This is a genomic window from Variovorax sp. J31P179 (assembly GCF_030316985.1).
Taxonomy (GTDB): Bacteria; Pseudomonadota; Gammaproteobacteria; order Burkholderiales; family Burkholderiaceae_C; genus Variovorax; species Variovorax ginsengisoli_B.
This window is the reverse complement of the sequence record NZ_JASZYL010000014.1, coordinates 1-57,671: the sequence shown is the minus strand read 5'-3', so window position 1 is coordinate 57,671 and position 57,671 is coordinate 1. Positions and strand designations below refer to the sequence as shown.

The 57,671-nt window shown below is 69.3% G+C and carries 42 protein-coding genes (1 of these 42 running past the window's edge); 22 read left to right on the top strand and 20 right to left on the bottom strand.

All coding sequences use genetic code 11. The features are described 5' to 3' along the window. The 3 genes in view from QTI17_RS28035 to QTI17_RS28025 are tightly spaced (each overlapping or abutting the next) and all read left to right on the top strand, a layout consistent with a single transcriptional unit that may run on beyond the window. Positions 1-427, top strand: the final stretch of a protein-coding gene (locus tag QTI17_RS28035; protein ID WP_286536942.1) for an O-antigen ligase family protein. 917 nt of this gene lie to the left of the window's left edge; only the last 427 of its 1,344 coding nucleotides appear in the window; its start codon lies beyond the left edge, outside the window; its stop codon occupies positions 425-427. Further along, the gene (locus QTI17_RS28030) at positions 424-1,647 is read left to right on the top strand and encodes a glycosyltransferase (protein ID WP_286536941.1); all 1,224 of its coding nucleotides are present in this window, start codon (positions 424-426) and stop codon (positions 1,645-1,647) included. The genes QTI17_RS28035 and QTI17_RS28030 overlap by 4 nt, the downstream gene beginning before the upstream one ends. Beyond that, positions 1,644-2,900, top strand: a complete 1,257-nt coding sequence (locus QTI17_RS28025) for a glycosyltransferase WbuB (RefSeq protein WP_286536940.1) — start codon at positions 1,644-1,646, stop codon at positions 2,898-2,900. Before QTI17_RS28030 ends, QTI17_RS28025 begins: the two co-directional genes overlap by 4 nt. Positions 2,901-3,076: 176 nt before the next feature. Here the strand turns inward: QTI17_RS28025 and QTI17_RS28020 are convergent, their stop codons facing one another. The 7 genes from QTI17_RS28020 to hemC all read right to left on the bottom strand — a co-directional run bounded on the left by QTI17_RS28020 (position 3,077) and on the right by hemC (position 11,284). Then, positions 3,077-5,329, bottom strand: a complete 2,253-nt coding sequence (locus QTI17_RS28020; protein WP_286536939.1) for a polysaccharide biosynthesis tyrosine autokinase — start codon at positions 5,327-5,329, stop codon at positions 3,077-3,079. After that, complete coding sequence (locus QTI17_RS28015; RefSeq protein WP_286537038.1) at positions 5,326-5,766, bottom strand: low molecular weight protein-tyrosine-phosphatase; 441 nt, start codon at positions 5,764-5,766, stop codon at positions 5,326-5,328. The genes QTI17_RS28020 and QTI17_RS28015 overlap by 4 nt, the downstream gene beginning before the upstream one ends. Before the next feature lie 16 nt (positions 5,767-5,782). Next, positions 5,783-6,949 (bottom strand): polysaccharide biosynthesis/export family protein, encoded by a 1,167-nt coding sequence (locus QTI17_RS28010; protein WP_286536938.1) that lies wholly within the window; start codon positions 6,947-6,949, stop codon positions 5,783-5,785. Positions 6,950-7,195: 246 nt separating this feature from the next. Next, positions 7,196-8,479 carry a heme biosynthesis protein HemY gene (locus QTI17_RS28005; RefSeq protein ID WP_286536937.1) on the bottom strand — a complete coding sequence of 428 codons (1,284 nt, stop codon included), beginning with the start codon at positions 8,477-8,479 and terminating at the stop codon, positions 7,196-7,198. A 15-nt stretch (positions 8,480-8,494) separates the two neighbouring features. Continuing rightward, on the bottom strand, positions 8,495-9,574 hold the full coding sequence (locus tag QTI17_RS28000; protein WP_286536936.1) for a uroporphyrinogen-III C-methyltransferase: 1,080 nt from the start codon (positions 9,572-9,574) through the stop codon (positions 8,495-8,497). Beyond that, on the bottom strand, positions 9,571-10,329 hold the full coding sequence (locus tag QTI17_RS27995; protein ID WP_286536935.1) for a uroporphyrinogen-III synthase: 759 nt from the start codon (positions 10,327-10,329) through the stop codon (positions 9,571-9,573). Before QTI17_RS27995 ends, QTI17_RS28000 begins: the two co-directional genes overlap by 4 nt. 19 nt (positions 10,330-10,348) lie before the next feature. After that, positions 10,349-11,284: a hydroxymethylbilane synthase gene (gene hemC, locus QTI17_RS27990; protein ID WP_286536934.1), complete on the bottom strand. Its 936-nt coding sequence runs from the start codon at positions 11,282-11,284 to the stop codon at positions 10,349-10,351. A 52-nt stretch (positions 11,285-11,336) separates the two neighbouring features. Here hemC and ppc point away from each other — a divergent pair, with 52 nt between their 5' ends. The 3 genes from ppc (at position 11,337) to QTI17_RS27975 (ending at position 22,719) form a co-directional block, all read left to right on the top strand. After that, positions 11,337-14,183, top strand: coding sequence for a phosphoenolpyruvate carboxylase (gene ppc / locus QTI17_RS27985; RefSeq protein WP_286536933.1), 2,847 nt, complete (start codon positions 11,337-11,339; stop codon positions 14,181-14,183). 152 nt (positions 14,184-14,335) lie between these two features. Continuing rightward, entirely contained in the window at positions 14,336-14,554 is a 219-nt protein-coding gene (locus QTI17_RS27980) for a hypothetical protein (protein WP_286536932.1), read from the top strand. Further along, on the top strand, positions 14,551-22,719 hold the full coding sequence (locus tag QTI17_RS27975; protein WP_286536931.1) for a GH36-type glycosyl hydrolase domain-containing protein: 8,169 nt from the start codon (positions 14,551-14,553) through the stop codon (positions 22,717-22,719). The genes QTI17_RS27980 and QTI17_RS27975 overlap by 4 nt, the downstream gene beginning before the upstream one ends. Positions 22,720-22,731: 12 nt before the next feature. Here the strand turns inward: QTI17_RS27975 and QTI17_RS27970 are convergent, their stop codons facing one another. From QTI17_RS27970 to QTI17_RS27960, 3 genes are read right to left on the bottom strand one after another with little or no spacing between them, the layout of a single operon-like run. Beyond that, a complete protein-coding gene (locus QTI17_RS27970) occupies positions 22,732-23,910 on the bottom strand; it encodes an AI-2E family transporter (protein ID WP_478140294.1) in 1,179 nt (392 codons plus the stop codon). Beyond that, positions 23,907-24,662: a LytR/AlgR family response regulator transcription factor gene (locus tag QTI17_RS27965; protein WP_286536930.1), complete on the bottom strand. Its 756-nt coding sequence runs from the start codon at positions 24,660-24,662 to the stop codon at positions 23,907-23,909. The genes QTI17_RS27970 and QTI17_RS27965 overlap by 4 nt, the downstream gene beginning before the upstream one ends. Further along, positions 24,659-25,756, bottom strand: coding sequence for a sensor histidine kinase (locus QTI17_RS27960; RefSeq protein ID WP_503011120.1), 1,098 nt, complete (start codon positions 25,754-25,756; stop codon positions 24,659-24,661). The genes QTI17_RS27965 and QTI17_RS27960 overlap by 4 nt, the downstream gene beginning before the upstream one ends. Positions 25,757-25,805: 49 nt before the next feature. Here QTI17_RS27960 and argH point away from each other — a divergent pair, with 49 nt between their 5' ends. The 5 genes from argH (at position 25,806) to QTI17_RS27935 (ending at position 31,453) form a co-directional block, all read left to right on the top strand. After that, complete coding sequence (argH, locus tag QTI17_RS27955) at positions 25,806-27,203, top strand: argininosuccinate lyase (RefSeq protein WP_286536928.1); 1,398 nt, start codon at positions 25,806-25,808, stop codon at positions 27,201-27,203. Between the two features lie 174 nt (positions 27,204-27,377). Beyond that, the gene (locus QTI17_RS27950) at positions 27,378-28,220 is read left to right on the top strand and encodes a glycosyltransferase family 2 protein (RefSeq protein ID WP_286536927.1); all 843 of its coding nucleotides are present in this window, start codon (positions 27,378-27,380) and stop codon (positions 28,218-28,220) included. Between the two features lie 22 nt (positions 28,221-28,242). Then, a complete protein-coding gene (locus tag QTI17_RS27945; RefSeq protein ID WP_286536926.1) occupies positions 28,243-29,214 on the top strand; it encodes a UDP-glucuronic acid decarboxylase family protein in 972 nt (323 codons plus the stop codon). Between the two features lie 4 nt (positions 29,215-29,218). Next, positions 29,219-30,592 (top strand): UDP-glucose dehydrogenase family protein, encoded by a 1,374-nt coding sequence (locus QTI17_RS27940; protein WP_286536925.1) that lies wholly within the window; start codon positions 29,219-29,221, stop codon positions 30,590-30,592. Positions 30,593-30,679: 87 nt separating this feature from the next. Further along, on the top strand, positions 30,680-31,453 hold the full coding sequence (locus QTI17_RS27935) for an SGNH/GDSL hydrolase family protein (protein ID WP_503011119.1): 774 nt from the start codon (positions 30,680-30,682) through the stop codon (positions 31,451-31,453). On the opposite strand, the gene opgC is transcribed toward QTI17_RS27935, so the two are convergent. Next, positions 31,430-32,575 (bottom strand): OpgC domain-containing protein, encoded by a 1,146-nt coding sequence (gene opgC / locus QTI17_RS27930; protein WP_286536923.1) that lies wholly within the window; start codon positions 32,573-32,575, stop codon positions 31,430-31,432. The two genes, QTI17_RS27935 and opgC, sit on opposite strands and share 24 nt — an antisense overlap. A 126-nt stretch (positions 32,576-32,701) precedes the next feature. On the opposite strand from opgC, the gene QTI17_RS27925 reads away from it, so the two are divergent. The 7 genes from QTI17_RS27925 (at position 32,702) to pbpC (ending at position 43,821) form a co-directional block, all read left to right on the top strand. Further along, positions 32,702-38,674: an alpha-2-macroglobulin family protein gene (locus QTI17_RS27925; protein ID WP_503011118.1), complete on the top strand. Its 5,973-nt coding sequence runs from the start codon at positions 32,702-32,704 to the stop codon at positions 38,672-38,674. Between the two features lie 75 nt (positions 38,675-38,749). Continuing rightward, positions 38,750-39,025, top strand: a complete 276-nt coding sequence (locus tag QTI17_RS27920; RefSeq protein WP_286536921.1) for a DUF2277 domain-containing protein — start codon at positions 38,750-38,752, stop codon at positions 39,023-39,025. 15 nt (positions 39,026-39,040) lie between these two features. Beyond that, on the top strand, positions 39,041-39,445 hold the full coding sequence (locus QTI17_RS27915) for a PaaI family thioesterase (RefSeq protein WP_286536920.1): 405 nt from the start codon (positions 39,041-39,043) through the stop codon (positions 39,443-39,445). A 13-nt stretch (positions 39,446-39,458) separates the two neighbouring features. Continuing rightward, the gene (locus tag QTI17_RS27910) at positions 39,459-40,055 is read left to right on the top strand and encodes a class I SAM-dependent methyltransferase (RefSeq protein WP_286536919.1); all 597 of its coding nucleotides are present in this window, start codon (positions 39,459-39,461) and stop codon (positions 40,053-40,055) included. A 66-nt stretch (positions 40,056-40,121) separates the two neighbouring features. Then, positions 40,122-40,748, top strand: a complete 627-nt coding sequence (locus tag QTI17_RS27905; protein ID WP_286536918.1) for a LysE family translocator — start codon at positions 40,122-40,124, stop codon at positions 40,746-40,748. 23 nt (positions 40,749-40,771) lie between these two features. Continuing rightward, entirely contained in the window at positions 40,772-41,677 is a 906-nt protein-coding gene (locus QTI17_RS27900; protein ID WP_286536917.1) for a polysaccharide deacetylase family protein, read from the top strand. Beyond that, positions 41,674-43,821: a penicillin-binding protein 1C gene (gene pbpC, locus QTI17_RS27895; RefSeq protein ID WP_353506734.1), complete on the top strand. Its 2,148-nt coding sequence runs from the start codon at positions 41,674-41,676 to the stop codon at positions 43,819-43,821. Before QTI17_RS27900 ends, pbpC begins: the two co-directional genes overlap by 4 nt. Positions 43,822-44,123: 302 nt before the next feature. Here pbpC and panE read toward each other — a convergent pair whose 3' ends face one another. The 7 genes from panE to QTI17_RS27860 all read right to left on the bottom strand — a co-directional run bounded on the left by panE (position 44,124) and on the right by QTI17_RS27860 (position 50,682). Then, positions 44,124-45,059 (bottom strand): 2-dehydropantoate 2-reductase, encoded by a 936-nt coding sequence (panE, locus tag QTI17_RS27890; protein ID WP_286536915.1) that lies wholly within the window; start codon positions 45,057-45,059, stop codon positions 44,124-44,126. A 71-nt stretch (positions 45,060-45,130) separates the two neighbouring features. After that, the gene (gene cynS, locus QTI17_RS27885) at positions 45,131-45,574 is read right to left on the bottom strand and encodes a cyanase (protein ID WP_286536914.1); all 444 of its coding nucleotides are present in this window, start codon (positions 45,572-45,574) and stop codon (positions 45,131-45,133) included. 39 nt (positions 45,575-45,613) lie between these two features. Beyond that, positions 45,614-46,441: an ABC transporter ATP-binding protein gene (locus QTI17_RS27880; protein ID WP_286536913.1), complete on the bottom strand. Its 828-nt coding sequence runs from the start codon at positions 46,439-46,441 to the stop codon at positions 45,614-45,616. A 13-nt stretch (positions 46,442-46,454) separates the two neighbouring features. Further along, positions 46,455-47,315 carry a nitrate ABC transporter permease gene (ntrB, locus tag QTI17_RS27875; protein ID WP_286536912.1) on the bottom strand — a complete coding sequence of 287 codons (861 nt, stop codon included), beginning with the start codon at positions 47,313-47,315 and terminating at the stop codon, positions 46,455-46,457. 5 nt (positions 47,316-47,320) lie between these two features. Further along, positions 47,321-48,685: a CmpA/NrtA family ABC transporter substrate-binding protein gene (locus tag QTI17_RS27870; RefSeq protein ID WP_286536911.1), complete on the bottom strand. Its 1,365-nt coding sequence runs from the start codon at positions 48,683-48,685 to the stop codon at positions 47,321-47,323. A gap of 144 nt (positions 48,686-48,829) precedes the next feature. After that, entirely contained in the window at positions 48,830-49,507 is a 678-nt protein-coding gene (locus tag QTI17_RS27865; protein WP_286536910.1) for a response regulator, read from the bottom strand. Then, a complete protein-coding gene (locus tag QTI17_RS27860) occupies positions 49,504-50,682 on the bottom strand; it encodes a sensor histidine kinase (protein WP_286536909.1) in 1,179 nt (392 codons plus the stop codon). Before QTI17_RS27860 ends, QTI17_RS27865 begins: the two co-directional genes overlap by 4 nt. A 111-nt stretch (positions 50,683-50,793) precedes the next feature. Here QTI17_RS27860 and QTI17_RS27855 point away from each other — a divergent pair, with 111 nt between their 5' ends. Both QTI17_RS27855 and QTI17_RS27850 read left to right on the top strand, forming a co-directional pair. Continuing rightward, positions 50,794-51,951, top strand: coding sequence for an alpha-hydroxy acid oxidase (locus QTI17_RS27855; RefSeq protein ID WP_286526923.1), 1,158 nt, complete (start codon positions 50,794-50,796; stop codon positions 51,949-51,951). A 107-nt stretch (positions 51,952-52,058) separates the two neighbouring features. Continuing rightward, on the top strand, positions 52,059-53,399 hold the full coding sequence (locus tag QTI17_RS27850) for an MFS family transporter (RefSeq protein WP_286536908.1): 1,341 nt from the start codon (positions 52,059-52,061) through the stop codon (positions 53,397-53,399). Position 53,400: 1 nt separating this feature from the next. Here the strand turns inward: QTI17_RS27850 and QTI17_RS27845 are convergent, their stop codons facing one another. Next, complete coding sequence (locus QTI17_RS27845; protein ID WP_286526925.1) at positions 53,401-53,961, bottom strand: putative glycolipid-binding domain-containing protein; 561 nt, start codon at positions 53,959-53,961, stop codon at positions 53,401-53,403. A gap of 112 nt (positions 53,962-54,073) precedes the next feature. On the opposite strand from QTI17_RS27845, the gene dinB reads away from it, so the two are divergent. Next, on the top strand, positions 54,074-55,279 hold the full coding sequence (dinB, locus tag QTI17_RS27840) for a DNA polymerase IV (RefSeq protein WP_286537034.1): 1,206 nt from the start codon (positions 54,074-54,076) through the stop codon (positions 55,277-55,279). Here the strand turns inward: dinB and QTI17_RS27835 are convergent. Further along, positions 55,276-56,313 carry a purine-nucleoside phosphorylase gene (locus QTI17_RS27835; RefSeq protein ID WP_286536907.1) on the bottom strand — a complete coding sequence of 346 codons (1,038 nt, stop codon included), beginning with the start codon at positions 56,311-56,313 and terminating at the stop codon, positions 55,276-55,278. The genes dinB and QTI17_RS27835 overlap by 4 nt on opposite strands. 159 nt (positions 56,314-56,472) lie before the next feature. Between QTI17_RS27835 and QTI17_RS27830 the strand changes: the two genes are divergently transcribed. Next, complete coding sequence (locus QTI17_RS27830; RefSeq protein ID WP_286536906.1) at positions 56,473-57,588, top strand: DNA topoisomerase IB; 1,116 nt, start codon at positions 56,473-56,475, stop codon at positions 57,586-57,588. Positions 57,589-57,671 lie beyond the last annotated feature (83 nt).

Here is a 57,671-nt window from a genome sequence, read left to right as displayed (position 1 = left end):
CCGCATCTTCACCATCTTCATCGGCCAATCCGTGGCGTTCGACAACTTCTCCTGGATCGGCTACGGCATCGGACTGGGCTCCAACCTGGCCAACTATGTGCGCACCGGCAGCACCGGCGCCTTCGCGCTGGCCGAGGTCGAGGCCAGCCGGATCCTGCTCGAGGGCGGCCTGATCGGCTACGTGTTCACCGTCTTCAAGGTGGGCGTCATCGTCATGGGTGTCCGCAAGGCCTGGCGACTGTCGAGGCGCCTGCACTCGGCCTACCCGATCCTGCTGTGGGCGGTCGTCACGCTCGCGCTGTTGACCTGGTCGGCCATCGGCCAGCTGACGGCCCACGGCCTGCTGGGACTCATGCTGGCTTTCGGCCTGCTCGTGTTCCGGCATCCGACGGTCGAGTTCTTTGCTCCTCGCCGTCCATCCGCGTGAAGTTCCTCCATCTGATTCCCAAGGTCGATCCTCGCGCCGGCGGTGCGATCGAGGGCGTGCTGCGCATCCATGAGGCGCTGGTCGCGCTCGGCCACGAGAGCGAGCTGGTGTCGCTCGACGATCCATCGGCACCCTGGGTTCGCGAGTGCCCGGCGCCGCTCCACCCGCTGGGCCCCTCGCGCGGCGCTTACCAGTACAACCCCGATGCGGTCGCGTGGCTGCGCGCCCACGCCGGCCGCTACGACGCGGTGATCGTCAACGGCCTTTGGCAATACGCCAGCTTCGCGGCCTGGCGGGCCTTGCGTTCGGCGCCCACGCCCTATTTCGTCTACACCCACGGCATGCTCGATCCGTGGTTCAAGCGACGCTATCCGCTCAAGCACCTGAAAAAGTGGTTGTACTGGCCCTGGGCGGAGTACCGCGTGCTGCGGGATGCGGCGGCAGTGATCTTCACCTGCGAGGAAGAACGCCTGCTCGCCCGCCAGTCCTTCTGGCTCTACCGCGCCCGGGAGGTGGTCGGCTCGTACGGCACCTCCGAGCCGCCTTCGGATGCCGCCGGCCTGAGCGAGGCCTTCCTGGCCCGCTTTCCCGAGCTTCGGGGCCAGCGCTCGCTGCTGTATCTCGGGCGCATCCACGAAAAGAAGGGCGGCGACCTGCTGGTCGACGCATTCGCCCGTGTCGCTGCCGATTCGCCGGGACTCCGACTTGTGATGGCCGGGCCAGGCGACGAGCGCCTGGTGGCGCAACTTCAGAATCGCGCCGCCGAACTCGGCGTGGCAGGGCGGATCACCTGGACCGGCATGCTGCAGGGCGACCTCAAATGGGGCGCTTTCCATTCGGCGGACGCATTCTGCCTGCCCTCGCACCAGGAGAACTTCGGCATCGCCGTGGTCGAGGCGCTGGCCTGTGGCAAGCCCGTCCTGATCAGCGACAAGGTGAACATCTGGCGCGAGATCGTGCAGGACGGCGCCGGCCTGGTGGCCCCGGACACATTGGCCGGCACGGTCGACACGCTGCAGCGCTGGCTGGCGCTGACGCCGGCCGAGGCCGCGGCCATGCGGCTCGCGGCCCGGCAGTCGTTCCGCGATCGCTTCCAGGTCGAGCAGGTGGCGCAAGGGCTGGTCCGGATCGTGAGTGAACGAGCGCCGGGGTCGGGCAGCGCTGCGCCGCCGCCCGATCCGCGCCCTGCCAAGGCTGCCATGCTGCCCGAGGGTCAATGAAACTTCTCGTCTACGGAATCAACTTCGCACCCGAACTGACCGGGATCGGCAAATACACAGGCGAGATGGTGGCCTGGCTCGCGGCCAGGGGGCATGAGGTCCGCGTCGTGACAGCCCCGCCCTACTACCCGCATTGGTCGGTCCGGCCGGGCTACAGCGGATCGCGCTACGCCCGCGAGGACTGGCACGGCGCCACCGTCTTTCGCACCCCGCTGTGGGTGCCGCGCAAGGTGACCGGGTTGAAGCGGCTGGTCCACCTGGCGAGCTTTGCGCTGTCGAGCCTGCCCGCGCTGCTTGCCCAATGGCGCTGGAAGCCCGACGTCGTGTGGGTGACCGAGCCGCCGCTGTTCTGCTCGCCGGCGGCGCTGGCGTTCGCCCGGCTGCGCTCGGCGAAAGCATGGCTGCACATCCAGGACTACGAGGTCGACGCGGCGTTCGAGCTCGGCCTGCTCAAGGGCGACCGCGTGCGTTCGATCGTGGCCGCGACGGAGCGCGGCCTGATGCGGCGCTTCGACCGCATCTCGACCATCTCGTCGCACATGATGGAGCGCGCCAGCAGCAAGGGCACCGAAGCCGAGCGGCTGGTCTCGCTGCCGAACTGGGCCGACGTGTCGGCGGTGCAGCCACTGCGGGCGGCCAGCCCCTATCGCGCCGAGCTGGGCATCGCGCACGATGCCGTGGTGGCGCTCTATTCGGGCAACATGGGCGCCAAGCAGGGCCTCGAGCTGCTGGCCGAGATGGCGCAGCTGCTGCAGGGGCGGCCTGGTCTCGAGTTCGTGTTCTGCGGCAACGGCGCCGGCCGCGCCGACCTGATGCAGCGCTGCGAGAAGCTCGCGAACGTGCGCTTCCTCGACCTCCAGCCGGTCGAGCGCCTGGGCGACCTGCTGGGCCTTGCCGACATCCATCTGCTGCCGCAGCGCGCGGATGCTGCCGACCTCGTGATGCCGTCCAAGCTCACCGGCATGCTCAGCAGCGGCCGCCCGGTGGTCGCCGGCGCGAGGCCCGAAACCGAACTCGGCAAAGTCGCTTCGCAATGCGGCATCGCCGTGGCCCCGGACGACGCCCGCGCCTTCGCGGATGCGGTGCTGACGCTGGCCTCCCAGCCCGATCTGCGCCGCGAACTGAGCCTGCGCGCCCGCGCCTTCGCCGAAGCCAACTTCGACCGCGACGCCGTGCTCGCCCGTTTCGAGAGGGACCTCGAAGCCTGCATCGGCATCCCCACAACAAAAAGAGCCGGCGAAGCCCGGCTCTAGCTGGTGAAACACCGCGGAACCGGCTTTGCCGGGCCGCTGGTGTTGCCCCCGGTAGGGGGCTGAGGAGCCGCGGCTCCAAGCCTGCCTGCGCAGGCTTGGACTGCTCCGAAGGGCCGCTGCCTCTGGCAGCGACTCGAGGCGCCCGGACACGAAGTGCCGGGCAACCTGGGGGCGAGCTATTGCTCTTCGGGCAGGATGCTCTCGTAGTTGTAGCTGGTGTAGCGGTAGCGGCCGTACTTGTAGGCGGCGTAGGTCCTGCGATTGACGTTCATGCCGTTCAGCAGCACGCCGGTCGCCGCCTTGCCGCCCATGGCCAGGCGTCGGGTGCTCTCCTTCAGCTCGCCCATCGTCGACAGGTTGGCGCGCGCCACCAGCAGCACGGTGCCCACGTGCGTCGCCACCGTGCTGGTGTCGGCGGCGACCAGCACCGGCGGCGCGTCGATGACCACCAGGTCGTACTGCTCGGAGAGGCGTTCGAGGTTCGACTTGAACGAGTCCGACACCAGCAGCTCGGCGGGGTTGGGCGGCAACTGGCCGGTCGCCAGGAAGTCCAGGCTGGGCACCACCTGGCGGTGCACGGTCTGCTGAATCGTCAAGCTGCCGGCGATCAGCTCGGACAGGCCTCCATGGCGCTGCAGGCCGAAGTACTGATGCGTGTGGCCGCGCCGCAGGTCGGCGTCGATCAACAGCGTGCGGCGGCCGGCAGCGGCCATCAGCGCGGCGAAATTGGCGGCGACGAAGCTCTTGCCCACGCCCGGCGTCGGTCCGGTGATGAGCACCCGGTTGTTGGGCGATTCGAGCATCGCGAACTGCATGGCGGTTCGCAGGCTGCGCAGGCTTTCGACGGCCGGATCGTCGGCCTTCTCGATCGTCAGCAGGCGCACCCCGGTCGCGCCGCTCAGGCGCCGCGCCGCGATCGCCTCCTGCGCCGGGCTCATGGGAATGGTCGAGAACACGGGCAGGCCGATGTCGGCCTCGACCTCGTGCGGATCCCGCAGGCGCTGCTCGATGAAGGCGTTTCGCAGGAAGGCGGCGCAGATGCCGAGGAACAGGCCCAGTGCCAGCGCCGAGGCGACGATGACCTTGCGGTTCGGCTTGATCGGGTACGACGGCGGGATCGCCTCGTCGAGCACCCGGACGTTGCCCACCTTGCCCTCCTTGACCAGCCGCAGCTGCATGGCGTTGTTGAGCAGGGATTGGTAGAGCTCGGTGTTCACCTTGACGTCGCGCTCCATGCGCACCGCTTCCTGTTGGAGGGCCGGCAGCCCCTTGATGCGGATCTGGACGTTGGCGATATCCGAGCGCAGCGCCGCGATCTGGCCATCCAGCGTCTGCACCAGCGGGTGATTGGCGGTGAAGCGCGCTTCGAGTTCCCGCCGACGCTGCTCGGCGTCCAGCAATTTGCTCTGGCGGTCGACCGCCTGGGCAAGGACCGACGACGCCTCCTCGGTGAAGGAGACCATCCCCTTCTGGTTGCGGAAGCGGTTGTAGGTTTCTTCGGCCGCTTCCATCTGGCGCTTGTACTGGGGCAGCTGGACATCCAGGAAGGCGAGCGTCTTGCGCGCTTCGGCCGCCTTGCGCTCGACGTTCTGCAGCACGTACTGCTCACCCACGGCATTCAAGACCTGTGCCGCCCGGTCGGGATTGCTGTCCTGCAGCGTCACGTTGATGATGCCCGAGGACTTGCCGCGTTCGCTCAGCCCGAGCCCGGCCTGCAACCCCAGCGCGGTCGGCAGCGTGCCGAGGCGCTGCAGGTTGAACTCGGCGCCCGGCTTGCCGGCCAGCCGGCTGATCGTGAGCTCGATCGGCCCGGCCGCCGTCTGCGCTTTCAGCGGCGCGCCGACGGTGCCGCTCAAGGGCTTGGACAGCATCGGGGAGGCCAGCGTGTACTGGCCGCCTTCCTGGGCGGTCACCGTGAAGAGCGAACCTTCCAGCGATTTCGGAACATCGAACTGCGACACCTCGATCAGTTCCCGCCCCGACACATAGCCGCCGAAGCCGAGGAATCCAGGGTCGGAGAGCCCCGTCGATCGCCGCGCCAGCCAGCCGCCGACATAGGGGACGTAGCGGGGACTGGCCACGATGTAGAGCTTGATCGCCTCGACCGCCTTGCCGGCGATCATGCGCGACCGGATGATCTCCATTTCTGCAGAGCCCGGCGTCTTGACGTCGAACAGCGCGCCGCCGGCTTCGCTCAAGATCCCCTTGCTGCCTTCGGGATCTTCCACCTGAATCACCAGGGTGGACTCGTAGATCGGCCGCTCGAGGAGCGCATACACCACGCCGCCCAGGAAGACGACCAGCGTGATGAAGGCGATGAGCCACTTGTTCGCCACCAGCACTTCGATGTAGTGCCCGATGTTGAAATCCTGCTCCTCCGCCGTATCGAACGAACTGGGATTGGATTTGGGGGTGAGTGTGGAATTCATCGACTGGATACTCTTGAAATGCGTTGGACCCATTGCTGGGTGCCGTCTTCGATAAGCGTCAGCGCACGCTCGAAAGAGGCGCGACCGGCACCATACGGGTCCGGCACGTCCTGATCGCTGAACTCACACAGGCGAAATACCTTGCCGGCGGCAAACAGATAGCGCTCCTCGACCGACCGGCGCTGCTTGCCGTCCATGACCAGAATCAGGTCGGCGCGCTGGCAGGCATCGAGGCCGATCTGCTTCGCGCGATGCGATTCGATGGAGATGCCGTGCTGGCGCATCAGGTCGCGCGCGATCTCGTCCGCCGGCTCCCCCACCATGGCGGCCAGCCCTGCGGACGCGACCTGCGCATCGGGCAGCGCCGCGGCGAGCAGGCCTTCGGCCATCGGACTGCGGCAGATGTTCCCGATGCACACGACGAGGATGTTCCGGATGGTCACGATCGGTCCGCTATCGGCTGCCGGAGGTGCTGCCGCCGCGATAGAGATACGAATACCCGTACGAGGTCGATGGCAGGATCAGGTTCAGCACCCGGTTCCACTGCACCAGCGGCACCGGATCGACATAGACCACGTCCTTCGGCCGGAGGGCGAAGCCATCGGCCATGGCGATGGCCGTCGGCGTGCGTGCGTTGAGATGGAAGATCGACTGGCCGCCCTTCGCTTCGTTGCGGATCACATAGATCTGCAGCGGATTGGCCGTGTTCAGGTTGACGCCGCCCACCTCGATCAAGGCATCGCTCAGGCTGAGCCGGCCGTTGCGCATGAGGACGCCCATTTGAGTCGTCACCTCACCCATCACCACGACCTTGCTTTCTTCGCGGCTGCGCACGTACAGCATGTCGCCCGGCTTCAGGGGAATGCGGCTGGGGTCGATGCCGGCATCCGCCATCGCCACCAGATTGAGCTGCGTCATCTTGCCGTCGCGCGTGAGCATGATGGCGGAACGGTCGCCGTTGGGAGACACGCCGCCGGCGCGATTGAGCGCCTCCGCGAGCGTCATCGGGATGTCGCTGAAGAGCATCAGGCCCGGTGTCCGGATCTCACCGTCCATGTAGGCGCGCTTGCTGCGGAAGGCGTTGACGCGCACGCTCAGCTGCGGGTCCCGGTAGACGCGCGACAGGCGCTTGACGAGGGCGGCCTCCGCCTCCTCGATGGTCATGCCCGAGACCACCAGCGAACCGATGTACGGAAAGCTCAACTGGCCCGTGGCCGAAACGATGTAGCCGGGCGCAGCCGCCACGCTGGCACCGTCGCCCCCGCCAGAGGGCGGGGCGCCCGAACTGTAGGAAATCTCGGGGTGGTCCAGGACCGCGATACCCAGGACGTCGCCGGGCCCGATTCGATATGGCCCGGTCTCGCCGACCAGCTTCATGACTTCGGGACCGAGCGTCGTCGCCTGGGTGGCCGCGCGTTGAGCCCGGATCAGTTCGGGGGTAATTTCGGTCAAGGCACCCGCTGGCGGCGGATCGATGTCGGCCGTGGAAAAGCCCGAAGGCGAAACGGCCGACGCGGCATCATTGCTCGCTGAACTGAAGCCCGGCGCCAGCGGCGCACAGCCTTGAACCAGCAAGCCCACCGAAGCCAGCAGCGCGACATGTAGTAAAAAATGCTTCAAGTGCAGCTCCGCATCGTGACCCTGGAATGAATACTTTTGCAAACAGTTACGACTGTACATCAGTATGGGCGCGGGTTTCAAACCCTTTGTCGGCTTAGAGCATAAGGCAGAGAAATTGTCCTACACGATGCTGAAATAGCACGATTCCGGGCATTTTCCAAGCCGGTGCAATCTTGCAATGCAGCAAGACCCGGCTTCGGGTGCTATTGATTCAATAGCAGCAGAACCAACAGCAGTAAGCCGCGCTCAGGAGCTCTCTGTTTGGGCCGCACGTTTCCAGGCGGCCGATGCCTGGTCGGCGTCGTCGCGCGCTTCGGCCAGTTGCGCCAGCGCCTGCCATGCCCTGCGATGTAGGTTGGTGTCCTGCAGGGCCAATCCGGCCTGTGTGAGCAACTGTTGCGCCTTGCCCCACAGCTGGCGCTTCATGCACGCCATGCCGGCCAGGTACTGCAGGTTGGCATCGCGCGGGTTGTTCCGCTGCGCGGATTCGATGCGTGCCAGCCAGTCGGCATCGACCGAGTCGAGGCCGGCTTCGAGCGCACGGACCAGTTTCACGCGCAAGGATTCGCCCAGGCCCTGCGGATGCTGGACCATGCGCTCCCAGACCGGCAGCAGCCAGGCCCGCGCCAAGGTCAGGTCGCCGCGCAACGCCACCATCCGCTGGGCCGCATGGATGGCGACCTCGGGCATCTCGCGCTCCGAGGGTTCGAACTCGCTCCAGGCGCGCAGCAACTGGGCCGGATCGTGGGCGCCCGACAGCAGTTCGGTGGCGAGGCCGCGCACGATGCTCTGCGCAGCCGCCTCCGAGAAGGCCCGGTGCTTGGCCAGCAGCCGGGCGGTCTCGAGGGCTTCCAGCGTGCGCCGGTCCTGGCGCGCGGCCTTCAAGCGCAGCCGCAGTGCCAGCGTGCGCCTCTGCGCGCCCAGCGGCAGCTCGCCGAGCCGCGCCAGGGCGGCCGGGGCGTCACGATCGTCGAGCGCCCAGCGGGCCGCGCGCAGCTGCACGCCCTCCCGCGTTTCGGGCGAGAGCTGCGGGCCGCGCTCGGCGCTTTCGTTGAGCGCCTGCTGCAGATGCGCATCGCGTGCCGGACGGTCCTGCAGCGATTGCGCGCTCTCGGCCGCCAGCAGGTGCGCGATCACGCGGACCTGCAGCGCCTGCGGCAGCCGGGCGTCGAGCGCGGCCAGCCGACGCTCCTGCGACAGGGCCGCCTGGGCCGCCTTGCGGGCCCGGGAGAAGCGCCCGGCAAGCAACTGCGCCGCGGCATCGAGCAGCGCCGCATGCAGCGCACGCTCCTTTTGCTGCAGCCGCCACTGGCGCGCCTGCTTGGGCAGCGAGAACAGGGCGGCCAATCCGCGCAGCGCCAGGTGCAGCAGCACGAAGGCCGCAAACAGCAGCAGCAGCACCAGGTTCAGCGACAGGTCGACCCGCCAGGGCGGCCAGAAGACAGTGATCGTGCCCTGGTTGTTGCCGGCGAACAGCGCCACCGCGGCGGCGATGCCGAACAGGGCCAGGAACCAGAGGGCGGCGCGCATGGCTTCAGGCCCGCCCTAGCGCCCTGCGGCCGCCGTGGCGAGCGCGGCCAGGGTCTCGTCGACCCGTGGCGGCTCGCTGGTGCGGATCTGCGCCTGCACCTGCTGCACCAGCGTGGCCGCGGCCTGGACCCGGCGCGAGGCCGGATCGAAGTAGCGGTTGATCGCCGCCGAGACGGTCGCCATTTCGCCGCGCGCCGTGTCGACCTGCCGTGACAGCAGCGCCAGCCGGGCGTTGAGCAGCTTGAGCTTGAGGTTCTCGCGCAGGAAGAAAGTCTGTTCGGGCGTCAGCAGCACCGCCTCGGGCCGCTCGATGCGCCCCACCCGCAGCAGCGAGCGGGCCTCGGTGCGCACCATCATCAGGAAGCGCTGCCACCAGGGTGCATTGGCCGGCAGCGGCTCGACCTGCAAGGTGTCGAGCCCGCCGCCGCGCGCCGCCACGGCGTTGAGCGCCGGCAGGTCGTCGACCATGCGCATCAGTTCGTCGAGCTTCTGGAGCGCTTCGCCGTTGTCGGCGCTGGCGCTGCTGCGCAGCCGGTCGGCGTCATGCTGCATGGCGCGCTGCAGCGGCGCCAGCCGCGGTTGCCCGGCCCGGGCGATGCGCGTGTCGCCGGCCTTGAGCGCGGCCAGCAGCGGCTGCACGTTGCCGGTGACCTGGGCCTGCTGCAGCGCCAGCCGCACGGCCGCCTCGATGTCGACCACGAGGTTCTCGTCGCGCGAGCGCGACAGGCTCTGCATCAGCTCCTCGAGCTGGGAGCGCTGCAGCGCCACTTCACCGACCCGGGTCTCGGCCAGCGCCAGCCGGGCGGCCGTGTCGCGCACGACCTCCTGCGCCTGGCGCGCCAGGGTGCGGGCCTCCAACGACTGCGCCAAGGCATCCGCGCTCTGGCGGGCCAGTTGCTCCTGCATGCCGCTGACCTTCTGCCACAGCGCGAGCGCCATCAGCAGGGCCACCACGGCGACCAGTGCGAGCAGGCCGAACGCGAGCCGCGACAGCAGCGCCGCCGCGGCCGAATGGCCGAGCGGCAACGCAGCCGGCACCGGCGCGCGCGATGCGGGTTCCGGCAAGGGCTCGTTGAAGACGGGAGCGTCGCTCATGCCAGGGATTCTATCGACGCGACCAAGGCCGACAGCGATGGACGCGAGACCTCCACGCGGCCGAAACCGGCAGCGCGCGCGGCTTCGGCGATGCGCTCGTGGGTGACCAGCGCACGGGCCTGCTGCCAGTCGGCGGCCGGCATCAGGCGGCACAGATTGGCGATCGCCTCCGAGCTGCTGAAGAGCCAGGCGGCGGCCCCGCTGGCGCCCTCGGCCGCCAACCGGCGCTCGGCCTCGCCGAAGGGCGGCGGCAAGCGCCGGTAGGCGGCCACCGCATCGCAGGCGCCGCCCTGGGCCAGGATCTCGCGGGCCAGCCAGTCACGTCCCGTGGCCTGCCCCGTGGCATCGCCGCCGCGGACGATCAGGATCCGGACGCCCGGACGAACCTGGTCCGCCACGCGGGCCCAGAGCTGCTCGGAATCGAACTGCGCCGCATCGGCGGGCGGCGCGTCGATCGCCGCCGGCGGCACACCGGCCGCATGCAGCCCGCGCACGGTGCCGGGACCGGTGGCCCAGAAGCGCAGGCGCGCAGGCAGCGGCAGGTCGATGCCGCGAAAGAAGTGCTCGGCCGCCGCGGCGCTGACGAACATCAGCGCGTCGTAGCCCGACAGCCGCCGCCAGGCGGCCTGCAGCGGCGCGGGGTCTTCGAGCGGCGCGATCGCGATCAGGGGCAGCGCCACGGCGTCCACGCCGGCGGCGCGCAGGTCGTCCACCCAGCGCGCGGCTTCCGAGGCCGGTCGTGTGATCAGCAGCATGGACAAACCGAAAGAGGCCTCATCCCTGCAGCAGACGTGCCGCGGCCTCGCCCAGCGCCGTGGCCTGGGCCGCATCGGCGGCCTCGGCCACCAGTTGGGCCCGCACCAGCGGCGTCAGGCCTTCGGGGTCGCCCAGCGCGGCGTCGATGCGCAGGCGGCCGTCGGGCTGCCAGCGCGCGTGGGCCGCCAGCGGCATCGAGCAGCTGCCGCCCATCGTGCGGCTGACGGCGCGCTCGGCGGCGGTCGCGAGGCCGTCGCGGCGGCTGTCGAGGGGCGCCAGCAGCGCCAGCAGATCGGCCCGCTCGGTCCGGACCTCGATGCCGAGCGCACCCTGCCCCGCCGCCGGCAGCATCGTGTCGGGTTCGAAGCATTCGCGGATGCGGCTTTCCAGCGCCAACCGCTTGAGCCCGGCGGCGGCCAGCACGATGGCGTCGTACTGGCCCTCGTCGAGCTTGCGCAGCCGGGTGTCGAGGTTGCCGCGCAGGGGCTCGATGCGCAGGTCGGGCCTGAGCGCGCGCAGCAGCACCACGCGACGCAGGCTGGAGGTGCCGACCACCGCACCCTGCGGCAGCTCGGCGAGCGAGGCGTAGCGCGGCGACACCAGCGCATCGCGCGGGTCTTCGCGTTCGAGCACGCAGGCCAGCGCGAAGCCCTCGGGCAGGTCCATCGGCACGTCCTTGAGCGAATGCACCGCGATGTCGGCACGCCCGTCTTCGAGCGCGGTTTCGAGTTCCTTGACGAACAGGCCCTTGCCGCCGACCTTGCTGAGCGAGCGGTCCAGGATCTGGTCGCCGCGGGTGGTCATGCCCAGCAGTTCGACCGTGTGGCCCTGTTCTTGCAGGAGCGCCTTGACGTGTTCGGCCTGCCACATGGCCAGGCGGCTTTCGCGCGTGGCGATCACGATGTTGCTCAAGACCGTTTTCCAAATGAGAAAGAGACCGGAGGATGCTAGCATGTTGCGCCGCAGCAACGTCGGCGCATCCCCAGTCCCCGAGGAGAAGTTTCGAATGAAGACGAGCCCCGCACCGGTTGCCGCGAAGCGCCGGACCCGTGACGAAGACCTGCCGCTGATTGCTGACATCCGGCTGCTCGGGCGCATCCTGGGCGATGTGATCCGCGAACAGGAAGGCGACGAGAGCTACGCGCTGGTCGAGAAGATCCGCACCCTGTCGGTGGCCTTCCGGCGCGATGCCGACCACGCCGCGGACCGGGCCCTGAAAAACCTGCTGAAAGGGCTCAGCGCGGCAGAGACCGTGAGCGTGATCCGCGCCTTCACCTACTTCAGCCATCTGGCCAACCTGGCGGAGGACCGGCACCAGATCCGCCGCCGCACCGAGGCCGAGCGTGCCGGCGAGAGCGCCGAGGGCAGTCTGGAGACGGCGCTGGCGCGAATCCGCAAGGCCGGCATCAAGCCCGAGGCGGTGGTCGAGTCGCTGGCCCACAGCTATGTCTCGCCGGTGCTCACGGCGCACCCGACCGAAGTGCAGCGCAAGAGCATCCTGGACGCCGAGCGCGCCATCGCGCAGCTGCTCACGGCGCGCGACGAGATCGCGCTGCGCCAGCGCGCCTTCGCCGGGAGCAAGGACGCGCTGACGCCCATCGAGTACGCCGACAACGAACGCCAGATGCGCACCCGCGTGACCCAGCTGTGGCAGACGCGCCTGCTGCGCTTTTCGAAGCTCACCGTGGCCGACGAGATCGAGAACGCGCTGAGCTACTACGAGGCCACCTTCCTGCGCGAGATTCCGCGCGTTTATGCCGAGCTCGAGAAGGCCCTGGCCCATGGCAGCAGCGTGCCTGCGGTGGCGCCGTTCCTGCGCATGGGCCAGTGGATCGGCGGCGATCGCGACGGCAATCCCAACGTGACCGCCGAGACCCTCGAATACGCCCTCAAGCGCCAGAGCGAACTGGCGCTGCGCCACTACCTCACCGAACTGCACTACCTCGGCGGCGAACTGTCGCTGTCGGCCGGGCTGGTCGACGTCTCGATCGAGATGCAGGCGCTGGCCGAGCGCTCGCCCGACAAGAACGAGCACCGGGTCGACGAGCCCTACCGCCGGGCGCTGACCGGCATGTACGCGCGGCTCGCCGCCACATTGCGCGAGCTCACGGGCGGCGAGGCCGCGCGCCACGCGGTGCGGCCGCAGAACCCCTACGTCACGGCCGAGGAACTGCTGGCCGACCTGCACACCATCGAGGAGTCGCTGGCCGACAAGCACGGCAGCGTGCTCGCCGCGCCGCGCCTGCATCCGCTGATCCGGGCGGTCGAGGTATTCGGCTTCCACCTGGCGACCGTCGACCTGCGCCAGAGCTCCGACAAGCACGAAGCGGTGGTGGCCGAGCTGCTGGCCACCGCACGCATCGAGCCGGCCTACGCCGCGCTGTCCGAAGAGGACAAGCAGGCGCTGCTGCTGCGCCTGCTCGACGACGCCCGGCCGCTGCGCGTGCCCGACGCCGATTACTCCGCGCTCGCCAGGAGCGAGCTCGCGATCTTCGCCGCCGCCCGCACCGCGCGGGCGCGCTTCGGCACCGCGGCGATCCGCCACTACATCATCAGCCACACCGAGACCGTGAGCGACCTGCTGGAGGCGCTGCTGCTCCAGAAGGAAGTGGGCCTGCTGCGCGGCACGCTCGCCGACAACGCCACCTGCGACCTGATCGTCGTGCCGCTGTTCGAAACCATCGAGGACTTGCGCAACGCGGCGCCGATCGTGCGCGCCTTCTACGCGCTGCCGGGCATCCACGCGCTGATCCAGCGCTCGGGCGCCGAGCAGGACGTGATGCTGGGCTACAGCGACAGCAACAAGGACGGCGGCATCTTCACCAGCAACTGGGAGCTGTACCGCGCCGGGCTGGCGCTGGTGGCGCTGTTCGACGACCTCAATGCGCACAGCGGCGTGGCGATCCGCCTGCGCATGTTCCATGGCCGCGGCGGCACCGTGGGGCGCGGCGGCGGTCCGAGCTACCAGGCGATCCTCGCGCAGCCGCCGGGCACGGTGCGCGGCCAGATCCGGCTGACCGAACAGGGCGAGGTGATCGGCTCGAAGTACGCCAACAGCGAGATCGGCCGCCGCAACCTCGAGACGCTGGTGGCCGCGACGCTCGAGGCCACGCTGCTGCCGACCGCCAAGGCCGCGCCCACCACCTTCGTCGCCGCGGCGGCCGAACTGTCGGCGGCCAGCATGGCCGCGTACCGCGCACTGGTCTACGAGACGCCGGGCTTCGGCGACTACTTCTTCAGCGCCACGCCGATCCGCGAGATCGCCGAACTCAACATCGGCTCGCGCCCGGCCTCGCGCAATCCGAGCCGCAGCATCGAGGACCTGCGCGCCGTACCCTGGAGCTTCAGCTGGGGCCAGTGCCGCCTGACGCTGCCCGGCTGGTATGGCTTCGGCTCGGCGATCGAGCGCTTCCTCGCGCAGGCGGCCAACCCGGCCGCGCGCAAGGAACGCCAGGCGCTGCTGCAGCGCATGTACGCGCAGTGGCCCTTCTTTCGCACCTTGCTGTCGAACATGGACATGGTGCTGGCCAAGAGCGACCTGGCCCTGGCCTCGCGCTACTCGGAGCTGGTGGCCGAGAAGAAGCTGCGGCAGAAGGTGTTCTCGATGATCGAGGCCGAATGGCACCGTACCTCCGACGCGCTGACCTTGATCACCGGCGCCAGGCAGCGCCTGGAAGGCAACGCCGACATGCAGCGTTCGATCCGGCACCGCTTCCCCTACATCGATCCGCTGCACCACCTGCAGGTCGAGCTGATGCGCCGCTACCGCGCGGGCCAGGTCGACGAGCGGCTGCAGAAGGGCATCCACATGTCGATCAACGGGGTGGCGGCGGGCCTGCGCAACACCGGCTGAACTGGCGCGAGCGGACACTGTCCGCGATCTCCTACACCTATTCACGGCCAAGCGGAAATAAAGGCCATGGCAGAGGGAGTACCCTGACCCCCACGTTCACAGCTCTCGCAATCGCGCGGCGGCTTCAGGGTCGTTCACAGGAAAACTCCGCCATGTCATCCCCGCAATCGCTTGTCCGTTCCCCGATCGACTTCGTCAGCGGCGACTTCGACGCGCTGGCTTCGCACATGCGGCATTGCGCACGGGCCCAGGGACGATGGTTCGCGGTCCGCAGCCATCTGCAGCAGGTGCGATCCGTCGTCGCTGGCCGCATCGTGACCATGGCCTGCGTGGCCGGCGTGCTCGCCATCGGACTGTTCGCGTTCGCTTGAGTGCCGCGGCGGTCGTCGACCGGCTCGACACCCTCAGTCAGTACGCGCGCGCCCTCCTGCTCGGGCCGCACGAGCCGGTCGAAGCGCCGATCCGCGCCGAGCTGTTCGGCGCCCAGCGTTTCGCACAGCACGGCCACAGCCTGGCACGGGCGCAGGTGGTGCAGTCCGCGGATGCGCGCGGCGACGGCCACCCCTTCTTTCCGCGGGTCGACAAGAACCTCGACTCGCTGCGCAGCGCCTACGACTACATCGCGCTGATCTCGCGCAGCGGGCGCTATGTGTCGCCAGCGGCCGAATGGCTGCTCGACAACTTCCACCTGGTCGAGGCGCAGCTGCAGCAGATCCGCGAAGGCGTGCCGCGCCGCTACTACGCGCGCCTGCCGAAGCTCGCGGTGCCGCCGCTGGCCGGGCTGCCGCGTGTCTACGGTATCGCCTGGGCCTACGTGGCGCACACCGACAGCGTCCTCAACAAGACGCTGTTCACGGCTTTCCTGGATGCCTACCAGGACATCGACGAGCTCACGCTCGGCGAACTGTGGGCGCTGCCGACCACGCTGCGCGTGGTGCTGCTCGAGAACCTGCGCCGGGTCGCCGAAAGCATCGCCGAGAACAAGGTCGCGCGCGAAGTGGCGCACGCGGCCTGGGACGCGGCCGATTCGCTGTCGTCGCACGAACTCGACGTGCTGTATCGCGCACTGCAGAGCCGCGGCATGCAGGACAGCTACCTGACCCAGCTCTGGCAACGGCTGCCGGTCGAACAGGGCGAGCATCCGCCCGCGCTCGTCAAGTGGTGCGAGCAGCACTGCCCGAACGGCCCGGCGCTGATCGCCGACGCCCAATCCGCGCAGGCGGCGGCCAACCTCACGGTCGGCAACATCATCACGACGCTGCGCATGATCGGCCAGGTCGACTGGGCCGACCTGATCGAGCCCGTGAGCCGCTCGCTGCGGGTGCTGCGCGAGCTGCCGAGCTTCGGCAGCGAGAGCGAAATCACGCGCCAGCAGATCACGCAGGCGATGGAACAGGTGGCGCGAAGCACCAGGCAAACGGAGCGCGAGGTGGCGCAGGCCGTGGTCGGACTGGCGCTGCAGGCCGCCGCCGATGCCGACGTCCCCGAAGTCGCGCAGCCGGCCCGCGGGTCGAGCGCCGAACGGACGGCCGGCTACTACCTGTTCGGTGAAGGCCGCCCGGAACTGGTCGCCGCGCTCGCACCGGCACGCAGCGATGACAAGGCCGCGGCGGTGCGGCACCGCCGCCAGCCCCGCAACTGGCGCCTGGCGCTCTACCTGGCGGCCATCGCCACCGGCACCTCGCTGCTGCTGGCCGCCGCGGTCCACGGTCTGAATCGCAACGGCTGGCCCGACGCCGCCTGGACCGCGGTGGTGGCGCTGGTGCTGCTCGCCTGGCCGCTGTCCGAAGCGGTGATCGCGCTGGTGCACCGCATCGTCGCGGAATCGACCCGGGTCCGGGCCCTGCCAAGGCTCGAATTCGCCGACGGCATTCCACCGGCGCACCGCGTGCTGGTCGTGGTGCCTTCGATGCTGAGCTCGATCGAGGCGAACGCGCAGCTGGCCCGGCGGCTCGAGCTGCACTGGCTCGCCAACCGCGAAGACCAGGCCCAGTTCGCGCTGCTCACCGACTGGGCCGATGCCGACCAGGCGTCGATGCCCGGCGATTCGCTGCTGCTGGACGACGCCCTGCGCCGGATCGGCGCGCTCAACGACACCTATCCCGGCGCCGGCGCGCGCTTCCTGCTGCTGCACCGGCCGCGCACCTGGTCCGAGACCGAGCAGCGGTGGATGGGCTGGGAGCGCAAGCGCGGCAAGCTCGAGATGCTGCTGCGCCTGCTGGCCACCGGCGACGCCAGCGGCTTCGTGGCGGAAGCCGGCGGCGCCGGGCTCGCCGACCGCATTCCCTACGTGATGACGCTCGACAGCGACACCGGCCTGCCCCCCGGTACGCTGCGCGAGCTGGTGGCGGTGGCGGCGCACCCGCTGAACGCGCCGCAGACCGACCCCGCCGGCCGGCGCGTCACGGCCGGCTTCGGCATCTTTCAGCCGCGCATCGTCACACCGTTCCCGGAGCGCGAGGAGCGCTCCCCGTTTCACTGGATGTTCGCCGGCCAGTGCGGCCTCGACCCCTACAGCAACAGCGCCTCCGACATCTACCAGGACGTCTTCGGCACCGGTTCCTTCACCGGCAAGGGGCTGCTCGACGTCCAGGCGGTGCACGCCACGCTCGACCGCCGGCTGCCCGACGGCGCGGTGCTGAGCCACGACCTGCTCGAAGGCACGGTGGCGCGCTGCGCCGTGGTGAGCGACCTGGTGCTGGTCGAGGACCATCCGCATCACGCCGGCGTGGCCGCCTCGCGCGTGCATCGCTGGACCCGCGGCGACTGGCAGCTGCTGCCGCTGATGCTGCGCCCGTGGCGCTTCGGCATCGACGCACTCGGGCTCTGGAAGATGAGCGACAACCTGCGGCGCGCCCTGGTGGTGCCGGCCTCGGCGGCGCTGCTCGCCTGGGTCCTCTTCACGGACGCACTGCCACTGTCGTGGGCGTTCGCCGCCGTCGCATCGGCCCTGGTGCTCGGCCCGCTGCTCGGGGCGCTGGCGGGACTGGTGCCGACCCGACGCTCGATCGAGCTGCCGCATTTCTTCGATGTCGGCGGCACCGAACTGCTGCGCGCGATGGCCGGCGCGTGCTGGCAGTTCGTGCAACTGGCGGCGCAGGCACGCCTGCTTCTGGACGCCAGCGCGCGGGCCGCATGGAGGCTGCTGGCCAGCCGGCGGCATCTGCTCGAATGGACCACTGCCGCGCAGGCCCAGGCGCAGGCGCGCTACGCGTTGATCGATTTCGTGCGCGGCTCGGCGCTCAGCAGCGCAGCCTGCATCGCGCTCGCGCTGGCATCGCTCCGGAGCCCGCACCCCTGGCTCGGCGCCTCGCTCTTCGCGCTGTGGGCGCTGGCCCCGCTGGCGGCCTGGTGGAGCAGCCGCACACCGACCGGGTCCGCGAGCACCCTCGAACCCGAGCACCAGCGCTATCTCGAGACACTGGCACGCGACTGCTGGCGTTTCTTCGAGCATGTCGTCGGCCCCGAAGACAATCACCTGCCGCCCGACAACCTGCAGCTCGAGCCCGAGCCGACCGTCGCGCACCGCACCTCGCCGACCAACATCGGCATGTACCTGCTGGCCTGCTGCTGCGCCCGGGAGTTCGGCTGGATCGGCACCCCGGCGCTGGCCGGGCGGCTGGCCGCCACGCTCGACGCCATCGACCGGCTCGACAAGCACCAGGGCCATCTCTACAACTGGTATGACACCCGGAACCTGCAGAAGCTGCCGCCGGCCTATGTGTCCAGTGTCGACAGCGGCAACCTCGCCGGCCACCTGATCGCCGTGGCACAGGCCTGCCGCGGCTTCGCCGCCGAAGGCAGCGACGCATCCGAGGCCGCAGCGCTCGAGGCGCTCGCCGTGCGCTGCGAGACCCTCTGCGCCGGGATGGATTTCAGCGGCCTCTACGACACCAAGCGCCACCTGTTCCACATCGGGCTGCGGGTCGACGACAACCTGCTCGATGCCAGCTACTACGACCTGCTGGCCTCCGAGGCGCGCCTGCTGAGCTTCCTCGCGATCGCCAAGGGCGACGTGCCGCGGCGCCACTGGATGGCGCTCGGGCGGCCGTTCCTGTCGGTCGGCGTGCTGCCGGGGCTCAAGTCCTGGTCGGGTTCGATGTTCGAGTACCTGATGCCCACGCTGGTGATGGCCGAGCCCGAGGGCGGGCTGCTCGAGGTCGCGATGCGCGCCGCGATCGGCGAGCAGCAGGTCTTCGGCAACGCCCAGGGCCTGCCCTGGGGCGTCTCCGAATCCGCCTACTTCGCGCAGGACCATTCGCTCGCCTACCAGTACTCGCCCTTCGGCGTGCCGCGGCTCGCACTGCGCCGCACGCCGCCGGCCGACCGCGTGGTGGCGCCCTATGCCAGCGCCATGGCGGCGGCGATCGCGCCGGTCGACGCGGTCGCCAACCTGCGCCGGCTCGAATCGCTCGGGGCGCGCGGGGAGTTCGGCTTCTACGACGCGGTCGACTTCACGGTCTCGCGCCAGACCGATGGCCAGGCCTTCACCGTGGTGCGCAACGTGATGGCGCATCACCAGGGCATGTCGCTGGTGGCCTTGTGCAACGCGGTGCGCGGCGGCGCGGCGCGGCGCTGGTTCGGCAGCGCGCCGCTGGTGCAGGCGCACGCCTCCCTGCTGCATGAGCGCACGCCGCGCCAGATCATCGGCAGCGCCGATCCGCGCACGCCGCCCGAGCCGGCCACCGGCGAGGCGGCGCCGGTGTTCCAGCCGCGCACGGTCGATCCGATGGGCGCCGGCTTCCAGCCGACCCATCTGCTGTCGAACGGCCGCTACACGGTGGCGCTGCGCGCCAACGGCGCTGGCGTCAGCCGCTGGCGTTCGTTCAACGTCAGCCGCTGGCGCGACGATCCGCTGCGCGACGGCTACGGCAGCTTCTTCTATGTGCGCGACACACAGACCCACGCGCTGGCCTCGCTGACCGCGCTCCCGGCGCCGGGCCCCGGCTGGCGCTACGGCGCGCGCTTCCTGGCCGACCAGGTGCAGTTCGAAGCCAGCGGCCCGGGCCTGCAGGCGCGAACCACGGTGCTGATCAGCCCCGAGGACGACACCGAGCTGCGCACCGTCGAACTGCACAACACGGGCAGCGAGGCCCGCATCCTCGAACTGATCTCGTACTTCGAGCCGGTGCTGTCGAACCCGAAGGCCGACGAGGCCCATCCGGCCTTCGCCAACCTGTTCGTCGAGAGCCGCTGGGAGCCGGGCTGGCGCGCGCTGCTGATGGCACGCAAGCCGCGCCTGCACGGCGACCCGGTGGTGGCCGCCGCGCACTTCGTCGCCGCGGTCGATGCGCAGGTGCTGGCGGTGGACTGCATGACCGACCGCCGCGCCTTCATCGGACGCAACCGCACCTTGGCCGAGCCCGCGCTCGACGCCCAGCCGCTGGCCGCCGACGGCACGCCGGTCAACGGGCTCGACCCGATCGCCTGCCTGCGGGTCACGCTGTCGGTCGCGCCGGGCGCCAGCGCGCGCCTGACCTTCGCGACCGCGGCCGGCGACAGCATCGAGACGCTGATGCCCTGCATCGACCGCTACCTGCAACCGATGCACGTGGAGCGCGCGACCCGGATGGCCGCCACCTTGGCGCAGGTGCGGCTGCGCGACCTCAGCATCGACCCGGCGAAGAATCTCGCGCTGCAGGACCTCACGACCATCCTGACCTACACCACGCCGCGCACCATGCGCGATCGCGGCCTGATCGACCTGCGCCAGATCTGGCGCTTCGGCATCTCGGGCGACAAGCCGATCGTGCTCGTGACGATCCATTCGACGGCCGGCGTGGGCCTGGTCGACACCTTGCTGCGGGCCCAGCCCTGGTGGGGCTTCGGCGGCGTCGCCTGCGACCTGGTGGTGATCAACGGCGAGCCACACTCCTACCTGATGCCGCTGCAGCGCGACATCGAGGCACTGCGCAGCCGGGTCGCGCAGCAGACTCAGAACAGCTTCCCGCGCAATGATGCGGCCGGCTTTTACCTGCTGCGCGATGCCGAACTGACGCCGGCCGAGAAGGCCGCGCTGTCGAGCCTGGCGCGGGCTGTCTTCACGGCCGACGGACGGACGCTGGAGTCCCAGGTGGCGGCGCTGCGCGAATCGGCGGGCCCGCCGTCCGAAGGCGCGGCGGCGAGGCCGCCGCTGGCGATCGCCCGGCTTCCCGCGATGGCGCACCTGGCCGACGCGGCGAGCGCGCCGCAAGGCGCCTTCGATGCGCAGAGCGGGGAATTCCGCTTCGAGGTCGACGTCAATCGCCGCACCGCGCGGCCGTGGGTCAATGTCATCGCCAACCCGAGCTTCGGCTTCCAGGTCTCCGAAGCCGGCACCGGCTACACCTGGGCCACCAACAGCCGCCTGCACCAGGTCACGCCCTGGTCCAACGATCCGGTCCAGGACCCGGCCTTCGAGCACTACCTGCTGCAGGACCTCGACAGCCGCGAACTGCTGCCGCTGACGCCGGCCGGCCGGGGCGGCGCCGCGGCCAGGCATCGCGTGCGGCACGGCCAGGGCTACACGGTGTTCGAATGCCTGCACCGCAACGTGGTGCTCGAGACCACCTTCTTCGCCGATCGCGAGGAGCGCATCAAGCTGGTCCAGGTGAAGGTGCGCAACGAAGGCGTCGGCGCGCGCCGGCTGCGCGCCGTCGCGATGGTCGAGTGGCAGCTCGGCGCGGCCCGCGGCGAACGGCGCACGGTCCACACCTGGAAGCCCGAAGACCTGCCCGCCGTGTTCGGTCAGCAGCGCGAATCGAGTGCCGGCTTCGGCGGCAGCAGTGGCTTTGTCGCCATCGCCGGCCTCGGCGGGGCCACCCAATGGACCAGCGACCGCAGCGAGTTCTTCGCCGGACGCGGCAGCATCGAGCTGCCCGACAGCCTGGCCGGGCGAGCCGGCAGCGGCCTCGATGCCTGCGCGGCGGTGGCCGGCGAGTTCAGCCTGGCGGCCGGCGCCAGCACCAGCTTCTGCTTCATGCTGGGACATGCCGACAGCGCCGAGGCCGCCGTCGACATGGCGCGGCGCTGGCAGCAGCGCGACATCGGCGAAGCGCTGGCGCAGGCACGCGGCTTCTGGGACGAACTGCTGGGCCGGCTGCAGGTGAGCACCCCCGACCCGTTGTTCGACGCCATGGTCAACCGCTGGCTGGTGTACCAGACGCTGTCCTGCCGCCTCTGGGCCAAGGCGGGCTTCTACCAGGCCGGCGGCGCCTTCGGCTTCCGCGACCAGCTGCAGGACGCGATGGCCTTCGCGCTGACCGACCCGCTGCGCCTGCGCGAGCAGATCCTCGTCAACGCGGCGCGGCAATTCCCCGAGGGCGACGTCCAGCACTGGTGGCACATGCCCGGCGGCGCCGGCGTGCGCACGCATTTCTCGGACGACCTGCTGTGGCTGCCCTTCGCCGCCGCCCACTACGTCGAAGTCAGTGCGGACCGCTCGCTGCTCGACGAGCGCGTGTCATTTCTCGACGGCCCGGTGATCCCCGAGGGTGCCGAGGACGCCTACTACCCGCCGCGCACCAGCGAGCAGAGCGCGAGCGTCTACGAGCACGGCGCCCGCGCGATCGACAAGAGCCTCGCGACCGGCCTGCACGGGCTGCCGCTGATGGGCACCGGCGACTGGAACGACGGCATGAACCGGGTCGGCCACGAAGGCCGCGGCGAGTCGGTCTGGCTGGCCTGGTTCCTGTGCAGCGTGGTCGAGCGTTTCGCCCCCTTCGCGCTGGCACGCGGCGAGGGCGAACGCGCGAAGCGCTGGCTGGCCGCCCGGCAGGGATGGATCGCCGCGCTGCACGCCGCCGGCTGGGATGGCGCCTGGTTTCGGCGCGCCTTCTTCGACAACGGCGCGCCGCTCGGCTCGTCGATCAACGACGAATGCGCGATCGACCTGATCGCGCAGGCCTGGTCGGTGCTCTCCGGTGCCTCGGACCAGACACACACGGGGGTGGCCCTGGCGTCCATGAAGTCGCACCTTCACGACGAACGCCTCGGCCTGATGCGGCTGCTGGATCCGCCGCTCGCGCGTTCGCCGAACAACCCGGGGTACATCCAGGCCTACCCGCCCGGCGTGCGCGAGAACGGCGGCCAGTACGCGCACGCCGCCGTGTGGGCGCTCATGGCGCAGGCCCTGAATGGCGACACCGAAGGCGCATGGGACACCTTCGAGGGACTGAGCCCCGCGCACCGCGCGCGCCATCCGGAGCGCGGCCCGCTCTACGAGATCGAGCCCTACGTGATGGCGGGCGACATCTACAGCGCCGCACCCTACGCAGGCCGGGGCGGCTGGAGCTGGTACACGGGCTCGGCCGCATGGCTGCACCGGGCGGCGGTAGAGACGCTGCTGGGCCTCTCGGTGCGCGGCGACCAGCTCGCACTGACGCCGCGCGTGCCGGCCCACTGGCCGGGTTTCGAGATCGCGCTGCGGTTGGCCGGCAAGCGATTCACGCTGCGGTTCGGGGAATCGGGAACGGCGCCGGCGACGCACCGGGCGGCGATCGGCGAATGGGTGATCTGGCGGATGTGGCCGCAGGACGCGATCGTGCAGATCGGCTGAGCGGCGCCCGGCTCAATCCCCCAGCAGTTCCCCGATCGGCTCCAGATCTTCGACGTGGTCGCAGACCGCCTTGACGACCATCATGATCGGGATGCCCAGCAGCAGGCCCCAGATGCCCCACAGCCAGCCCCAGAAGATCACGCCGACGAACACCGCCACCGGGTTCATGCGGCTGGTCTTGCTGGTGAGGAAAGGCACCAGCAGGTTGCCGATCAGCGTGTGAATGACCAGCGAGGTGCCGCCGACCAGCAGTGCCATCTCGATGCCGTTGAACTGCAGGAAGGCGACCAGTCCGGCGGTGGCCATCACGATCACCGAGCCGATGTAGGGAATCAGGTTGGTGACCGCGGCCACGATGCCCCAGACCGCCGCGTTCTCGAGGCCGATCGCCCAGAACGCGAGGCCGGTGGCGACGCCCACCATGGCGCTGGTGAGGATCTGCACCAGCAGGTAGCGCTCGATATGGCCCGTGATGTCGTCGAGCACGTGGACCGTGATCTTCTTTTTCTGCAGGCTGGGTCCCGTGATCTTGACCAGCTTGCGGCGGAAGGTGTCGCCGCTGCCGAGCGCGAAGAAGGTCAGGAAGGCCACCAGCGTGAGCTGGCCGGCGGCGCCGATCAGCCCGACCGTGCCGCTCCACAGGTAGTCGCGCACGTTGAAAGACGGCCGCTCGATCATCACCCGCGCCACGCCCTTGCGCGAAGCCACCTTGGCCGAGTTCTCCTCGGCCGCCTGCTCGAGCTGCGCCGCGGCCTTCTGGACGGTGTCGAGCGTGCTGGGATCGGCGCCGCGGGCGTCGGTGCGCATCGCGAGGCGCAGCTTCTGCGCCGCGAGGGGCAGCGAATCGACCAGCGCGCCGGCATTGCCGGCCAGCGTGTAGCCGGTCCAGCCGAAGGCACCGCCGAGGCCGAGCAGGATCACGGCCGCGCCGATCCAGCGCGAGACCTTCCAGCGTTCGAGCCGGTCGACCAGCGGTGCCAGTGCGTAGGTCAGCATGAGGCTCACCAGCAGCGGGATGAAGACCGCCGCCGCCCAGCGCAGCGCGAAGACGCTGGCCAGCACCGCCAGCACCACCAGCGAGGCGCTTCGGACGTCGACCGGCATGTGCAGCATCAGGCGGTCAGGCTCCTGGGCTTCGGCCGCCACGACGGGTTCGGGGGTAACGGGTTCGGGGGTAACGGGCTCGGTCACCGGGCGTCCCTCAGTGCTTCGCGCACGCTCGACAACTGGCGCCGCGACACCATCACAGGCTCGGGAATGCCGTCGAGCCGCAGCGCCCACCCTTCGGCGTCCTCCCCGTCGTCGTATTTCTCGAGGGTGCGGATGGCCGCGCGGGCCACCAGCGCGTTGCGATGGACCCGGACGAAGCGGGCCGGGTAGCGCTCCTCGAGCTCGGCCAGCGAACCGTCGAAGATGTGGCTGCGCGAGGCGGTCCGCACCGTCAGGTACTTGAGCTCCGACTTGAGATACAGGATCTCCGACAGCGGCACCCGCTCGGTGCGCCCGCGGTCCTGGATCAGCAGCACGTCCTGCGGCTCGGCGACCGGCGACCGCCGCTCCTTCAGGTAGCGCTCGGCCTTCTGCAGCGCCTGCTGCAGGCGCTCGGCGCGGACCGGCTTGGTCAGGTAGTCGACGGCTTCGAGCTCGAAGGCGGTGACCGCGTGGGCCGCATAGGCGGTCACGAACACCACCGCCGGCGCTGCCGGCCGGGCCCGGATCCGGCGCGCCAGCTCGAGCCCGTCGAGGCCCGGCATGTGGATGTCCAGCAGCACCAGGTCGAAACGGGCGCGGGCCAGCTGGTCGAGGGCGCCTTCGCCATGCGCCGCCTCGGCCACGACTTCGGCCGGCGGCGACTGGCAGTCGGCCAGAAGATTGCGCAGGCGCGAGCGCGCCAGCGATTCGTCGTCGACGATGAGGGTGCGAAGTGGGGGCGACATGCTCATGGTTCAGCAGGAATGGCGATGCGGACGCGATAGCTCTTGTCGTCCATGCCGGCGCTGAACTGCGCCTGCATGTCGTGCAGCAGGCGCAGCCGATCGCGCACGTTGTCCAGCGCGATGCCGTGGCCGCGCGGCAGCGGCGCATCGGCCCAGCGCAGCGGCGGCAGGCTGTTGATGACCTCGATCAGCACCATCGCGCCGCGGCGCTGGGTGCGGATGCGCAGCCGGGCACCCTCGGGGCTCGGCTCGACACCGTGCTTGACCGCGTTTTCGACCAGGGGCTGCAGCAGCAGGGGCGGCAGGCGGGCCCCAAGCGCGTCCGCATCGATGTCCCAGCGCACGCGCAGCCGGTCGCCGAAGCGCACCTGCTCGATCGCCAGGTAGCGTTCGGCCAGCGCGATCTCGTCGGCCAGGGTGACCGACTCGCCCGGGTCGGCCAAGGCCTGGCGGAACAACTCGCTCAGGTCTTCGAGCATGGCCTCGGCCTTGGCCGGTTCCTGCCGGACCAGGGCGATCGCGCTGTTCAAGGTGTTGAAAAGAAAGTGCGGGCGGATCCGCGACTGCAGTTCCGCCAGCCGCGCCGTGGTGGCCGCCGGCGTCTGGCCGCGGGCGCGAAGCGCCAGCGCCGCCATCATCAGCCCGGCCAGCAAGGCGCCGGCCAGCGCGCTGGCCAGCCATGGCGCGCTGCCGACCACGCCCGTCAGCCGCAGCAGGCCGCAGCCATACAGGGCGGCCAGCGCGCCGAGCAAGGCACCGGTCGCATACTGCCCCGGAACCGGCAGCCGGGCCAGCAGGCGCTTCAAGGCGCAGGTGGCGAGCAGCCAGGTCAGCGTGGCCGGCAAGGCGCCGCCGGTGACCGTCGCGGCCAGCAGCAGCCATTCGGACAAGGTCGAGACCGCGAACAGCGTGGTGACCGCCACCACCACCTCGACGAACAGCACCATGCGCAGTACAACCCCGGTCTGGCAGGCGTCGAACAGGGCCCTCGCGGGACGCGCGGGCCCCTTCGCCCTGGCGGTCGAAGGCGTGGCGGGGGGGGGGGGGGGGGGCGCGGCCGACGCCGAAGGGGTGGCCGATAAAATCGACGGGTTGCGCATCGCAGAAACAATGGGTGACAAACCCATTATTGCCTCCCGAACGGTTCCCATGACTCAAAACCAACTCGACAAGAAATCCGAAGCCTGGTCCGCCCTGTTCTCCGAACCGATGAGCGACCTGGTCAAACGCTACACCGCCAGCGTGTTCTTCGACAAGCGGCTGTGGCAGGCGGACATCGAGGGTTCTCTGGCGCATGCCGGCATGTTGGCAGCCCAGGGAATCATCGGCGTGCAGGACCTCGCCGCTATTCAAGGCGGGATGACGCAGATTCGCAACGAAATCGAATCCGGCGCCTTCGACTGGAAGCTCGACCTGGAAGACGTGCACCTCAACATCGAGGCCCGCCTGACCCAGCTGGTCGGCGATGCCGGCAAGCGGCTGCACACCGGCCGCAGCCGCAACGACCAGGTCGCCACCGACGTGCGGCTCTGGCTGCGCGGCGAGATCGACCTGATCGGCGGCCTGCTGGTCGACCTGCAGAAGTCGCTGCTGGCACTGGCCGCGAAGAACGTCGAGGTCATCCTGCCCGGATTCACCCATCTGCAGGTGGCCCAGCCGGTGAGCTTCGGCCACCACATGCTGGCCTATGTCGAGATGTTCGCGCGCGACGCCGAACGCATGGTCGACGTGCGCCGCCGCGTGAACCGGCTGCCGCTGGGCGCCGCCGCGCTGGCCGGGACCAGCTACCCGCTGGACCGCGAGGCGGTGGCCCGGGCGCTGGGCATGGACGGGGTCTGCCAGAACAGCCTGGACGCGGTGAGCGACCGAGACTTCGCGATCGAATTCACGGCCGCCGCTTCGCTCGCCATGGTCCACATCAGCCGGCTGAGCGAGGAACTGGTGCTGTGGATGAGCCAGTCCTTCGGCTTCATTGACATCGCCGACCGCTTCTGCACCGGCAGTTCGATCATGCCGCAGAAGAAAAACCCGGACGTGCCCGAGCTGGCGCGCGGCAAGACCGGCCGCGTGGTCGGCCACCTGATGGCGCTGATCACGCTCATGAAGGGCCAGCCGCTGGCCTACAACAAGGACAACCAGGAAGACAAGGAGCCGCTGTTCGACACCGTCGACACGCTGAAGGACACGCTGCGGATCTTTGCCGAGATGGTCGGCGGGATCACGGTCAAGCCCGAGGCGATGGAGAAGGCCGCGCTGCGCGGCTACGCCACCGCGACCGACCTGGCCGACTACCTGGTCAAGAAGGGCCTGCCCTTCCGCGACGCCCACGAAACCGTGGCGCACGCGGTCAAGGCGGCGATCTCGCACCAGGTCGATCTGTCGGAGCTGCCGTTGGCGGTGCTGCAGAGCTTCAACCCGACGATCGAGAAGGATGTCTACGACGTGCTGAGCCTGCGCGGCTCGCTGAACGCCCGCGACATCCTCGGCGGCACGGCGCCGGCGCAGGTGCGCCAGCAGATCGCCCGGCACCAGGCCCGGCTGGCCTGACACCCACCGTCGGCACAAACCGTGCAGTCCTGCGGCAATAGGCCGACGGACGGAGGGGGTCGACCGTCAGCTATGTTCCTAAATGTAAGAATGTAGTGCTAAAGTTTGGCATGCTTCGCGCTTACGAATTCGGGTGAACCCTGCCTTCGAAGCTGCTTCCAAGCGCCGAACCCCATGGAAAAACACCGCTGCGTCATCGTCATCCTGACCTTCAATTCCGCGTCGATCATTCGCGAGACCGTGGCGCAGGCCAGGAAAGCCAGCCCACACATCGTCGTGGTCGACTCGCATTCGTCGGACGGCACCCCCGCGATCCTCGAGGCGCTGGGCTGCACGGTCATGCAGCGCCCGTTCTCCAACTACAGCGACCAGCGCAACTGGGCCATCGCCCAGGTCGAGGGCAGCTGCGATTGGCAGCTTCACCTCGACGCCGACGAGGTGCTGGACGACCGCGCGGTGGCTGAAATCAGTGCCGTGCTGGCGGGCCAGCCCGCCTTCGATGCCTACATGCTGCGTCGCCGCGACTATTTCATGGGCAGGATGCTGCGCTTCAGCGGCGTCAATCCGTGGCACCTGCGGCTCTTCCGTTCGGGCCTGGGCCGCTGCGAATCGCGGCTCTACGACCAGCACTTCATCAGCAGCGCGAAGCCGGGCCGCCTCGACGGCTTCATGCACGACAAGAACTCGGCCCGCCTGGCCGACTGGATCGCCAGCCACAACCGATGGAGCGATGCCGAGGCCAGGGAAAAGCTCGGCCCCCGCGTCGCCGGAGACAATGTGCTCCAGCCGCGCCTGATGGGCGATGCCCGCGAACGCACCCGCTTCATCAAGGAGCTGTATTACAAGCTGCCGACCGGCATCCGCTCGCTCGGCTATTTCATCTACCGCTACATTTTCCGGCTCGGCTTCCTGGACGGCACCACAGGCTTCTACTTCGCCTTTTTCCAGGCGTTGTGGTTTCGCATGCTGGTCGACGCGAAGATGTACGAGCAACGCCATCAGCACCCAACGAACTGACCTCCCAGGGAGTGACTCTCGCATGCGCAAATACAACGCCTCCAAACGAATGCTGGTCACCGGCGGCGCCGGCTTTCTCGGCAGCCACCTGTGCGACCGCCTCATCGAGCAGGGCCACGACGTGCTGTGCGTCGACAACTTCTTCACCGGCACCAAGCGCAACGTCGAGCACCTGCTCGACCATCCGCGCTTCGAGCTGATGCGGCACGACGTCACTTTTCCGCTGTACGTCGAGGTCGACGAGATCTTCAATCTCGCCTGCCCGGCCTCGCCGATCCACTACCAGCACGATCCGGTGCAGACCACCAAGACCAGCGTGCACGGCGCCATCAACATGCTGGGTCTGGCCAAGCGCGTGCGGGCCAAGATCCTGCAGGCCTCGACCAGCGAGGTCTATGGCGACCCGGAAATCCATCCGCAGGTCGAGTCCTACTGGGGCCGAGTGAACCCGATCGGCCTGCGCAGCTGCTACGACGAAGGCAAGCGCTGCGCCGAGACGCTGTTCTTCGACTACCACCGCCAGCATCAGCTGCGCGTCAAGGTGGTGCGCATCTTCAACACCTACGGGCCGCGGATGCACCTGAACGACGGCCGCGTGGTGTCGAACTTCATCGTCCAGGCGCTGAAGGGCGAGGACATCACGATCTACGGCGACGGCCAGCAGACGCGCAGCTTCTGCTACGTCGACGACCTGCTCGAAGCGATGCTGCGCATGATGGCCACAGGCGACGAGGTGCCGGGCCCGATCAACATCGGCAACCCGGGCGAGTTCTCGATGCTCGAGCTGGCCAACAAGGTGATCGAGCTCACCGGCTCGAAGAGCAAGCTGGTCAGGCAGCCCCTGCCCGCCGACGATCCCAAGCAGCGCCGACCCGACATCTCGCTGGCGCAGCAGGCATTGGGCGGCTGGGAACCGCGCACGCAACTCGAAGAAGGCCTGAAAAAGACAATCGCCTACTTCGACCAGATTCTCTCGGAGCCCGAGTCGGCTTGAACGCATGAACATCACGATCATCGGCACGGGCTATGTCGGCCTGGTCACCGGCGCCTGCCTGGCGGACATCGGCAACAACGTCTTCTGCCTCGACGTCGACGCCAGCAAGATCGCTACCCTCAACGCCGGCGGCATCCCGATCTACGAACCCGGCCTCGAGGCCGTCGTGGAATCGAACGTCGCGGCCAGACGGCTGTCCTTCTCGACCGACATCGAGGCCTCGGTGGCCTTCGGCGACATCCAGTTCATCGGGGTCGGCACGCCGCCCGACGAGGACGGCAGCGCCGACCTCCAGTACGTGCTGGCCGCGGCGCGCAACATCGGCCGCTACATGAACGGCTTCAAGGTCGTGGTCGACAAGTCGACGGTGCCGGTGGGCACGGCCGACAAGGTCACGGCCGTGATCCAGGAGGAACTCGACCGGCGCGGCCGTTCCGACCTCCGGTTCTCGGTCGTCAGCAACCCCGAGTTCCTGAAGGAAGGCGCGGCGGTCGAGGACTTCATGCGGCCCGACCGGATCGTGATCGGCTACAGCGACGACGACAACGGCCGCGAGGCACTGGCCTGGATGCGCCGGCTCTATGCGCCCTTCAACCGCAACCACGAGCGCACCCGGGTGATGGACGTGCGCTCGGCCGAGTTCACCAAGTACGCGGCCAACGCGATGCTGGCCACCCGCATCAGCTTCATGAACGAGCTGGCGAACCTGGCCGACCAGGTCGGCGCCGACATCGAGGCGGTGCGCCAGGGCATCGGCTCCGACCCGCGCATCGGCTACAGCTTCCTGTACGCCGGCACCGGCTACGGCGGCAGCTGCTTTCCGAAGGACATCCAGGCGCTGACCCGGACCGCCCGCGACAACGGAAAGGCGCTGCGGGTGCTCGAAGCGGTCGAGGCGGTCAACGACGACCAGAAGAGCGTGCTGACCAACAAGGTGCTGGCGCGCTTCGGCACCGACCTCGCCGGGCGCACCTTCGCACTCTGGGGACTGGCCTTCAAGCCGAACACCGACGACATGCGCGAGGCGCCGAGCCGGGTCGTGCTCGACGTGCTGCTGCGCGCCGGGGCCCGGGTGGTGGCGCACGATCCGATCGCGATCGAGGAGACCCGGCGCGTGCTGAAGCTGGACTTCGCCGATGCGCCGGCGCTGCTCGACAACGTCCGCTTCGTTTCCGCCAAGGACCCGATGGAGGCCCTGGCCGGCGCCGATGCGCTGATCATCGTCACCGAATGGAAAGCCTACCGCAGCCCCAACCTCGAACGGCTCAAGGCGCTCATGAAGACGCCGGTCGTGTTCGACGGCCGCAACCTCTACGAGCCGGGCACCATGAAAGAGGCCGGCATCGTGTACCAGGGCATCGGCCGCAACAGCCAGTGAGCGGGACGCCCTGACGAGTCGTTACCATTTGCGCCCGCGTCGGCAGGAAGCTGCCAACGGTTTCCGGTCGAAGAACGTTGCTCCCTGATGGTGTCGATGAAAGCTGCTGCCCGCCTTGCCCTTGTCTCCCTCGCGTTCGCGGGCATGCTGGCGGCGCAGGCCGAGCCGCTGCCCGGCGGCGCGGCGCCGGCGCCTGCAGCCACCCCCTCGCCCGCCTACAGCGCCGCGCGCGCCCGCTGGCAGGGCGACCTCGCCGCCTTTGCCGCGGCCGACCGCGAACAGCTGCCCGAGCCGGGCGGCGTGGTCTTCGTCGGCAGTTCCACGATCCGCATGTGGTCGCGGCTGGCTCAGGACTTCAACCAGCAGCCGGTGGTCGTCAACCGGGGCTTCGGCGGCTCGACCATGGCCGACTGCAGCCTGTTCGCCTCCGAGCTCGTGGTGCGCTACCGGCCGCGGCTGGTCCTGGTCTATGCCGGCGACAACGACCTGGCCGAGGGCCGCACGCCGCTGCAGGTGCTCGAAAGCTTTGCCCAGTTCGCGAGCACCGTGCGCGCCGCCCTGCCCGACACCCGCATCGCCTACATCTCGGTCAAGCCCAGCCCCTCGCGCGAAAAGCTGCTGCCCGGCATCCGCGAAACCAACAACGTGATCGGCGCCTACCTGAAGCGGCTGCCCAACAGCGACTACATCGACGTCTTCACGCCGATGCTGGCCGCCGACGGCCGGCCCCGGCCGGAGCTGTTCCGCGGCGACCGGCTGCACCTCAACGACGAGGGCTACCGGCTCTGGCAGTCGGTGATCGCCTCGCACCTGCAGGAAACGACGCCGACCGGGACCTCAGTCGCCCAGGGCGCGCGATAGCGGCAGGGCCGGCGGCTTCTGCCGCCCGTCCCACCAGAGCGTGGCGCGGGCCACGCCGTAGAGCCAGCCGAACACCGTCGCCAGCAGGAGCACGTCGCCCCACCAGGGCCGCGCCGTCTGGCTGTCGCCATAGACCGCCAGCACCAGCAGCACCGCCACCAGGTGAGCGCAAAAGACCGGCAGCGACGCGCTGCCCAGGTCTTCGAGCCACTGCAGGCGGGGAATGCGCCGCATGAAGGCGGGCCCGAAGCGGACCGCCACGATGCCCAGCACCGCCAGGTTGACCAGCCGCAGCGGACCGAGCTGCCACTTGTCGAACAGCAGGTTCAGCTCGACATCGCCGCCGAAGGGCGCCTGGCCGTTGATGCCGTGGTGCCGCCACCAGAATCCGTAGAGCGCAGCCGCGCCGGCGAGCAACACCAGCCAGGGCGGAAAGCGCAGCGGCTGCGCGCCGGGCGCATTGCGGCCGGCCCCGATCCAGAGGCCGGCGAACCAGAGGAACTGCCAGGCGAAGGCGTTGAAGGCGCCCATCTCGTGAAAAGGCACGGCGAGGCCGGTGTGGCGCACGGTCAGGCCGTAGAGCCATTCGCTGAGCCCGAACTGCGCCAGCGCCCACAGGCTGGCGCTGGCCACCATCACGCCGGTCCAGCCATGGCGCAGCGCGAAGGCCAGCACCCAGGGGCTCAGCAGCATGAAGAAGATGTACATCGGAAGAATGTCGAGCAGCGCCGGCTCGTAGATCAGCAGCAGCGAGTACAGGAAGCCCTCGCGCGGATTGGCCAGATAGAACGACAAGAGATTCTTGACCGCCGGCTGGTCGATGCGCAGCCCCACGGCGGAGATGACCGTGAAGAGAAACAGCAGCGTCGCGGCCTGGCTCAGGTAGACCTTGAGCGCGCGGCGCCAGAAGGCCCGGCGCATCGATTCGACGCCCTGGGTGCGCGCGATGCGGCTGTAGACCAGTCCGGAGACGAACGCCGACAGCAGCACGAAGCCCTCGGCCGCCGAAACAAAGCCGAAGGGCTGTCCGAGCGGGTCGGTCAGCCGGGTCGGCAGGTGGGTGACGGTCATCAGCACGAGCATGAGCCCGCGCAATGCATCGATTTCCCAGTAGCGTTTCATCGGTCGGCGTGATCTGTGAGCGGTACGCGCGAGACCCGCACGACGAGCCCCGAATTGTAAGGAACGGGCCCCAGGCCGGGCGCCGCCCCGGGGCAAATGGGCTACGCTCGACGCGCTACGGACCGGATGGAGAAAAAAAACTTGAGCCGAACGACACCCGCCTTCCTGCTGGCTGCCAGCGCCTTCCTGGCCGCGGGAGCGGCCCACGCGCTGCAGATCACCAGCCTGACGCCGCAGGGCGAAGTCTCCAGGGTGCGCCAGGTGGTCGCCAAATTCGACCAGCCCGCGGTGCGCTTCGGCGACCCCAAGGCGCCGGCCCCGCTGGTCGTCGCCTGCGCCGACGCCGAGGCCGGCAAGGGCAGCGGCCGCTGGACCGGTGACCGGCAGTGGGTCTTCGACTTCGAGAACGACCTGCCGCCGGGCGTGCGCTGCACGGTCACGCGGGTCGCCGGTTTCCAGTCGGCCACCGGTGCCGCGCTGACCGGCCCCGAGAGCTGGCGCTTCAACAGCGGCGGCCCCTTCATCCGCAACTGGCAGCCCAGCTACGGCAAGATCGACGAGCAGCAGATCTTCATGCTCGAGCTCAACGGCCCCGCCACCCCCGAGAGCGTGCAGGAGAACGTCTGGTGCACCGCCAGCGGCATCGGCGAGCGCATTCCGGTCAGGCAGATCGACGGCGGGCAGCGCGCCGCCCTGCTCAAGGCGCTCGGGCGCGACCAGGACGCCGACAAGGCGCCGCAGCGCTTCCTGACCTTGCAGTGCAACCGCACGCTGCCGCCGGCCAGCCGGGTGCAGCTGGTCTACGGCAAGGGCGTCGCCACGCCCTCGGGCGTAGTCAACAACGTCGAGCGCCGCCTCAGCTTCGATGTGCGCGAACCCTTCGCGGTCTCGTTCAGCTGCGAGCGCGAGAACGCGCAGTCGGCCTGCCTGCCGCTCAAGCCGATGGTGCTGCGCTTCAATGCCCCCGTGGCGCGCAAGCTGGCCGCGGCCATCACGCTCGACGGCGCCGGCAAGACCTTCAAGCCGCAGTTCGACGACAACGCTGCCCGGGACGACGATGGCGTGGTCGAGTCGCTGAGCTTCGCCGGGCCCTTCGCCGAGCAGACGCCGTTCACGATCACCCTGCCGCCGAAGTTCGAGGATGCGTCGGGCCGTCCGCTGGCCTCTCCCGACAGCTTCCCGCTCAAGGTCGCGACCGGCCTGATGCCGCCGCTGGCCAAGTTCGCGGCCTCGCCCTTCGGCGTGGTCGAGCGGCTGGCCGAGCCCGGCGGCGTGGCGCTGATGCCGGTCACGGTGCGCCGGGTCGAGCCGGCCCTGCAGGTGCAGGCGCTGACCCTGGGCGCAGCGCCGGGCCAGGTCAGCGACCTGAATCCGAAGAGCGACGCCGACATCATTGCCTGGTTCCGCAAGGTGCGCCGCTACGACAACTACAACGTGTCGCGCAAGCTGGCCGCGCGCGACGTCAAGGGCGCGTTGCCGAAGGTGATCGACAAGGACGAGCGCGACAGCATCCAGACCCGCATGGTGTCGCTGCTCGGTGGCCAGGCCGGCGTGCGCACCTTGGACATGCCGAAGGCCGACAGCGGCGACCCGAGGCCTTTCGAGGTGGTCGGCATCCCGTTGACGCCCGGCTTCCATGTGCTCGAGATCGCCTCGCAGAAGCTCGGCGACGCGCTGCTCGACGAGCGCTACGGCAGCGGCCGCACGATGTTCGTGCGCACCTCCGCGCTCGCCACCAACCTGGCGGTGCATTTCAAGCTCGGCCGCGAGAACGCGGTGGCCTGGGTCACGACCCTGGACAAGGGCAGCGTGGTCGCCAACGCCGCGGTGCGGGTGTCGACCTGCGACGGCCGCGAAGTGGCCCGGGGCAGCACCGACGCCCGGGGACTGGTGACCCTGACCGGCATTTCGCCCGACGCGCCCTCCTGCGCCAGCGACGACGACTACGAGGCCGGCGCCTACTTCGTCAGCGCCCGCGCCAAGGATGCGCAAGGCGTCGAGGACCTGGCCTTCACCTGGAGCGACTGGCAGCGCGGCATCGAGCCCTGGCGCTTCAACGTGCCGACCAGCCTCCAGGCGCAGCCCGACCGGATCGCCCACACCGTGTTCGACCGCACGCTGCTGCGCGCCGGCGAGACGGTCTCGATGAAGCACCTGATCCGCACGCAGACCCAGAAGGGCTTCGGCCTGCCCGAGACGCTGCCCGACACGCTGGTCGTCACGCATGCCGGCAGCGGACAGCAGTTCACGCAGCCGCTCAAGTGGCGCAAGACCGCCACCGGCGGGCTCAGCAGCGAAAGCAGCTTCGCGGTCCCGCCGGCGGCCAAGCTCGGGATCTACCAGGTCGAGCTCCGAAGCGGCAAGGAAGGCAGCGCCAGCGCCGAGGAAGGCGGTCCGGGCAGCTATGCCAGCGGGCAGTTCCGGGTCGAGGAGTTCCGCCTGCCGGTGCTCGAGGGCCGGATCGGGCCGAGCGACAGCAAGCCGCTGGTGGCCATCGGCTCGCTGCCGGTCGACCTGCAGATCAACTACGTGGCCGGCGGTGGCGCGGCGGCGCTGCCGGTGCGCGTGTCGGCTCTGGTGCGCGGCAAGCAGCCCTCCTTCCCCGACTTCGACGCCTTCAGCTTCGCCCCTCCCAGCAAAGACAGCGACGAAGCCACCGCGCCTGCGGACGATCCGCGCGTGATCGCCGACAAGCTCCCCCTGACGCTGAACCGCGAAGGCGCCGGCAAGCTCACGATCGACAAGATCCCGGTCGCCAGGGCCAGCCCGCGCGAACTTCTGCTCGAAGCCAGCTACGCCGACCCCAACGGCGAGGTGCAGACACTGCGCAGCACCCACACGCTGTGGCCGGCCGCGGTCATCGCCGGCATCAAGACCGAAGGCTGGGTGTCGGCCAGCCAGAAGCTCAGGTTCCAGGCCCTGGCGCTCGACCTGGCGGGCAAGCCGCAGGAAGGCGTGACGCTCAACGTGCGCGCCATCGCCCGCATCACGACCACCAGCCGCAAGCGCATGGTGGGCGGCTTCTACACCTACGACAACAAGACCGAGGTCAAGGAGATCGGCACCATCTGCAGCGGCAAGAGCGATGCCCGCGGCCTGCTGCTGTGCGAGGTCGAGCTCAAGGAGCCGGGACAGGTCGAACTGATCGCGAGCGCCACCGACAAGGACGGCCGCGACAGCCGCGCCGCGAGCTCGGTCTACGTCACGCGGCAGGGCGAGCTCTGGTTCGGCGGCGAAGACCACGACCGCATCGACGTGCTGCCCGAGAAGAAGAGCTACCAGCCCGGCGAGGTCGCCAGGTTCCAGGTCCGCAGCCCGTTCCGCTTCGCCACCGCGCTGGTCTCGGTCGAGCGCGAAGGCGTGATCGAGACCCACGTGGTGCAGCTCAACGGCCAGGACCCGACCGTGACCCTGCAGGTCAAGCCCGAGTGGGGCCCCAACGTCTACGTCAGCGTGCTGGCGCTGCGCGGGCGGCTGCGCGAAGTGCCGTGGTACAGCTTCTTCACCTGGGGCTTCCGTTCGCCGCGCGAGTGGTGGACCGCCTTCTGGTACGAGGGCAAGGAATACGTGGCGCCGACCGCCCTGGTCGATCTCAGCAAGCCGGCCTACCGGCTCGGGCTGGGCGAGATCCGGGTCGGCACGCAGGCGCATCGCATCGACGTCAAGGTCGCGAGCGACAAGCCGGCCTACCCGGTGCGCGGCCAGGCGCAGGTCACGATCAGCGGCCGGCTGCCCGACGGCAAGCCCGCGGCCGGCGCCGAGGTGGCGGTGGCGGCGGTCGACGAGGCGCTGCTCGAACTGCTGCCCAACGACAGCTGGAACCTGCTCGAGGCCATGCTGCAGCGGCGCAGCTGGGGCGTCGGCACCTCGACCGCGCAGATGGAGATCGTCGGCCGCCGGCACTACGGCCGCAAGGCCGTGCCCGCGGGCGGCGGCGGCGGCAAGAGCCCGACGCGAGAACTGCTCGACACCCTGCTGCTCTGGAAGCCGGCGGTGGTGCTCGATGCCAACGGCCAGGCGACGCTGACGGTGCCGCTCAACGATGCGCTGACGACCTTCCGGGTCGTCGCGGTGGCCGACGCCGGCACCGGCCTCTTCGGCACCGGCCAGGCCTCGATCCGCGCCACTCAGGACCTGCAGATCATCAGCGGCCTGCCGCCACTGGTGCGCGAGGACGACCAGTTCCGGGCCCAGGTCACCTTGCGCAACACCACGGCCAACGCGATGAAGGTCGAGGCCACGCCGCGCGCGACCCTGCTCACGCTGGCGCCGCAGACGGTCGAGATCCCGGCTGGCGAAGCGCGCGAGCTGGCCTGGAGCGTGACCGCGCCGGCGCAGCTGGCACAGACGCGGGCCGAATCGATCCTGTGGGAAATCGAAGCCCGCGACACGCTCGGCGGGGCGCGCGATGCGCTCAAGGTCCGCCAGCGCATCCTGCCGGCGGTGCCGCTGACGGTGCAGCAGGCGACCCTGGTGCAGCTCGACGGTCCGTTCACGCTCGACGTCGGCCCGCCCGCGGACGCCCTGCCCGGTCGCGGCGGCCTGCGCATGTCGCTGCAGCCGCGCCTGGCCGAAGGCCTGACCGGCGTGCGCGACTGGTTCGCAGCCTACCCCTATGCCTGCCTGGAGCAGAAGGCCAGCAAGTCGATCGGCCTGCGCGACGGCAAGGGCTGGCAGGCGGTGGTGGCGCAGCTGCCGACCTACCTCGACGGCGACGGCCTGGCCAACTACTTCCCGCCGCGCGATGGCGAGGCGAACCGCGGCAGCGACATCCTGACCGCCTACCTGCTGGCATCGACCCACGAGGCGGCGGCGCTCGACCCGGCCTTCGCCCTGCCCGAATCGGCGAGTGCACCGATGGTCCAGGGCCTGATCGCCTTCGTCGAAGGCCGCATCCAGCGCGAGTTCTGGAGCCCGCGCAAGGACCTCGACGTGCGCAAGCTGGCCGCCCTCGAGGCCTTGTCGCGCTACGGCAAGGCCCAGGGCCGCATGACCGGCAGCATCACCATCGCCCCCAACCAGTGGCCGACCAGCGCGCTGATCGACTGGCTGCAGATCCTGCGGCGGGTGCCGGACGTTCCGCAGCGCCAGCAGCGCCTGGACGAAGCGAACAACGTGCTCAGGGCGCGCCTGAGCTTCCAGGGCACGCGCCTCGGGTTCAGCACCGAGCAGGACGACAACTGGTGGTGGCTGATGGCCAACGGCGACGTCAACACCGCGCGGCTGCTGCTGGCGGTGTTGGACGATCCGGCGTGGAAGGACGACATCGGCAAACTGGCGAACGGCTTCATCGGACGCCAGCAGAACGGCGCCTGGCGCACCACCACCGCCAACCTCTGGGGCGGCCTGGCGCTGGAGAAGTTCTCGAAGCGTTTCGAGAGCGCGCCGGTCACCGGCATCACCGCGGCCACCCTGGGCACGGCCAAGGCCCAGGTCGACTGGCGCAAGGTCGAGCCGGTCAAGGCGGGCGACCCCGGCGGCGCCCCGAACCAGGCGAGCGCCTTCGGCGCACCGGCGTCGCCCGGCATGCTGCGCAACAACACCATGTTCGTTCCATGGCCGGCCGCCGCCGGGCACGACACGCTGCTGGTCACGCAGAGCGGCAGCGGCAAGCCCTGGCTCACGCTGCAGTCGCTGGCCGCGGTGCCGCTGAAGGAAGCCTTCGCGGCCGGCTACGCGATCAAGAAGACCGTGACCCCGGTCGAGCAGGCCGTGGCGGGCGTCTTCACGCGGGGCGACGTGCTGCGCGTGAGCCTCGAGGTCAATGCCAGCGCCGACATGACCTGGGTCGCGATCACCGACCCGATCCCTGGCGGCGCCACCATCCTCGGCGGCGGCCTGGGCCGCGACTCGCAGATCGCCACCCAGGGCGAGAAGCGTTCCGGCAGCGGCTGGCCTGCCTTCGAGGAACGCAGCTTCGAGGCCTTCCGCAGCTATTACGAATACCTGCCCAAGGGGGTCGTGAAGATGGAATACACGCTCCGCCTCAACAACGTCGGCGACTTCGCGCTGCCGCCGAGCCGGGTCGAGGCCCTGTATGCGCCCGAGATGTTCGGCGAGATGCCGAATGCGCGGGTCAAGGTGGAGGCGGCGAAGTAGCGGGGTGGCGCGGGGTTGAGCTCGCGCTCGAACTTGCGCACACTGCGCGATCGAACCCTCTCGCATGGAGAAACGATGTGTAGAAGTATCAAGACCTTGTTCAACTTCGAGCCGCCCGCCACCGAAGAAGAAATGCGTGCGGCATCGCTGCAGTTCGTGCGCAAGCTCAGCGGCTTCGCCCGCCCTTCCAAGGCCAACGAGGCAGCCTTCGATCGCGCGGTCGAAGACGTCACGGCCGCGGCCCGGGCGCTGATCGAATCGCTGGTGACCACCGCCGATCCGCGCGACCGCGAGATCGAGGCCGCGCGCGCCCGCGCACGGACCGCCGTTCGCTTCGGTGCCCAAGACTGAGAACCGGACGCACCGATGCCCACCGTCGAACAAATACAGCAGATCCTCGAACCGCTGTTCCCCGGGCTGATGGGGGTTCGCCTCGTCACGCTCGAACCCGAACGCGTCGTTGCAGAGCTGACCGTGCGGGCCGACCTCTGCACCGCCGGCGGCATCCTGCACGGCGGCGCCTACATGGCGTTCGCCGACACCCTGGGCGCCGTCGGCACGATCATCAACCTGCCGCAGGGCAAGCGCACCACGACCACCGACTCCAGCACCAAGTTCATCGGCGGGGCGCGCGTCGACACCACCGTGGTCGGCGAATCGCTGGCGCTGCACCGGGGACGGACCACGATGGTGTGGCAGACCACGATCCGCTCGGCCGAAGGCAAGCTGTGCGCGGTGGTCACGCAGACGCAGCTGGTCCTGGATGCATAGCCCGAAGGCGCCGATGGCTGCGCCCTCCCCGACCGACCCCTGGCTCGAACGCTGGCTGCCGATGGTGGTCGCGCACGCCGACGGCACGGCGATTCTCGAACTCGGCTGCGGCAGCGGCCGCGACACCCGGACGCTGGCCGCCGCGGGCCTGCCGGTGGTGGGCATCGACCTCAGCGCCGAAGCCATCGAAGAGGCTCGCGCTCGCGTGCCCGCGGCGGAGTTCCATTGCCGGGATATCCGCGAGCCCTTTCCATTGGCCGCCGGCACGGTCGGCGTGGTCGTCGCCAGCCTCTCGCTGCACTATTTCAACTGGCCCGAGACGATGGCGCTGGTCGAGCGCATCCATCGGCAGCTGCGGCCCGGCGGCCTGCTGCTGTGCCGGCTCAACTCGACCCGCGACTTCCATCATGGCGCCCGCCGCGACCTCGAAGCGGGCGCCGACAACTTCTACCTGGTGGACGGCTTCCCCAAGCGCTTCTTCGACCGCGCCGCGATCGACCGGCTGTTCGCCTCGGGCTGGCGCGTGCTGAGCGCCGACGAGCAGGTCGTCGAACGCTATCAGCAGCCCAAGGCCCTGTGGGAAGTCATTCTTGAACGCCAAGATCCCTAGGCGTACTCGCGCCGCCTCCGGGTTGAAGGCACCATTCGACCGTTCGACACAAAGGAAAACCTCGTCATGTCCCTCCAGCTCTGGCTCGCCTTCGTCGCCGCATCGGCGGTGCTGCTGATCATTCCCGGGCCCACCATCCTCACGGTCATCAGCTATTCGGTGGCCCACGGCAAGCGCGCCAACGCGCCGCTGGTGGCGGCCGTCGCGCTCGGCGATTCGACCGCGCTGGTCGTCTCGCTGCTGGGCCTCGGCGCCCTGCTCGCGACCTCGGCCTTCTGGTTCACCGCCATCAAGTGGGTCGGCGGCCTGTACCTGCTCTACCTCGGGATCAAGCTGCTGCGCGCCGGCATCTCGCCGGCCGTGCTGGCGGCGCCCGCCGCGCCCGGCTCGCGCTGGAAGCTGTTTGCCAACACCTACCTCGTGACCGCGCTCAACCCCAAGGGCATCGTCTTCTTCGTCGCCTTCCTGCCGCAGTTCATCGATCCGCGCGCCAGCGTGACGCATCAGCTGTGGGTGCTGGCCCTGACCTTCGTCTCCATGGCGGCGCTCAACGCCACGCTGTATGCGGTGTTCGCGGGCTCGGCGCGGCGCCTGCTGGCTTCGCCGCGCGCGCAGCGGCGCTTCAACCTCGCCGGCGGCTCGCTGCTGTCGGCCGCCGGCATCTGGGCCCTGCTGGCCCGGCGACCGGTGTGAGGCGCCCGATCCGGACATTCCCCATGACCGCCCGCTACCTCGGCCCGCTCCCCGCGCACGGCCGCTTCGACTACTCGCCTATCACCCGGCGGGCCGACCATGCCTGGCCCAACGGCGCCCGGCTGGCGATCTACCTGGGCTTCAACCTGGAGCATTTCGCCTTCGGCGAGGGCATGGGCGCATGCATCGGTCCGGCGCATCCGCATCCGGACGTGCTGAACTTCTCATGGCGCGAATACGGCAACCGGGTCGGCGCCTGGCGCTGTCTCGAACTGTTCGACAGCCTCGGCCTGCCCTCGAGCACCTTGCTCAACACCGCGCTCTACGACCACTGCCCGGAACTGGTCGCGGCCTCGGTCGCGCGGGGCGACGAACTCATCGGCCATGGCCACAGCAACTCCGAGCGCCAGGCCGACATGGCCGAAGCCGAAGAAGCGGCGCTGCTCGCCGACTGCCGCGAACGGATGCAGGCCGAAAGCGGCCAGGCACCGGCCGGCTGGCTGTCGCCCTGGATTTCAGAAAGCCGTCTGACGCCCGACCTGCTGGCCGAGGCCGGCTACGGCTACACCCTCAACTGGTGCCATGACGACCAGCCGATCCGCATGCGCACGCGCAGCGGCCGCACGCTGTGGTCGGTGCCCTATCCGCAGGAACTCAACGACATCCCGATGATCATCGCGCGCCAGATGGACGCCAAGGATTTCGCCGCCATGGTCATCGACAATGCCGACGAGATGCTCGAGCAGTCGCGCCGCCAGCCCCTGGTGATGGGCCTCGCGCTGCACCCCTACATCGTCGGCCAGCCCTACCGGCTGCGGCACCTGCGCCGCGCGCTCGCGCATCTGGCGGGCCTGCGCGACCGCGGCGAGATATGGTTCACCACGCCAGGCGAGATCTGCCGGCACATGGAGCAACTGGAACCGACTTGAAGTCCGCACCACTCGTCCTCGCGCTGGCCGTCCTGCTGGCGGCACCGGCCTGGGCCGGTCTTGCCACCTTCGACGAGGTCCGGCGCGATTTCCGCCCGTCCGACAGCGCGGTGCTGGACCGCGACGGCCTGCTGCTGCAGCGCGTGCGCACCGACACCAGCGTGCGGCGCGGCGACTGGATCGCGCTGGCCGACATCTCGCCGGCCCTGCGCAGCGCAATGCTGCTGAGCGAGGACAAGCGCTTCTACGCGCACAGCGGCGTCGACTGGCGCGCGGTGTCGGCGGCCGCCTGGGGCAACCTCTGGAACACCCGCACCCGCGGCGCATCGACGATCACGATGCAGCTCGCCGGCTTGCTCGACGACGACCTGCACCGCGCCGGGGGCGGACGCAGCCTGGCGCAGAAGCTGGGCCAGACGGTCGCCGCCCAGCAGCTGGAGCGCCAATGGCGCAAGGACCAGATCCTCGAGGCCTACCTCAACACCGTGCCCTTCCGCGGCGAGATCGTCGGCATCGACGCCCTGTCGCGCACGCTGTTCGGCAAGGCGCCGCACGGACTCGACGCCCGCGAGGCGGCGCTGGCGGCCGCGCTGGTGCGAGCGCCCAACGCCAGGCCCGCGCTGGTGGCGCAGCGGGCCTGCGAGCTGATGCGGGCGATGGAGCCCACGGACAAGCCCGACTGCGCGGCGCTCGACATGTTCGCCAGCGCCGCGCTGCAGCGGCGCGCCTTCGATCCGAGCGAAGGCGTCGCGCCGCACCTGGCACGCCGGGCGCTCAAGGAAGCCGGTTATCCGGCCGGGCCGCTGCGAACCACCCTGCGGGCGCCGCTGCAGCGTTTCGCGCTCGATGCGCTGCAGCGCCAGCTGCGCGAACTTCGCGGACGCAACGTCGAGGATGGCGCGCTGGTGGTGCTCGACAACGCCAGCGGCGAGGTGCTGGCCTGGGTCGGTTCGTCCGGCACGCTGAGCCGCGCGGCCGAGGTCGACGGCGTGCTCGCGCAAAGGCAGCCGGGCTCGACCCTCAAGCCCTTCCTCTACGCGCAGGCGCTGGCCGAACGCAGGCTCACGGCCGCTTCGCTGCTGGACGACTCGTCGGCACAGATCAACACCGCCGGCGGCCTGTACATCCCGCAGAACTACGACCGCCAGTTCAAGGGCTACGTCTCGGTGCGCACCGCGCTCGCGGCCTCGCTCAACGTGCCGGCCGTGCGCACGCTGGTGATGGTCTCGCCCGAGGCCTTCGCGCGCCAGCTGCGTGCGGCTGGCCTGCCGCTGGCGCAGAGCGGCGACTACTACGGCTACAGCCTGGCGCTCGGCAGCGCCGAGGTCTCGCTGCTGACGCTCACCAACGGCTACCGGACGCTCGCCAACGGCGGGCGCTTCGGCGACACCCGCGACCTGCCCGGGCCGGCTTCCACCGCCAGGGGCCAGGCCGTCGCCATCGATCCGCGCGCCGCCTTCATCGTCGGCGACATCCTGGCCGACCCGAACGCCCGCGCCCGCACCTTCGGCCTCGACAGCGTGCTCGGCACCCGCTTCTGGAGTGCCGTGAAGACCGGCACCAGCAAGGACATGCGCGACAACTGGGCGATCGGCTGGTCCGAGCGCTACACGGTCGGCGTCTGGGTCGGCAACGCCAGCGGCGCACCGATGTGGGACGTGAGCGGCACCAGCGGGGCCGCGCCGGTCTGGGCGCAGACGATGGCGTTCCTGCATCGCAGCGAACCGAGCCGGGCGCCGACACCGCCGGCCGGCATGCTGCAGGCGCAGGTGCGCTTCGGCGATGCGCTCGAGGCGGCACGCAGCGAGTGGTTCATCGCCGGCACCGAGCAGCCCCTGTTCGCGATCGCGCCCGAAGCGTCGGCGGCGCAGGCGGCGCCGCGCATCACGACGCCGGCGGACGGCACGATCCTCGCGCTCGACCCCGACATCCCGCCGGATCGTCAGCGCGTGCGCTTCGAGGCCGAGGGCCGCGGCGTGCAATGGCGCATCGACGGCAAGCCCCTGGCGCGCGGTGCCAGCGCGCAATGGCTGCCCTGGCCCGGCCGGCATCGGGTGCAGCTGATCGACGCGCGCGGCCAGGTGGCCGACGAAATCAGGCTCGAGGTGCGCGGCGCCGGCGTGGTGGAAAGCGCCAGGCATTGAGGCAGGCGAAGGCGTCCGACGCCTGTCAGCCGCGACCGACGGCCCGCAACCGACAAACGGCGTACAGCCGGCCCGCGCTGCGGCCCACGCCGTCTCAGGCTGGCGACTGCTGCCGCCGTCGCGCCGACGGCGCTATACCTTCACACATGGGAGTTCGCTCCACACCGCTACGGAGGCCGTGATGCTGATCAAGATGACAACCGTGCCGCAAGCCCAGGACCCGCAGATCGTGGTCGCATGGATTCGGGCCTGCATCTGGGCCGGTATCGAGGGCTGGCCCTTCTGCAGGCTGAAGTAGCCGATCAGCCGCGGTTCGCTTCCCGCGCTCGCCGGGCCTCGTAGGCCAGCAAGTGAGCGCAGGCGATCCGCAGCGGCGTGACCCGTTCGCCGCCGTCGGCCCTGCGGCGCAACAAGTCGCCCACGATGTGATCGGCTTCGATCGCGGCACCGCGTTCGATATCCTTGAACATCGACGCCGTCATCGAGGAACCCTTGACCTTCAGCATCGCATGCGCGCGTGCCAGCGACTCCGGTCGCGGCGCAAAGCCGTTGTGGGCCAGGATCGCGGCGCACTCGTCCACCATGGCGTCCGCGACATCGGTGCCGCCGCTTTGCACGATGTCGCCGACGGTGCCGCGCATCAGGCAGGTCATGCTGGCGGCCGAGGCGATGAACATCCACTTCTCCCACATGTCCTGCAGGATGTTGCCGGAGGCGCGGGCATCGAAGTTCGCGCCGGCAAAGGCGCGCACGAGGGCCTGCACGCGGGCCGAAAGCTCGCCGTTCAACTCGCCATAGGTCAGGCCGTGCATGTCGTTGTGATGCAGCACCGTGCCCTCGTCGTCCAGGGACGCCGAGATCATGCACAGTCCGCCGAGCACGCGCTCGGCGCCGAAGCGATTGCCGAGTTCGTCCAGATGGCGCATGCCGTTCAGCAAGGGAAGAATGGCCGTCTCGGGTCCGACCGCGGGCGCGAACGATGTCATCGTCTCTGCCAGGTCGTAGGCCTTGCAGCCGACCACGACGACATCGAAGGGGCCTTCGATGCCATCGGCCTGCACCGAAGGCGGCGCCGGCAGCGCCAGGTCGCCCTTCGGGCTCTTGATCACCAGGCCGGTCTTCGCGAGTTGCGCCGCCCTTCGCGGGCGCAGCAGGAAGGTGACATCCTTGCCTGCCTCGAGCAGCCGGCCGCCGAAATACCCGCCGAGCGCACCCGCGCCCACTACCAGGATCCGCATGAATCTTTCCTCGTCGATGTTGGACGAGGGATTCTGCGCCGATGCCTGCAAATCTGCTGGCGGCTGCCCGATCAGTAGGTCTTGTACGGCAGGAACTTCCCCGACAGCACCACGTTCACGCGGTCGCCCTTGGGGTCGGCCTGGCGCTGGATGTCCATGCTGAAGTCGATCGCGCTCATGATGCCGTCGCCGAACTCCTCGTGGATCAGTTCCTTGATCGTCGTGCCGTAGACGCTCACCACCTCGTACCAGCGGTAGATCAGCGGGTCGGTCGGCACCGGTGTCGGCAGCGAGCCCTTGTACGGCACCACCTGCAGCCACTTCTGCTCCTCGGCCGTGAGCCCGAAGATCTTGCCGATCACCTTGGCCTGGGCGGCGTCGAGCGTCATCTGGCCGAGGCAGGCGGCGGTGGTCCACTCCTTCGACAAGCCGACCTTCTTCGCCACGTCGGCCCACTGGATGCCCTTGGCCACTTTCACGGTGACGATCTTCTCGGTGACATCGTTGCGATTCATTTCGAATGCTCCTGTTGGTTGTGATGAATGGGGGAAAAGTCAGGCCGCCCTGGCGCGCGTGACAAGGAAGTCGACGATGTGGTTGCGCAGCGCGTAGTAGCCATCGAGGTGGTGCAGCCCGGCGCGCGCGCGCTCGCGCGGCAGCGGATTGACCACGGTCTCGGCGATGTTGCCGGGCCGGTAGCCCGCCGCGGTCTCGCTGCCGTTGCGCATCAGCAGGATGCGGTCGGCCAGCAGGATCGCCTCGTCGACATCGTGCGTGATCATGAAGACCGTCTGCCGGGTCTGGCGCACGATCGCCATCAGCTCGTCCTGGATGGTGCCGCGCGTGAGCGCATCCAGCGCGCCGAAGGGCTCGTCGAGCAGCAGCATCTTGGGTTGGATCGAGAAGGCCCGCGCGATGCCCACGCGTTGCTTCATCCCGCCCGAGAGCTGCGAGGGCTTCTTGTCGATCGCGCCGTCGAGGCCGACCAGCGACACGAACCTGCGCACCTGCTCGTCGACCTTGGCAGCCGGCCATTCGGGCCAGCGCGACTGCACCGCGAAGGCGATGTTGCGCCGCACCGTGAGCCAGGGCATCAAGGCGTGGCTCTGGAACACCACGCCGCGTTCGAGGCTGGGTCCTGCGACTTCGCGCCCGTCCATGAACACATGGCCGCCGGTCGCCGCATCGAGCCCGGCCAGCACGTTGAGGATGGTCGTCTTGCCGCAGCCCGAGTGGCCGATGATGCAGACGAACTCGCCGCGGTCGAGCGTGAAGCCGACATCCGCGAACACCGGCTTGCCCGGCACGAAGGATTTCGAGAGCCCCTCGATGCGCAGGAAGGCGCTGCCGCCGGCAGGCACGGCGGCGATGCTTGCTTTCATTGCGATCCCCTGGTCACTCCACATAGGTCACCTTCCTCTGCAGGCCGGCGAAGGCCATGTCGAGCAGCATGCCGACGACACCGATCACGAGGATCGCGAAGATCACGTTGGTGAGCGACAGGTTGTTCCATTCGTTCCAGACGAAGTAGCCGATGCCGGTGCCGCCGACCAGCATCTCGGCGGCCACGATCACCAGCCAGGCGATGCCCATGCTGATCCGCATGCCGGTCAGGATCGTCGGCGCCGCCGCCGGCAGGATCACGCGGAAGGCGCGCCGCAGCGGCTTCACCTCGAGCGTGCTGGCCACGGCGAGCCATTCGCGCTTGACCGAGGCGACGCCGAAGGCGGTGTTGAGCAGCATCGGCCACACCGAGCAGATGAAGATCACGAAGATGCCGCTGGTGGACGAATCCTTGATCGTGTAGAGCGCGAGCGGCATCCAGGCCAGCGGCGAGATCGGCTTCAGCACCTGGATGAAGGGGTCGAAGGCCTTCTGCAGCAGCGGCGACATGCCGATCACGAAACCCAGCGGCACCGCGACCAGGCAGGCCAGCAGGAAGCCGAGCGCCACGCGGCCCAGCGACCAGGCGAGCTGGATCGCGATGCCCTTGTCGTTCGGGCCGTTGTCGTAGAACGGGTTCGACAGGTGCTTCCATGCGGTCGCGCCGATCTCGGCCGGCGTCGGAAAGCCGGCCGCCTTCACCTGGCCCGGGTCCTTGCCGAGCATCTTCTGGTACTCGATCTGCTCGGCCGTCATGCCGGCCTGCGAGGCCGCAGCGCCCGACGACTGGGTCGCCACCTGCCAGACCGCGAGGAAGGCCAGGAACAGCGCCAGCGACAGCAGCGCGGACCTGAGCCGCAGCGACTTCTTCATGTCGTTCAGCCGGCCAGCTTGCTGATCGCGAAGCTGCGCGCGTACTCGTCCGGCTTCGCCGGATCGAACACGCGCCCCATGATCGTGAACTTCGGATAGGCGCCCTCGGGGGGCGTCTGGCCGAGCTCCCTCATGCGCTTCCTGGCATCGGTGATCAGGAACACCTTTTCGGCCAGCTGCTTGTAGTCGACCTCGCCCTTGACGTAGCCCCAGCGCTTCATCTGCGTCAGCATCCAGACCGCCATCGACTGCCAGGGGATCGGGTCGAAGTCGATCCGGTCGGGCACCGTTCGGATGTTGCCCAGGCCGTCGGCGAAGCGGCCGGTCAGCACCTGGGTCAGCACGGTCTCGGGCTGGTTCAGGTACTGCGCCGGCGCGATCACCTTGGCGATCAGCTCGCGGTTCTTGGCCTCGCGCGCCATCGCCGAGGCGGTCAGCACGGCGCGCGTGAGCGCCGCGAAAGTGTTCGGATTCTGCTGGATGAAGGCGCTCGAGGTGCCGAAGGCGCAGCACGGATGGCCGTTCCAGATCTCCTTGGTCAGGATGTGGATGAAGCCGACTTCCTCGAACACCGCGCGCTGGTTGAACGGATCGGGCCCGAGGTAGCCGTCGATGTTGCCGGCCCGCAGGTTGGCCACCATCTCGGCCGGCGGCACGACGCGGATCTGGATGTCGGTGTCGGGGTTGAGGCCCGCTTCCGCCACGTAGTAGCGCAAGAGGAAGTTGTGCATGCTGTACTCGAAGGGCACCGCGAACTTGAAGCCCTTCCACAGCTTCGGATCGCGCTTGTCCTTGTGCTTGTTGGCCAGCGTGATCGCCTGGCCGTTGGTGTTCTGGATCGCGGCCACGTTCATCGGCGTCGCATTGGCGCCGGCGCCCATCGAGATCGCGAGCGGCATCGGCGACAGGAAATGCGTGGCGTCGTATTCCTTGTTGAGCATCTTGTCGCGGATCAGCGCCCAGCCCGCGGTCTTCACGACCTCCACGTTGAGCCCCTGCTTCTGATAGAAGCCCAGCGGATGCGCCATGATCAGCGGCGTCGCGCAGGTGATCGGGATGAAGCCGATCTTCAGGTCCTTCTTCTCGAGCGGCCCCTTGTCCTGCGCCATCGCCTGCAGCGCACCGAGCGGCAATACGGACAGGATCGCGGCGCGCGCGGTATTGGCACCCACCGCGCGCAGGAAGCCGCGGCGCACGCTGTCGACCGGGAACAGCGCCTTCACCAGGCTGGCCTCGAGCTTGGCGTTCGCGTCCTCGATCGCGCCGACATGCGCGCCGGGCGCATGGTCGCGGCCGCAGGCACAGCGCATCGCGAGCGGGCGGTCGGCGTCGAAGGGGTCGCTGGCCGGGGCTTCAGGCAGTCTGGACATGGTGCACCTCGTTGAAAAGATGAGGGGCACGATGCAAGTGCCGGGCCGGTTGGCCCGCCTGCAGGCGTCGCCATGAAAGATCGCGGGGCCCCGGTCGATGCCGTGTAGGGGCAGCACTACACGGCGGGCCCAGCCCGCTCTTCTTCAGCCCGACGGCGTGCCCTTGGCGTGGCGCTCGGCATACAGCGCGAGCTCGACGTCGTTCTTGGTCCCGGTCTTCTCGAGGATGCGGGCCCGGTAGGTGCTGACCGTATTGGGCGCCAGGCCGAGCCGCGCACCGATTTCGCTCACGGTCTGGCCGGCCGTGAGCAGCCTGAAGACCTGGTGCTCGCGGTGCGAGAGCGCATCGGCGCCCTGCCCGGCGGCGCTGCCGACCGCCGCGGCCAGCGCCTCCGCGGTCGCCGGCGACACGTACCTGCCGCCGGCCGCCACCTTGCGCACCGCGCCGACCATGTCGTCCGGGTCGGCGCTCTTGTGCAGGTAGCCGGCGGCGCCGAGCTTGATGCAGCGCACCGCATACTGCTTCTCGGGGTAGGTGCTGAGCATCAGCACCGGGAGCGCGGGCCACTGCTTGCGCAAGGCCTGCAGCACGTCCAGCCCGTCGCGGCCCGGCAGCGCGATGTCGAGCAGCACCACGTCCAGGCCTTCCGGACCGCCGAGCGCCGCCACGCGATCGAGCACCTCCGCGCCGGTCTGCGCCTCGCCGGCCACCACCATCTCCGGAGCCCCGTTGGCGAGGTCGCCCAGCACCTGCTTGAGCCCTTCGCGCACGATGCGGTGGTCGTCGCCGATCAGCACGCGGATGTCCTTGTCTTCTCTCATGGCAAGGGCAGCTCCAGGCTGAAGACGCTGCCCGCGCCGGGCTCGCTCCGGATCTCGACGCGACCGCCGAAGTGCAGCGCCCGTTCGCGCATGCCCTGCACGCCGTAGGCGGTCGCGGCCTCGAAGACATGGGCCGGCGCCCCGATGCCATCGTCGCGCACGCGGATGTGCAACTGCCCGGCCACGGCCTCGATGCGGATCTCGAGACGGCTCGCACGCGCATGCCGCCCGACGTTGCTGAGCATCTCCTGGAAGATCCTGAACACCGCGATCGCGGCCGGCTCGGGCAGCTCGACGCCGGGCGCGACATCCATCTGCCAGTCGAGCGCGAGTTCGGCCGACTGCACGAACTCGTGAGCCTGCCATTCGAGCGCCGCCCACAGCCCCTGGTGGTCGAGGATGCTGGGCCGCAGGTCGGTGATGATGCGGCCGACGTTGTCGACCGCACGCTCGATCAGCCCGCTCATGTTGCGGCACTTGCTGCGCATCAGCGTGCGCATCTGCTGCGCGTCGTCGGGCGCCCGCTCCTGCTGCTCGCCGAGTCGCTTGCCGATCCAGTCGACGTCCATCTTGAGCGCCACCAGCAGGCTGCCGAGTTCGTCGTGCACCTCGCGCGCGATGCGGGTGCGCTCGTCCTCGCGCACCTTGTCGAGCCAGGCCGAGAGTTCGCGCAGCTGCGCCAGCGCGTCGCTCAACGCGCGCGTGCGCTCCTCCACGCGCAGCCCGAGCTCGTCCTTGGCCTGCTGCAGCGCCTGCGCCGAGCGCCGGCGTTCGGTGATGTCGACGAAGGTGATGACCGCGCCGCGCACCTGGCCGCCGTCCAGGATCGGATGGCTCGAATACTCGACCGCGAAGGCGCTGCCGTCGCGGCGCCAGAAGACCTCGGTGTCGATGCGGCAGGCGAGGCCCCGCCGGAACGCGTTGAAGATCGGGCAGTCGGTGTCGGCGTAGTGCGAGCCGTCGGGATGCGAGTGGTGCGTGAGCTCGTGCATGTTGCGGCCCAGCACCTCGGTGCGCTCGTGTCCCAGCATCTGCGCGCCGGCCCGGTTGATGAACATGCAGTGGCCGTCGAGGTCGATGCCGAAGATGCCCTCGCCCGTCGATTCGAGCAGCAGGCCGAGCTGGTGCTGCCACAGGGGATGGCTGGCCGGGGCGGGCAGGACGGGCGTTTCCATGCACCAGATGCAAGCAACTGCCGTGCCGCCTTGGTGCACCGGTTACAGGGCGCCGAGCCGTCCCGAAGATAATACCCATTGCGCAGCCACAGAACCCAGGAGCCTTTTCTCGTGCCAGACCTGTCCAAGATCACGACCATCGAAGACCTGCGAGTCATCGCCAAGCGCCGCGTGCCACGCATGTTCTACGACTACGCCGACTCCGGCGCCTGGACCGAAGGCACCTACCGCGCCAACGAAAGCGACTTCCAGAAGATCAAGCTGCGCCAGCGCGTGGCGGTCAACATGGAGGGCCGCTCGACCCGCACCACGATGATCGGCCAGGAGGTCGCGATGCCGGTGGCCATCGCCCCGACCGGCCTCACCGGCATGCAGCATGCCGACGGAGAGATCCACGGCGCGCGTGCCGCCAAGGCCTTCGGCATCCCGTTCACGCTCTCGACCATGAGCATCTGCTCGCTCGAGGACATCGCCGAGAAGACCGACCGCCATCCGTTCTGGTTCCAGCTCTACGTGATGCGCGACCGCGACTTCATCGAGCGCCTGATCGAGCGCGCCCGCGCCGCCAACGTCAGCGCGCTGCAGCTCACGCTCGACCTGCAGATCCTCGGCCAGCGCCACAAGGACATCAAGAACGGCCTCACGGCGCCGCCCAAGCCGACGCTCAAGAACCTCATGAACCTGGCGACCAAGCCGCGCTGGTGCATGGGCATGCTGGGCACCAAGCGCCGCACCTTCGGCAACATCGCGGGCCATGCCAAGGGCGTGAAGGACCTGTCCTCGCTGTCGTCGTGGACCGCCGAGCAATTCGACCCGACCCTCAGCTGGGCCGACGTCGAGTGGATCAAGAAGCTCTGGGGCGGCAAGCTGATCCTGAAGGGCATCATGGACGTCGAGGACGCGCGCCTGGCGGCGGCCAGCGGCGCCGATGCGCTGATCGTCTCGAACCACGGCGGCCGCCAGCTCGACGGCGCGCCCTCCTCGATCGCGGCGCTGCCGGCGATCGCCGAGGCGGTGGGCACCGAGATCGAGGTCTGGATGGACGGCGGCATCCGCAGCGGCCAGGACGTGCTCAAGGCGCGCGCGCTGGGCGCCCACGGCACGATGATCGGCCGCAGCTTCCTCTACGGCCTGGGCGCCTACGGCGAGGCCGGCGTGACCCGCGCGCTGCAGATCATCCACAAGGAACTCGACATCACGATGGCTTTCTGCGGCCGCACGCAGATCGACCAGGTCGACTCCAGCATCCTTTTGCCCGGCACCTTCTGAACGTGAAGGCGCGCTGCCAGTCGGGTCACGGCCCCGGCTGACAGCGTCGGCGGGCGCCATGGGGCATCATCGAGAGCGCCATAACAACTCGATAGAAGCACTTCTCCATGAGCTCCGCCGCGTCCGCTGCGGGGACGGCTGCGGCCGTCGATCCCGCCATCTCCCACCGCCCCTACACCTCCGAAGAAAAGCGCCACCGCATCTTCGCGATCATGGCGGCCTCTTCAGGCAACCTGGTCGAGTGGTTCGACTTCTACGTCTACGCCTTCAGCGCGCTTTATTTCGCGCCCTCCTTCTTTCCCAAGTCCGACCCGACCGCGCAGCTGCTCAACACCGCCGGCGTGTTCGCCGCCGGCTTCCTGATGCGCCCGATCGGCGGCTGGCTGTTCGGCCGCGTCGCCGACCGCTACGGCCGCCGCACCTCGATGCTGATCTCGGTCACCATGATGTGCGCCGGCTCGCTCGCCATCGCCTGCCTGCCCACCTATGCGGCGATCGGCGCCTGGGCGCCCTTCCTGCTGCTGGTCTGCCGGCTGTTCCAGGGCCTGTCGGTGGGTGGCGAGTACGGCACCACCGCCACCTACATGAGCGAGGTCGCGCTGCGCGGCCAGCGCGGCTTCTTCTCGTCCTTCCAGTACGTCACGCTGATCGGCGGCCAGCTGCTCGCGGTGCTCGTCATCGTGATCCTCGAACAGCTGCTGAGCGAGGCCGAGCTCAAGGCCTGGGGCTGGCGCATCCCCTTCGTGATCGGCGCCATCGCGGCGGTCGTGGCGCTGTTCCTGCGCCGCACTTTGCACGAGACGCAAAGCGCCGAATCGCGCGCCAGCAAGGAGGCCGGCAGCCTCGCGGGACTCTTCAAGCATCACAAGGCCGCCTTCTTCACCGTGCTCGGCTACACCGCCGGCGGCTCGCTGATCTTCTACACCTTCACGACCTACATGCAGAAGTACCTGGTCAACACGGTCGGCCTGCCGATCAAGACCACCAGCTACGTGATGACGGTCGCGCTGTTCGTCTACATGTGCATGCAGCCGCTGTTCGGCGCGCTGTCAGACCGCATCGGCCGGCGCACCAACATGCTGTTGTTCGGCGGCCTGGGTGCCGTCGCGACGGTGCCTATCCTGACCGCGCTGCAGGGCGTGACCAGCCCCGTCGCGGCCTTCCTGCTGATCATCCTGGCCCTGGCCATCGTGAGCTTCTACACCTCGATAAGCGGCATCGTGAAGGCCGAGATGTTCCCACCCGAAGTGCGCGCGCTGGGTGTCGGGCTGGCCTATGCGGTGGCCAATGCGATCTTCGGCGGGTCGGCCGAGTACGTCGCGCTGGGGCTCAAGTCTATCGGCCACGAGAGCGCCTTCTTCTGGTACGTGACCGGCATGATGGTGGTGGCTTTCGCGGTCGCCTGGCGGCTTCCGAAGCAGGCCTCCTACCTGCGCCACGACCACTGACTCAGGCTTCGGCTTCCCACATCGTGGGGTAGCGACGAATGAAGCCGTCGGGCGTGACTTCGAGCATCGCTTCGTAGTCGAAGCGCGGTGCCGCGTACCAGTAGTCGCTGTCGCTGCGCCGCTCGTAGCGCTGCTGGAGCTCGGTCAGGCCGCCGCCGTCGAGGTCGAGCCAGGCCACCGGCGCATCGGCGGATTCGCCGGCCGCCAGGTGCAGCCGGCGCAGCTGCAGCAGGTTGGTCGCCGGCGTGAAGCCGAGGTCCAGATCGACGCAGTGACCGAGTTCGGCGACCGGCACGTCATTGAGCTTCCAGACGCCATGGGCGCCGTGGACGATCGACAGGTCGATGGCCTCGCCGCCGAGCCAGCCGCGCACCGTGCACCACTGGGTATGCCAGGCGCGGTCGCAGCGCACGCGGTAGTGCAGCTGGGCGACCCGGCCGTCCTCGTGGCGGAAGGCGGCCCCGCCGTCAATCTGCCAGTTCTCGCCCGCGCGCTCGAGCCGGCAGACGTCGTGGCCCGGTTGCCCGAGGCGGCGCCAGAGGATCGTTGCGAGCGTCTGCATGGGCCGGATCATGGCACCGCCATGCCATCCAGCGCAAGCCTCGCCGCGGCGGCGGTGGGCGACAATCGAAGCCGTGACGACCGCACCGATCCGCCGCATCGCCCACCTCGACATGGACGCTTTCTACGCCTCTGTCGAACTGCTGCGCTACCCGCAGCTCAAGGGCCTGCCGATGGTGATCGGCGGCGGCCGGCGCAAAGTCGACGAGGCGCTGCGCAACGTGCCCGAAGGCGGCACCCTGGCCGACATCCCGGTGGCCGCCTTCCCGCTGCTCAAGGACTACGCCGGCCGCGGCGTCATCACCACCGCCACCTACGCGGCGCGACAGTTCGGCATCGGCTCGGCGATGGGGCTCATGAAGGCTGCCAAGCTGTGCCCGCAGGCGCTGATCCTGCCGGTGGACTTCGACGAATACCGCCGATACTCGCGCCGCTTCAAGCAGGTCATCACCGAGATCGCCCCGCTCATGGAGGACCGCGGCGTCGACGAGGTCTACATCGATTTCACCGATGTGCCGGGCGGCCAGCGCGAAGGCGGGCGGGTGCTGGCCCGGCTGATCCAGAAGTCGATTCTCGAAGCCACCGGCCTGACCTGCTCGATCGGCGTCGCGCCCAACAAGCTGCTGGCCAAGATGGCCAGCGAGTTCGACAAGCCGAACGGCATCTCGATCGTGTTCGAGCGCGACCTGCAGGCCCGCATCTGGCCGCTGCCCTGCCGCAAGGTCAACGGCATCGGGCCCAAGGCCGACGAGAAGCTGCAGGGCCACGGCATCCGCACCATCGGCGAACTCGCCGCGAAGGAGCGCGACTGGCTCATCGCCCACTTCGGCAAGGCCACCGGTGCCTGGATGCACGAGGTCGCCTGGGGACGCGACGAGCGGCCGGTCGTGACCGAGAGCGAGCCGGTGTCGATGAGCCGCGAGACCACCTTCGAGCGCGACCTGCATGCGGTGCGCGACCGCGCCGAGCTCGGCGCCATCTTCACCCGCCTGTGCGAGCAGCTGGCCGCAGACCTGCAGCGCAAGGGCTACGTCGGCAAGACCATCGGCATCAAGCTGCGCTACGGCGACTTCAAGATCGCGACCCGCGACCAGACCATCGAATCCTTCACGGCCGATGCGAAGGCGATCCGCCGGATCGCCGGCCAATGCCTCAAGCGGGTGCCGCTCGAGCGGCCGCTGCGCCTGCTGGGCGTGCGGGTCGGCACACTCGCCAGGGCCGGCGAAGCCGCCGCTGAGCCGGTGGTGCTGGGCGGCGCGGCGCGGCGCGGCAAGGCACCGGCCGACGAGGCGGCCGCGCAGACCGCCTCCTTGTTCTAGCGCGCCGGAAGCGGCGGCACGCCGGCCTGCCACTGCGGCCAGTCGGCGACGATGTGATCGACCACGCGGCTGCCGACGAGCTCGACGTTCTGGACCGTCTCGGCAAAGCCGCCGGCGGTTTCGCCGGGTGCCGGGTCCAGGTGCTGCAGGGTGGTCTCGCGCGGGTTGCCCTGGTCGAAATTGACCGCCCCGCGCAGGCTCATCACCCGGTCGGTCCCGTACTGGCGCTTGATCACCAGCGTGATCGCGGCCGCCTCCATCTCGGTGATCACGTAGTCGTCGGCGCCGTACAGCTTGGCGATGTACTGCGCCTGGTTCGACATGCCGGGGCCGTGGAAGAAGGTGTCGCCGGTCATGTGGGTGCCGGTGCCGACGAAGGGCGCGCGCCGCGCCGCCGCCTGCGGGTAGCGCAGGCGGTAGGCCTTGGCGGAATCGGAGTCCTTCAGCGGGGTGTCGGCCGACAGCTTCATCGCCCAGGCGACCAGTTCGGGATTGAGCTTGAAGCGGCGGTATTCCTCGTAGCCCTTGCGCGGCATGAAGGTGGGTTCGCCGGCCTTGTTCTCCTCCGGCGCCCAGCGGTGGCCGAGGTCGTAGTCGACCAGCCACGTGGCCCAGCTGACCTCGCCGATGGTGCCGCGCGAGGGCGGCGTGCCGGCAACGCCGGATATCACGTAGTAGGCCTTCGAGAAATCGAACTTCGGGCTGGTCAGGATCGCCTGCATCGACGCCGACGAGTTGACCTTGCCCATGCCGAGCACCGAGCCGCAGACGCCGTCCGTGTTGCAGTACACGGGCTGCAGCGCACCGGGCACGGTCACCGGCACGGCCCCCTTCCAGTAGCGCTCGTACCAGTGCTGGAACTCGCCGGCGCGGTCCCCGGTGTTCTGGCCGATCTCGAACATGGCGCCGACGAAGACCTTGACCTTGACGGGCTCGGCGACGCGCGTCGGCGCGACCGAGCTGCAGGCTGCAGCGAGCACGACAACGGCAGGAAGCGCACCCCAACGGGCGCGACGGGACCAGACTGACGACATGGAAATCTCCGGGAGAAAGGGAATTCGATAAGAAAGCAGGACGGTGCGACAGGTGTGCTTCGCACCGGCAACGCTTGCAGCGTCCTACAGCGGCGCGCCGACCGCATCGGCAGGCTGTAGATCTCTCTGCACTGCTCGGTCGAGATTGTCGCAAACACCATGCCCACCGCGAATCCACGCCCCGTTCCCCTTGCCAACGGTCTGGTCTACGTGAATCCCGACATGCCGGGCTGGAGCCGGGTCCGGCGTGGCGCCGGTTTTCGCTACCGGGACAGCCGCGGCAACTGGCTGCGCGACGACGATGAGATCCTGCGCATTCGCCGCCTCGCGATACCACCGGCCTACGACAAGGTATGGATCTGCCCGGTCGCGAACGGCCACCTGCAGGCCACCGGGATCGACGCACGTGGCCGCAAACAGTACCGGTATCACGTCGAATGGCGTACGTTGAAGGACGAACGCAAATTCGAGCGGCTGGAAGCCTTCGGGCGCGCACTGCCTGCGATTCGCCGCCGCGTGGCGCGCGACCTGGCCACCGGCGCCAAGGCGCCGCTGCAGCGGCAATCGGTCATGGCCACCCTGGTGCGCTTGCTCGACACCACCTTCCTGCGCGTGGGCAACGAGGAATACGCCAGCAGCAACGGCTCGTACGGGCTCACGACGCTGCGCAACAGGCACGTCGACATCCAGGGCAGCGCACTCATGCTGCGTTTTCGCGGCAAGAGCGGCGTGATGCACGAGGCCCGCGTGGACGATGCGCGCATCGCGGCGATCGTGCGCCGGTGCCAGCAACTGCCCGGCCAGGAGCTGTTCCAGTATCAATCGGACGACGGCAGTGCGCGCGGCATCTCGTCGACCGATGTGAACGACTACTTACGCGAGATCGCCGATGGAGACTTCACGGCCAAGGACTTTCGCACTTGGCACGGAACGGTCCAGGCGCTCGAACTGACGCGCATCGCATGTACCACGGGCGAACCCGATGCCGTGCGCTACAGCGCGAAGGAAATCATCTCGGCAGTGGCGAAACAACTGGGCAACACGCCGGCCGTGTGCAAGAAGTCCTATGTGCACCCTGCCGTCCTCGCACTCGGCAACGCACTGGCTGGAAAGGCCGACGCCATCGCCGAGATCTGGACCCGGATCGGCGAACGCGCGCAGGGCAGGCGCCATCTGTATGCAGCCGAAGCCCGCTTGCTGGAATTCCTGCGTCAGCACCGGCTGAGCGCCAAACGCAATTCCAGATCCCCCAAAGCAAAACGCCCAGCCTTTTGAGGGGCTGGGCGGTTTGGGCTGTAAGAGCCTGACGATGACCTACTTTCACACGGGAACCCGCACTATCATCGGCGCTGAGGCGT

Excerpts from the sequence above, each read along its gene's own strand:
- QTI17_RS28025 (WP_286536940.1), top strand. The coding sequence starts at position 1,644 with ATGAAACTTCTCGTCTACGGAATCAACTTCGCACCCGAACTGACCGGG.
- QTI17_RS27860 (WP_286536909.1), bottom strand. The coding sequence starts at position 50,682 with ATGGAAACGCCCGTCCTGCCCGCCCCGGCCAGCCATCCCCTGTGGCAG.
- QTI17_RS27870 (WP_286536911.1), bottom strand. The coding sequence starts at position 48,685 with ATGTCCAGACTGCCTGAAGCCCCGGCCAGCGACCCCTTCGACGCCGAC.
- QTI17_RS27995 (WP_286536935.1), bottom strand. The coding sequence starts at position 10,329 with ATGCTGCTGATCACACGACCGGCCTCGGAAGCCGCGCGCTGGGTGGAC.
- ppc (WP_286536933.1), top strand. The coding sequence starts at position 11,337 with ATGAAGACGAGCCCCGCACCGGTTGCCGCGAAGCGCCGGACCCGTGAC.
- QTI17_RS27830 (WP_286536906.1), top strand. The coding sequence starts at position 56,473 with ATGCCCACCGCGAATCCACGCCCCGTTCCCCTTGCCAACGGTCTGGTC.
- QTI17_RS27850 (WP_286536908.1), top strand. The coding sequence starts at position 52,059 with ATGAGCTCCGCCGCGTCCGCTGCGGGGACGGCTGCGGCCGTCGATCCC.
- panE (WP_286536915.1), bottom strand. The coding sequence starts at position 45,059 with ATGCGGATCCTGGTAGTGGGCGCGGGTGCGCTCGGCGGGTATTTCGGC.
- QTI17_RS27835 (WP_286536907.1), bottom strand. The coding sequence starts at position 56,313 with ATGTCGTCAGTCTGGTCCCGTCGCGCCCGTTGGGGTGCGCTTCCTGCC.
- hemC (WP_286536934.1), bottom strand. The coding sequence starts at position 11,284 with ATGCTAGCATCCTCCGGTCTCTTTCTCATTTGGAAAACGGTCTTGAGC.
- dinB (WP_286537034.1), top strand. The coding sequence starts at position 54,074 with ATGGACGCTTTCTACGCCTCTGTCGAACTGCTGCGCTACCCGCAGCTC.
- QTI17_RS27925 (WP_503011118.1), top strand. The coding sequence starts at position 32,702 with ATGGAGAAAAAAAACTTGAGCCGAACGACACCCGCCTTCCTGCTGGCT.
- QTI17_RS28020 (WP_286536939.1), bottom strand. The coding sequence starts at position 5,329 with ATGAATTCCACACTCACCCCCAAATCCAATCCCAGTTCGTTCGATACG.
- QTI17_RS27980 (WP_286536932.1), top strand. The coding sequence starts at position 14,336 with ATGTCATCCCCGCAATCGCTTGTCCGTTCCCCGATCGACTTCGTCAGC.
- QTI17_RS27965 (WP_286536930.1), bottom strand. The coding sequence starts at position 24,662 with ATGAGCATGTCGCCCCCACTTCGCACCCTCATCGTCGACGACGAATCG.
- cynS (WP_286536914.1), bottom strand. The coding sequence starts at position 45,574 with ATGAATCGCAACGATGTCACCGAGAAGATCGTCACCGTGAAAGTGGCC.
- QTI17_RS27945 (WP_286536926.1), top strand. The coding sequence starts at position 28,243 with ATGCGCAAATACAACGCCTCCAAACGAATGCTGGTCACCGGCGGCGCC.
- QTI17_RS27920 (WP_286536921.1), top strand. The coding sequence starts at position 38,750 with ATGTGTAGAAGTATCAAGACCTTGTTCAACTTCGAGCCGCCCGCCACC.
- QTI17_RS27905 (WP_286536918.1), top strand. The coding sequence starts at position 40,122 with ATGTCCCTCCAGCTCTGGCTCGCCTTCGTCGCCGCATCGGCGGTGCTG.
- QTI17_RS28000 (WP_286536936.1), bottom strand. The coding sequence starts at position 9,574 with ATGAGCGACGCTCCCGTCTTCAACGAGCCCTTGCCGGAACCCGCATCG.
- QTI17_RS27940 (WP_286536925.1), top strand. The coding sequence starts at position 29,219 with ATGAACATCACGATCATCGGCACGGGCTATGTCGGCCTGGTCACCGGC.
- QTI17_RS27845 (WP_286526925.1), bottom strand. The coding sequence starts at position 53,961 with ATGCAGACGCTCGCAACGATCCTCTGGCGCCGCCTCGGGCAACCGGGC.
- QTI17_RS27915 (WP_286536920.1), top strand. The coding sequence starts at position 39,041 with ATGCCCACCGTCGAACAAATACAGCAGATCCTCGAACCGCTGTTCCCC.
- QTI17_RS27880 (WP_286536913.1), bottom strand. The coding sequence starts at position 46,441 with ATGAAAGCAAGCATCGCCGCCGTGCCTGCCGGCGGCAGCGCCTTCCTG.
- QTI17_RS27910 (WP_286536919.1), top strand. The coding sequence starts at position 39,459 with ATGGCTGCGCCCTCCCCGACCGACCCCTGGCTCGAACGCTGGCTGCCG.
- ntrB (WP_286536912.1), bottom strand. The coding sequence starts at position 47,315 with ATGAAGAAGTCGCTGCGGCTCAGGTCCGCGCTGCTGTCGCTGGCGCTG.
- argH (WP_286536928.1), top strand. The coding sequence starts at position 25,806 with ATGACTCAAAACCAACTCGACAAGAAATCCGAAGCCTGGTCCGCCCTG.
- QTI17_RS28005 (WP_286536937.1), bottom strand. The coding sequence starts at position 8,479 with ATGCGCGCCGCCCTCTGGTTCCTGGCCCTGTTCGGCATCGCCGCCGCG.
- QTI17_RS27950 (WP_286536927.1), top strand. The coding sequence starts at position 27,378 with ATGGAAAAACACCGCTGCGTCATCGTCATCCTGACCTTCAATTCCGCG.
- QTI17_RS27935 (WP_503011119.1), top strand. The coding sequence starts at position 30,680 with ATGGTGTCGATGAAAGCTGCTGCCCGCCTTGCCCTTGTCTCCCTCGCG.
- QTI17_RS27960 (WP_503011120.1), bottom strand. The coding sequence starts at position 25,756 with ATGCGCAACCCGTCGATTTTATCGGCCACCCCTTCGGCGTCGGCCGCG.
- QTI17_RS27900 (WP_286536917.1), top strand. The coding sequence starts at position 40,772 with ATGACCGCCCGCTACCTCGGCCCGCTCCCCGCGCACGGCCGCTTCGAC.
- opgC (WP_286536923.1), bottom strand. The coding sequence starts at position 32,575 with ATGAAACGCTACTGGGAAATCGATGCATTGCGCGGGCTCATGCTCGTG.
- QTI17_RS27865 (WP_286536910.1), bottom strand. The coding sequence starts at position 49,507 with ATGAGAGAAGACAAGGACATCCGCGTGCTGATCGGCGACGACCACCGC.